The sequence below is a fragment of the Patescibacteria group bacterium genome, assembly GCA_035549555.1.
Classification (GTDB): Bacteria; Patescibacteriota; Microgenomatia; order UBA8517; family UBA8517; genus Co84-156.
Genome location: DASZQR010000010.1, coordinates 283123 through 340793 on the forward strand (window position 1 = coordinate 283123; position 57671 = coordinate 340793).

Annotated in this window: 59 protein-coding genes and 3 tRNA genes (2 of these 62 only partly in view); 23 read left to right on the forward strand and 39 right to left on the reverse strand. The window is 34.5% G+C overall.

The window, feature by feature from the left end:
• The 4 genes in view from VG895_02325 to VG895_02340 are tightly spaced (at most 39 nt apart) and all read left to right on the forward strand, a layout consistent with a single transcriptional unit that may run on beyond the window.
• Positions 1-155, forward strand: the 3' portion of a protein-coding gene (locus VG895_02325) for a glycosyltransferase family 2 protein (protein ID HWA51862.1). Its footprint begins 1963 nt before the window's first position; 155 of the gene's 2118 nt are visible here — the last part of the coding sequence; its start codon lies off the left edge, out of view; it ends in the stop codon at positions 153-155.
• Positions 155-1669, forward strand: a complete 1515-nt coding sequence (locus VG895_02330) for a carbohydrate-binding protein (protein ID HWA51863.1) — start codon at positions 155-157, stop codon at positions 1667-1669. The genes VG895_02325 and VG895_02330 overlap by 1 nt, the downstream gene beginning before the upstream one ends.
• Before the next feature lie 39 nt (positions 1670-1708).
• Positions 1709-2293, forward strand: coding sequence for a hypothetical protein (locus VG895_02335; GenBank protein HWA51864.1), 585 nt, complete (start codon positions 1709-1711; stop codon positions 2291-2293).
• A 9-nt stretch (positions 2294-2302) separates the two neighbouring features.
• The gene (locus VG895_02340; GenBank protein HWA51865.1) at positions 2303-2464 is read left to right on the forward strand and encodes a DUF2292 domain-containing protein; all 162 of its coding nucleotides are present in this window, start codon (positions 2303-2305) and stop codon (positions 2462-2464) included.
• A 4-nt stretch (positions 2465-2468) separates the two neighbouring features.
• Here VG895_02340 and VG895_02345 read toward each other — a convergent pair whose 3' ends face one another.
• Positions 2469-3611 carry a hypothetical protein gene (locus VG895_02345; GenBank protein HWA51866.1) on the reverse strand — a complete coding sequence of 381 codons (1143 nt, stop codon included), beginning with the start codon at positions 3609-3611 and terminating at the stop codon, positions 2469-2471.
• A 305-nt stretch (positions 3612-3916) separates the two neighbouring features.
• On the opposite strand from VG895_02345, the gene VG895_02350 reads away from it, so the two are divergent.
• The 4 genes from VG895_02350 to VG895_02365 all read left to right on the forward strand — a co-directional run bounded on the left by VG895_02350 (position 3917) and on the right by VG895_02365 (position 8206).
• Positions 3917-5191 carry a hypothetical protein gene (locus tag VG895_02350; protein ID HWA51867.1) on the forward strand — a complete coding sequence of 425 codons (1275 nt, stop codon included), beginning with the start codon at positions 3917-3919 and terminating at the stop codon, positions 5189-5191.
• 83 nt (positions 5192-5274) lie between these two features.
• Positions 5275-7473 (forward strand): hypothetical protein, encoded by a 2199-nt coding sequence (locus VG895_02355; protein HWA51868.1) that lies wholly within the window; start codon positions 5275-5277, stop codon positions 7471-7473.
• A 27-nt stretch (positions 7474-7500) separates the two neighbouring features.
• On the forward strand, positions 7501-7854 hold the full coding sequence (locus tag VG895_02360; GenBank protein HWA51869.1) for a hypothetical protein: 354 nt from the start codon (positions 7501-7503) through the stop codon (positions 7852-7854).
• A gap of 37 nt (positions 7855-7891) precedes the next feature.
• Positions 7892-8206: a hypothetical protein gene (locus VG895_02365; protein ID HWA51870.1), complete on the forward strand. Its 315-nt coding sequence runs from the start codon at positions 7892-7894 to the stop codon at positions 8204-8206.
• Here VG895_02365 and VG895_02370 read toward each other — a convergent pair whose 3' ends face one another.
• From VG895_02370 to VG895_02390, 5 genes are read right to left on the reverse strand one after another with little or no spacing between them, the layout of a single operon-like run.
• Positions 8207-9541 carry an ABC transporter substrate-binding protein gene (locus VG895_02370; GenBank protein HWA51871.1) on the reverse strand — a complete coding sequence of 445 codons (1335 nt, stop codon included), beginning with the start codon at positions 9539-9541 and terminating at the stop codon, positions 8207-8209.
• A complete protein-coding gene (gene secG, locus VG895_02375) occupies positions 9542-9754 on the reverse strand; it encodes a preprotein translocase subunit SecG (protein ID HWA51872.1) in 213 nt (70 codons plus the stop codon). It abuts the gene before it with no gap.
• A gap of 20 nt (positions 9755-9774) precedes the next feature.
• Entirely contained in the window at positions 9775-10179 is a 405-nt protein-coding gene (locus VG895_02380; GenBank protein HWA51873.1) for a phage holin family protein, read from the reverse strand.
• Positions 10179-11444 (reverse strand): GIY-YIG nuclease family protein, encoded by a 1266-nt coding sequence (locus tag VG895_02385; protein HWA51874.1) that lies wholly within the window; start codon positions 11442-11444, stop codon positions 10179-10181. The genes VG895_02380 and VG895_02385 overlap by 1 nt, the downstream gene beginning before the upstream one ends.
• Positions 11389-13173: a transglutaminase-like domain-containing protein gene (locus VG895_02390; protein ID HWA51875.1), complete on the reverse strand. Its 1785-nt coding sequence runs from the start codon at positions 13171-13173 to the stop codon at positions 11389-11391. Before VG895_02390 ends, VG895_02385 begins: the two co-directional genes overlap by 56 nt.
• A gap of 64 nt (positions 13174-13237) precedes the next feature.
• Here VG895_02390 and VG895_02395 point away from each other — a divergent pair, with 64 nt between their 5' ends.
• Entirely contained in the window at positions 13238-14026 is a 789-nt protein-coding gene (locus VG895_02395) for a hypothetical protein (protein HWA51876.1), read from the forward strand.
• Position 14027: 1 nt separating this feature from the next.
• Here VG895_02395 and VG895_02400 read toward each other — a convergent pair whose 3' ends face one another.
• The 5 genes from VG895_02400 to VG895_02420 form a co-directional block, all read right to left on the reverse strand.
• A complete protein-coding gene (locus VG895_02400; protein ID HWA51877.1) occupies positions 14028-14411 on the reverse strand; it encodes a hypothetical protein in 384 nt (127 codons plus the stop codon).
• 20 nt (positions 14412-14431) lie between these two features.
• Positions 14432-17377: an excinuclease ABC subunit UvrA gene (gene uvrA / locus VG895_02405; GenBank protein ID HWA51878.1), complete on the reverse strand. Its 2946-nt coding sequence runs from the start codon at positions 17375-17377 to the stop codon at positions 14432-14434.
• A gap of 78 nt (positions 17378-17455) precedes the next feature.
• Positions 17456-17908, reverse strand: coding sequence for a type II toxin-antitoxin system death-on-curing family toxin (locus tag VG895_02410; GenBank protein HWA51879.1), 453 nt, complete (start codon positions 17906-17908; stop codon positions 17456-17458).
• Between the two features lie 143 nt (positions 17909-18051).
• A complete protein-coding gene (uvrB, locus tag VG895_02415; GenBank protein HWA51880.1) occupies positions 18052-20037 on the reverse strand; it encodes an excinuclease ABC subunit UvrB in 1986 nt (661 codons plus the stop codon).
• Between the two features lie 37 nt (positions 20038-20074).
• On the reverse strand, positions 20075-22045 hold the full coding sequence (locus tag VG895_02420) for a fibronectin type III domain-containing protein (protein ID HWA51881.1): 1971 nt from the start codon (positions 22043-22045) through the stop codon (positions 20075-20077).
• A gap of 90 nt (positions 22046-22135) precedes the next feature.
• Between VG895_02420 and lexA the strand changes: the two genes are divergently transcribed.
• Entirely contained in the window at positions 22136-22756 is a 621-nt protein-coding gene (gene lexA, locus VG895_02425; GenBank protein ID HWA51882.1) for a transcriptional repressor LexA, read from the forward strand.
• Positions 22757-22759: 3 nt separating this feature from the next.
• On the opposite strand, the gene VG895_02430 is transcribed toward lexA, so the two are convergent.
• Complete coding sequence (locus VG895_02430) at positions 22760-23170, reverse strand: hypothetical protein (protein ID HWA51883.1); 411 nt, start codon at positions 23168-23170, stop codon at positions 22760-22762.
• A 60-nt stretch (positions 23171-23230) separates the two neighbouring features.
• On the opposite strand from VG895_02430, the gene VG895_02435 reads away from it, so the two are divergent.
• Positions 23231-23857 carry a DedA family protein gene (locus VG895_02435; GenBank protein HWA51884.1) on the forward strand — a complete coding sequence of 209 codons (627 nt, stop codon included), beginning with the start codon at positions 23231-23233 and terminating at the stop codon, positions 23855-23857.
• A 14-nt stretch (positions 23858-23871) separates the two neighbouring features.
• On the opposite strand, the gene eno is transcribed toward VG895_02435, so the two are convergent.
• The 7 genes from eno to VG895_02470 are packed head-to-tail and all read right to left on the reverse strand — an operon-like array spanning position 23872 to position 31503.
• Positions 23872-25152: a phosphopyruvate hydratase gene (gene eno / locus VG895_02440; protein ID HWA51885.1), complete on the reverse strand. Its 1281-nt coding sequence runs from the start codon at positions 25150-25152 to the stop codon at positions 23872-23874.
• Positions 25153-27438 (reverse strand): phosphoenolpyruvate synthase, encoded by a 2286-nt coding sequence (gene ppsA, locus VG895_02445; GenBank protein ID HWA51886.1) that lies wholly within the window; start codon positions 27436-27438, stop codon positions 25153-25155. It abuts the gene before it with no gap.
• Between the two features lie 6 nt (positions 27439-27444).
• The gene (locus VG895_02450; GenBank protein HWA51887.1) at positions 27445-28506 is read right to left on the reverse strand and encodes a bifunctional phosphoglucose/phosphomannose isomerase; all 1062 of its coding nucleotides are present in this window, start codon (positions 28504-28506) and stop codon (positions 27445-27447) included.
• 1 nt (position 28507) lies between these two features.
• The gene (locus VG895_02455) at positions 28508-29854 is read right to left on the reverse strand and encodes a phosphomannomutase/phosphoglucomutase (GenBank protein ID HWA51888.1); all 1347 of its coding nucleotides are present in this window, start codon (positions 29852-29854) and stop codon (positions 28508-28510) included.
• A gap of 8 nt (positions 29855-29862) precedes the next feature.
• A complete protein-coding gene (locus tag VG895_02460; GenBank protein HWA51889.1) occupies positions 29863-30522 on the reverse strand; it encodes a hypothetical protein in 660 nt (219 codons plus the stop codon).
• Entirely contained in the window at positions 30519-30920 is a 402-nt protein-coding gene (locus tag VG895_02465; GenBank protein HWA51890.1) for a putative metallopeptidase, read from the reverse strand. The genes VG895_02460 and VG895_02465 overlap by 4 nt, the downstream gene beginning before the upstream one ends.
• The gene (locus VG895_02470) at positions 30898-31503 is read right to left on the reverse strand and encodes a crossover junction endodeoxyribonuclease RuvC (protein HWA51891.1); all 606 of its coding nucleotides are present in this window, start codon (positions 31501-31503) and stop codon (positions 30898-30900) included. Before VG895_02470 ends, VG895_02465 begins: the two co-directional genes overlap by 23 nt.
• Positions 31504-31558: 55 nt before the next feature.
• Here VG895_02470 and VG895_02475 point away from each other — a divergent pair, with 55 nt between their 5' ends.
• Together VG895_02475 and VG895_02480 are read left to right on the forward strand one after the other, a co-directional pair.
• Entirely contained in the window at positions 31559-31918 is a 360-nt protein-coding gene (locus tag VG895_02475) for a hypothetical protein (protein HWA51892.1), read from the forward strand.
• A 36-nt stretch (positions 31919-31954) separates the two neighbouring features.
• Positions 31955-33370: an exonuclease domain-containing protein gene (locus VG895_02480; GenBank protein HWA51893.1), complete on the forward strand. Its 1416-nt coding sequence runs from the start codon at positions 31955-31957 to the stop codon at positions 33368-33370.
• On the opposite strand, the gene VG895_02485 is transcribed toward VG895_02480, so the two are convergent.
• Genes VG895_02485 through gatC form a run of 8 tightly spaced genes read right to left on the reverse strand, consistent with a single transcriptional unit; the run spans position 33356 to position 42280 of the window.
• Positions 33356-33742, reverse strand: a complete 387-nt coding sequence (locus tag VG895_02485) for a hypothetical protein (protein ID HWA51894.1) — start codon at positions 33740-33742, stop codon at positions 33356-33358. The genes VG895_02480 and VG895_02485 overlap by 15 nt on opposite strands.
• Positions 33743-34177 carry a 50S ribosomal protein L19 gene (gene rplS / locus VG895_02490; GenBank protein HWA51895.1) on the reverse strand — a complete coding sequence of 145 codons (435 nt, stop codon included), beginning with the start codon at positions 34175-34177 and terminating at the stop codon, positions 33743-33745.
• Between the two features lie 24 nt (positions 34178-34201).
• The gene (gene dnaE / locus VG895_02495; GenBank protein ID HWA51896.1) at positions 34202-37672 is read right to left on the reverse strand and encodes a DNA polymerase III subunit alpha; all 3471 of its coding nucleotides are present in this window, start codon (positions 37670-37672) and stop codon (positions 34202-34204) included.
• An 11-nt stretch (positions 37673-37683) separates the two neighbouring features.
• Entirely contained in the window at positions 37684-38085 is a 402-nt protein-coding gene (locus VG895_02500) for a hypothetical protein (GenBank protein ID HWA51897.1), read from the reverse strand.
• 22 nt (positions 38086-38107) lie between these two features.
• On the reverse strand, positions 38108-39403 hold the full coding sequence (gene gatB, locus VG895_02505) for an Asp-tRNA(Asn)/Glu-tRNA(Gln) amidotransferase subunit GatB (GenBank protein HWA51898.1): 1296 nt from the start codon (positions 39401-39403) through the stop codon (positions 38108-38110).
• Entirely contained in the window at positions 39390-40619 is a 1230-nt protein-coding gene (locus tag VG895_02510; protein HWA51899.1) for an MFS transporter, read from the reverse strand. The genes gatB and VG895_02510 overlap by 14 nt, the downstream gene beginning before the upstream one ends.
• Complete coding sequence (gene gatA, locus VG895_02515; GenBank protein HWA51900.1) at positions 40606-41982, reverse strand: Asp-tRNA(Asn)/Glu-tRNA(Gln) amidotransferase subunit GatA; 1377 nt, start codon at positions 41980-41982, stop codon at positions 40606-40608. Before gatA ends, VG895_02510 begins: the two co-directional genes overlap by 14 nt.
• Complete coding sequence (gatC, locus tag VG895_02520) at positions 41975-42280, reverse strand: Asp-tRNA(Asn)/Glu-tRNA(Gln) amidotransferase subunit GatC (protein HWA51901.1); 306 nt, start codon at positions 42278-42280, stop codon at positions 41975-41977. The genes gatA and gatC overlap by 8 nt, the downstream gene beginning before the upstream one ends.
• A 56-nt stretch (positions 42281-42336) precedes the next feature.
• Here gatC and VG895_02525 point away from each other — a divergent pair, with 56 nt between their 5' ends.
• The 3 genes from VG895_02525 to VG895_02535 all read left to right on the forward strand — a co-directional run bounded on the left by VG895_02525 (position 42337) and on the right by VG895_02535 (position 43887).
• Positions 42337-42657, forward strand: a complete 321-nt coding sequence (locus VG895_02525; protein ID HWA51902.1) for a helix-turn-helix domain-containing protein — start codon at positions 42337-42339, stop codon at positions 42655-42657.
• 116 nt (positions 42658-42773) lie between these two features.
• Positions 42774-43478 carry a hypothetical protein gene (locus tag VG895_02530; GenBank protein HWA51903.1) on the forward strand — a complete coding sequence of 235 codons (705 nt, stop codon included), beginning with the start codon at positions 42774-42776 and terminating at the stop codon, positions 43476-43478.
• Between the two features lie 40 nt (positions 43479-43518).
• A complete protein-coding gene (locus VG895_02535; protein ID HWA51904.1) occupies positions 43519-43887 on the forward strand; it encodes a response regulator in 369 nt (122 codons plus the stop codon).
• Here VG895_02535 and VG895_02540 read toward each other — a convergent pair.
• The 9 genes from VG895_02540 to polX form a co-directional block, all read right to left on the reverse strand.
• Positions 43868-45259: a GAF domain-containing sensor histidine kinase gene (locus tag VG895_02540; GenBank protein HWA51905.1), complete on the reverse strand. Its 1392-nt coding sequence runs from the start codon at positions 45257-45259 to the stop codon at positions 43868-43870. The two genes, VG895_02535 and VG895_02540, sit on opposite strands and share 20 nt — an antisense overlap.
• A 35-nt stretch (positions 45260-45294) precedes the next feature.
• Complete coding sequence (locus tag VG895_02545; protein HWA51906.1) at positions 45295-45489, reverse strand: hypothetical protein; 195 nt, start codon at positions 45487-45489, stop codon at positions 45295-45297.
• A gap of 41 nt (positions 45490-45530) precedes the next feature.
• On the reverse strand, positions 45531-46268 hold the full coding sequence (locus VG895_02550) for a Sua5/YciO/YrdC/YwlC family protein (protein ID HWA51907.1): 738 nt from the start codon (positions 46266-46268) through the stop codon (positions 45531-45533).
• Positions 46269-46315: 47 nt separating this feature from the next.
• Entirely contained in the window at positions 46316-46720 is a 405-nt protein-coding gene (locus VG895_02555; protein HWA51908.1) for a heme-binding protein, read from the reverse strand.
• Between the two features lie 31 nt (positions 46721-46751).
• Positions 46752-47072, reverse strand: a complete 321-nt coding sequence (locus tag VG895_02560; protein ID HWA51909.1) for a hypothetical protein — start codon at positions 47070-47072, stop codon at positions 46752-46754.
• 29 nt (positions 47073-47101) lie between these two features.
• Positions 47102-48049, reverse strand: coding sequence for a M48 family metalloprotease (locus VG895_02565; protein ID HWA51910.1), 948 nt, complete (start codon positions 48047-48049; stop codon positions 47102-47104).
• A 1-nt stretch (position 48050) separates the two neighbouring features.
• The gene (locus VG895_02570; protein ID HWA51911.1) at positions 48051-48641 is read right to left on the reverse strand and encodes a LemA family protein; all 591 of its coding nucleotides are present in this window, start codon (positions 48639-48641) and stop codon (positions 48051-48053) included.
• Positions 48642-48708: 67 nt separating this feature from the next.
• On the reverse strand, positions 48709-49074 hold the full coding sequence (locus VG895_02575) for a hypothetical protein (protein HWA51912.1): 366 nt from the start codon (positions 49072-49074) through the stop codon (positions 48709-48711).
• Positions 49075-49081: 7 nt separating this feature from the next.
• Positions 49082-50851 carry a DNA polymerase/3'-5' exonuclease PolX gene (gene polX / locus VG895_02580; GenBank protein ID HWA51913.1) on the reverse strand — a complete coding sequence of 590 codons (1770 nt, stop codon included), beginning with the start codon at positions 50849-50851 and terminating at the stop codon, positions 49082-49084.
• 38 nt (positions 50852-50889) lie between these two features.
• Between polX and VG895_02585 the strand changes: the two genes are divergently transcribed.
• The 7 genes from VG895_02585 to VG895_02615 all read left to right on the forward strand — a co-directional run bounded on the left by VG895_02585 (position 50890) and on the right by VG895_02615 (position 54832).
• Positions 50890-50961 (forward strand) — tRNA-Asp (locus VG895_02585).
• A gap of 78 nt (positions 50962-51039) precedes the next feature.
• Entirely contained in the window at positions 51040-51603 is a 564-nt protein-coding gene (locus tag VG895_02590; protein HWA51914.1) for a LysM peptidoglycan-binding domain-containing protein, read from the forward strand.
• 18 nt (positions 51604-51621) lie between these two features.
• Positions 51622-51692, forward strand: a tRNA-Gly gene (locus VG895_02595).
• Positions 51693-51731: 39 nt separating this feature from the next.
• Positions 51732-53516, forward strand: coding sequence for a M3 family oligoendopeptidase (locus VG895_02600; GenBank protein HWA51915.1), 1785 nt, complete (start codon positions 51732-51734; stop codon positions 53514-53516).
• A 1-nt stretch (position 53517) separates the two neighbouring features.
• The gene (gene msrA, locus VG895_02605) at positions 53518-54039 is read left to right on the forward strand and encodes a peptide-methionine (S)-S-oxide reductase MsrA (GenBank protein HWA51916.1); all 522 of its coding nucleotides are present in this window, start codon (positions 53518-53520) and stop codon (positions 54037-54039) included.
• 6 nt (positions 54040-54045) lie between these two features.
• Positions 54046-54116, forward strand: a tRNA-Thr gene (locus tag VG895_02610).
• Positions 54117-54124: 8 nt separating this feature from the next.
• Positions 54125-54832 (forward strand): hypothetical protein, encoded by a 708-nt coding sequence (locus VG895_02615; GenBank protein ID HWA51917.1) that lies wholly within the window; start codon positions 54125-54127, stop codon positions 54830-54832.
• Here the strand turns inward: VG895_02615 and VG895_02620 are convergent.
• The 3 genes in view from VG895_02620 to VG895_02630 are tightly spaced (each overlapping or abutting the next) and all read right to left on the reverse strand, a layout consistent with a single transcriptional unit that may run on beyond the window.
• Positions 54822-55910 (reverse strand): O-antigen ligase family protein, encoded by a 1089-nt coding sequence (locus VG895_02620; protein HWA51918.1) that lies wholly within the window; start codon positions 55908-55910, stop codon positions 54822-54824. The two genes, VG895_02615 and VG895_02620, sit on opposite strands and share 11 nt — an antisense overlap.
• Entirely contained in the window at positions 55898-56626 is a 729-nt protein-coding gene (locus VG895_02625; protein ID HWA51919.1) for a glycosyltransferase family 2 protein, read from the reverse strand. Before VG895_02625 ends, VG895_02620 begins: the two co-directional genes overlap by 13 nt.
• On the reverse strand, positions 56623-57671 hold the 3' portion of the coding sequence (locus VG895_02630) for an oligosaccharide flippase family protein (GenBank protein HWA51920.1). It continues 193 nt past the right edge of the window; only the last 1049 of its 1242 coding nucleotides appear in the window; its start codon lies off the right edge, out of view; the stop codon is at positions 56623-56625. The genes VG895_02625 and VG895_02630 overlap by 4 nt, the downstream gene beginning before the upstream one ends.

Consider the following 57671-nt stretch of genomic DNA (forward strand, 5'->3'; position numbering starts at 1 on the left):
CAATTGTCGCATACATTGGTCTTTTTGATTTACTAACAGATACTTATCTTGGTTTAACAAATTGGATGTATGTTGATGCCAAGAGAGAAGAAAAAGCAGAACCAATAAAAACTGAACCAAAACAAGAAATTGATTGGAAAGGAGTTTTATCCTGATGCACGAAGGTAAAAGATTATCAATTCCAAGATTATTTTTGGGCTTATTAATATTAGGCGCAATTTCTTACGGCGCATTTTTAGGGTGGAACAAAATCAAAGCAGAAAAACCAACCATTCAGTCAAACCCCTGGTTTGCTCCGTATGTTGATATTACGGCTACGCCTTCATTTAGTTTTGAGCAGACAGACAATGCAAGTATAAATAAAAATATTGTTTTATCTTTTATTGTTTCAGATAGCACAAATCCTTGTACTCCTTCATGGGGAAATGCCTACACAATTAACGATGCAAATTCAAAATTAGATTTAGATCGAAGAATCGCAAGATTTAGACAATTGGGCGGCAATATCGCCATTTCTTTTGGAGGGCAGTTAAACGACGAGCTTGCAATCAACTGTACCAAAGAAAGCGATTTATATAATGCTTATAAAAGCGTAATCGCCCATTACAGCGTTGACACTATTGATTTAGATATCGAAGGAAGTAATTTACAAAATAAAGACGCGATGAAAAGAAGAGCTGACACTATTGCCAAATTACAAAAAGACATGAAAAATCAAAATAAATCTTTAGCAGTCTGGTTAACTTTGCCAGTTGCTCCAAACGGATTAACCGAGGATGGAACAGATGCAATCACCACAATGCTAAATAGCGGAGTTGATTTGGCCGGAGTAAATGTAATGACTATGGATTATGGAACTCTTCCAGCAAATGGAAGTTTGCAGGAAGCAAATACTGATGCCTTAAATAATACTCATAGGCAGTTAGGAATTCTATATGACAATGCAGGAATTCATTTAAATAGTGCATCAATTTGGGGAAAAATTGGAGCAACTCCAATGATTGGCCAAAATGATACCGAAGACGAGGTCTTTACTCTTGATGATGCAAAAGTTTTAAATACATTTATAGAGCAAAATCAGATTGCAAGGCTTTCTATGTGGTCAGCTAATCGTGATATCGAGTGTGGCGAAAATTATGTAAATACACAAATCGTTTCCGATTCCTGTAGCGGAGTCAAAGAAGACAAGTTTGCGTTTAGCAATCTTTTGCAGGCAGGTTTATCTGGAAAAATTTCTGATAGTGCTGCAAAAACAACTGTCGCAGACCAAAAAGATATTGAAACCCCAGACGACCCAGCTACAAGTCCTTACCAAATCTGGTCAGCTGACGCTACATATTTAGAAGGTACAAAAATTGTCTGGCATCACAATGTTTATGTTGCAAAATGGTGGACCCAGGGCGATCTTCCAGATAATCCAGTTTTGCAATCTTTCCAGACTCCTTGGCAATTAGTTGGTCCAGTCTTACCAGGTGAAACGCCAATTCCAGTTCCAACAGTTGCTCCAGGAACTTATCCCCAGTGGTCAGGAACTGCAATTTACGAAGCAGGTTCTAAAGTAATTTTAAATGGAGTCCCTTACCAAGCAAAATGGTGGACCCAGGGAGATAGCCCGGCAGCTTCCCGAGAAAATCCAGATAGCTCTCCATGGGTTGCAATAAATCCTTGACAATCCCCAACCACTCTTGTAAGATCAAGCCTACAAATTATGGGGCGAATAAGACAGTTTATTTCAAAAATAAATCCTAAATCAAGAAAATATATTTTGCTCGCTATTGTTGTCGTTATAGTTTTGTTTTTAGGGATAAAAGTTCTCACAGGAAAAAATGCGAAACCAAAAATTGCTGGTGTAAATATTAGCGCCCCACAAAAAGCAGAAAATCTAAATAAAGAATTTGATTTTCCAATTGGCAATACAGCAAGCACATCAAACGGAAATCCTGAAACTGTAAAATTTGTAATTCAAAATGCAGCGCTCAACAATCAAATAGTTATTCAAGGTCAGGAAGCTACAGCAGTAACAGGAAGAACATTTCTAATTGTTACTCTTGCATTAACAAATTCTTTTGACCAGCCAATAAGCATTAATACCAAAGATTATGTCAGACTTTCAGCAAACGGAGATCAAAACACCTGGCTTGCGCCAACTGTCGACAACGATCCCGTTACGGTCCAAGCAATTTCCACAGTTTATTCCAGATTAGGCTTTACAGTTAATACCTCAGATAAGAATTTTGTACTTCAAGTTGGAGAAATTAAAGGAGATAAACAAAAAATCCCTTTAACACTCTAATTTAAATTAATGAAAGTATCTAAAGACTTAATCGAAGAAATAAAAGAAGCCTTGAAATCTGTCCCGGATTACGGATCGATAGAAATCTATGTACAAAAAGGTGAAGTAACTCAAATAACTGTAAGAAATATTAAAAAGACCTCAAATCTCCACATTCATCCAAAAAATTAATTTTTTATTCGTAATCTATCCTTTGTTTAATAATTCGTTCAACCAGGTAAATTTTTTGCAACAACTCTTTATAGTCTTTAGATAAAAGTGCAAATAAGACCTGTTGCCTCAAATTTGGAATTTTTTCCGATTCTTTAAGTATTGTCCAAGCTCGATATAATATATTTAACAAATCTTCATTGTTTGTGTTTCCTTCTTTGTTTATTCTTTCCCCCAGCCTTAGAATTATATATGGGACTTCAGCTATTTCATTTCGTCTCTCCTTATTAATCCTGTACAAAAGAAGATCGCTAAGTCCTCCAAATCCATCAGACTTCTTCGTAAGTCGCTTAACTGGAAATCTATCAGGTCGTGAATCAATATAAATCCACTTTTGTATGGTAAAAGTACTAATATCGCGGCGATTCTTTTGTTTATCAGAAAGAAACTTTTTAATTTTCACCGCGCCCATTTCTGGATGCTCTTTTCTAATCTTTATTACTTTTTCATATATATCAACTTTTTCTGGATCAACTAATCTTAGATTTACATAAGTTTGTTTCAAATTATCAATGATTTGTTGTCTATCTGAAATACAAGTGTATATATTGTTAAATAAATCTAATTGATCTGAAATCGCAGTTAAAGCAATTCCAGTTAAACCGTCAGAAAGTTTATCCTGCCTTCTTTTTTCATAAGTTTTATTACTTCCATTAATATTAAGTGTATTCAACATATCAATAAGAATATCGGCAGATTCATTTCTTGAAGTACTAAATTGGGTAATACAGCCCCCATTTGCTCTCGGATAAATACCCCCATTTTTATCCAGATATCCGGACAAAAAGTCTGATGCATAATCTTTATTTAAAACCCAAGAATAATTAGAAGTGAGAGTATTAGGCCATTCAGATCTACTAAAATCTCCTATTGCCTGTCTAGTTGTAAATTTTAAATGCCAACGTTTAAATTCAAATTCCGGAGTTACTCCAAATATTCCAATTCCGATTGAATTGATTTGTGCAAGAACTTGTTTATTATTTTCTCTTATACCAACAGCATATCCGCGTGTAAACGAACCGCCTGCTAATATTCCTAACATCCACGCTAACTCGTGAGACGGTCTATATAATTCATTTTGTAATTTTTTCTCTCTCTCACTTTTCATCGGTTGATTTTATCAAAAAAATCTAAAACCTTTTTATTTTTATTATAAACAGTGAAAATATGAAATTAGGTATTGACAACTTTTTTCTAATAAATTATATATATCTCATAAGTGAAACTTACAAGCTATGCTTATAGCGTAACTTATAAATAAAGGCTGACCGCAATCGGAGGCTTTTCAACAGGAATTTCTTTTCGTGTTGAGAAGCCTCTTTTTTTGTTTACAAAACGAAAGTTTTGGTTATAACCAAAAAAAGTTTGAGAACGAAGTGCAAATGTTCTCTAGCAGGAAGGGGGTGAAGATGAATGAATATTAAAAAAATTTTTGCTATAGTTTCAACCGCTGCATTAGTTTTTGCATCCGTTACCCCTGCATTTGCTGACACAATCACAATTTCAGGAAATGGTTCAGATTCAAATAATAATGCAAACGTAAGCGTGACTCAAACAACTCAAGTAAGTCAATCCAATTCAGCTACTATCAGCAACAACGTATCATCTTCAGCAAATAGTGGTGACAATAATGCAAGCCACAATACTGGAGGAGATGCAAGTGTTGATACAGGAAACGCAAAGACAAACGTTACAGTCAATAATGCTGTCAACAGCAACGTTGCAAACGTAAGTAATTGCGGATGCTCGACTGGTGACCTTGATGTCAACGTCACAGGAAACGGTGACAAATCACAAAACACTGCAAATACACAAGTTAAAAACCAAACCGAATTGACTCAAACCAATTCAGCAGACGTTAATAACAATGTTAAAAATGTAAGTGCAAACTCAGGTGACAATCACGCAAGTGATAACACAGGAGGATCTGTCAGTGTTTCAACAGGAAATGCTACAACAAACGTTTCAGTTACAACAAATGCAAACCAAAACGTTGCACAAGTTGGAAATGGAGATGGTAGCACAGGTTCAACTGATTCTGTAATAATTTCAGGAAATGGTTCAGATTCACACAATAAAGTAAATCTTGGACTTACTGATTGGGTTGTCCTTGGACAAACCAACTCTGCAAGTGTCGATAACAATGTTTATGCAAAATCAAACACTGGTAAAAACACAGCAGATGATAATACAGGCGGTCAAACCGATCCTTGGGGTGGAGATGTAACAATCGACACCGGTAACGCCGTTACAAACGTTTCAGCTGACACTGCCGTTAATTTTAACGATGCAAATGTTGGATGCGATTGTTTAATGGATGTTACAGCAAAGATTGCAGGCAATGGTGCAAGCGATAAATATAATCATCATACAGATGATACTATCAACGCTGACTTAACAAACGGACAACAGATTGGACAAGCCAATAGTGGAGATACGAACAATGATCTTAATGGAAACTCAAAGTCTGGAGATAATAAAATTAACTCCAACACTGGAGCAACCAGCGATCCATCAGTATCAACTGGAGATTCAAGCAATACAACTGATATAAACAATCAGGGAAATGCTAACTTCTTCGGAACTGACGTAACAACTCTTCCATTCCCTTGGAGTGGTTCAAATACTAATGTCACTTTGACATTCAGTTTGCAAGATTTGTTAAACGCTTTACATTTCAACATGTAAAGTAACTGGAATTGTGGAAATTTCCTCTCCCGCACTTCGGGGAGGAAACCACAAACCAAAATAGATAGAAAGAAAGTTAGATAATGAAAAAAGTAAATAAATTAATATCAGTTTTAATAATCAGCTTAATGCTTTTAATTCAGGCACCTGTAATAACTTTCGCTGATGATATTACCCCTCCTCCGGCCCCAACAGCACCTGCAATTTCTACACCAAATCCATCATCACAAGTAACCCCTCCTCCAGCGCCAACCGCTCCTCCAGTAGCAACTCCTCCGCCTCTTGCAACAATAACACCTGCACCAATGCCGACTGCTCCTGCAGTATCAACGCCTACTCCCAATACACCATCAAATGGAAACACAAATAACAATTCTAATAATAACCAAAATACAAACACACCAACTCCAACAAATGCTCCAGCAAATACTCAAAACACAACTGGTAATACAGGCAATCAAACCGGAAACCAAACATCAAATGCAGGCAGCGGTGCCAATATAAATACCGGTTCAGCTGACAATTCAGCAGCAATTGTTACAAATGCAAATAATAATTCGGCATCATTAGGAGATTCAAGTCCGTCAGCTACTGTTGGAAATACCGATAATGGTTCAGGGTCAACCAATAATTCAAACAGCTCAACTACAACGAATAATGATACAACTCAGAATAATTCAGCAACTGTTGGGAATAATTTAACTCAAAACACAAATACTGGAAATAATTCTGCATCACGAAATACGGGAGGTAATTCTAGTATCACAACAGGAAATGCTAATACTTCAGGAACAGTTATAACTGCGCTAAATTCTAATGTTGACGGAGTAAATGTCAACGAATTTGATGTCAACGGTGATCAAAACGGAGATTTAATTTTAAATCCAGGTTCTGGAACTTGCATCACAGGATGCCAAACAGGGTCTAGTTCATCAACAAATACAGGAAACGGCAGTGATTCAACAAATAATTCCAATAGTTCATCAATAACCAACAATAATACTTTCCAAAACAATGACGCCACAGTCGGCAACACTTTAAATCTTGCAAGCAATTCTGGAAATAATACATCTTCTCGAAATACAGGAGGAGATTCAAATATTTCAACAGGCAATGCAAATGTTGATGCCAATGTTTTGACTTTCGCAAACAATAATCTTGACGGTCAAGTTATATATAACGAAGTCAACATTTATGGAAACTTAAACGGAGATATTGTTCTTCCAGATTCAGCTATTGCTGACTGCGGTTGTGCAGTAGTTAATGCAAATGCATCAAATACAGGAAATGGTGCTGATTCAACTAACAACACAAATAGTTCTAATACAACAAATAATAATTTGGCTCAAACAAATGCAGCAAATATCCAAAACAACCTTAATTACACTGCAAATACCGGAGGAAATAGTACAAACTACAACACAAGTGGAGATTCGTCTGTTCAAACTGGAAGCGCAAGTGTCGATGCACAAACCTTAAACATTGCAAATACAAACGTTGACGGTGGCAATTGGTGGCTTGTCTTGGTAAATAATGCAGGAGAGTGGATTGGCCAAATTATTGGAGGCAACGGAAATACAGCAGGAAGCGCAGGCACTACCTTTACAGCCGATGCAAATGGAAATATTACTGCAACAAATTCAAATAATGGCGCAGACTCAACAAATAATAGTAACGTTTCAAATACAACAAATAACAACGTCACCCAAACAAACAATGCAAACGTAGTTAATAATATTAATTTGTCAGCAAACACCGGAAATAATGATGCAAGTTACAACACAAACGGAAACTCAAATATCTCTACAGGCAATGCAAATATAATTGCTAATCTTGTAAATTTTGTGAACAACAATATAACAGGAGGCGGACATTTAGTAGTAACAGTGGTAAACGTGTTTGGCAGTTGGCTAGGTAACTTTGTCACTCCAGGCCAAACAGACGCTGGAAGCGCCCTGAGTGAAGTCGAAGGGTCAAATAACCAAAATAATAGTTCATCAAACAATTCAAATAATTCCAGCTCTTCAAATAACGATTCAAGTACAACCAACACATCAAACCCAACAGGGACATATGTTTCATCAAATTTAAATAAAACTCAACAAAAAGTATTGGTAGCTTCTCTTACAACAAGCGCAGGTCAAGTTCTTGGAGCAAATACAACATCAAAAGTAGCAAGCCACAAAACAGTTATTAATCTAGCCTGGTTAATAGTTCCAATGTTCGGATTAATTGTAGTCTTTATAATCTCCAAACTAAGAAAATCTCGAGCAAATTTGTAATATAATTAAATAAGACACAATATATACATGAGCACAAAAGAAAATTCGGAATCAATAATTATTTCCCAAGTTGCGCTTGATGCCTTTCAAAAGGCGAAAGAAATTGCTCAAGAAAATAATCGCGAATTAATAGCAACTCTTACGAGAGTTCCCAAATCAGATCTAAGAAGAAAAAAACAACAAATTGAAACAATAGAACAGATTAATAGAACTAAAGAAGATCTCCTAAGTTCACTTACACAACATTTTCCAGATCACAAATCTGAAATATTAAATTCTGTAAATAAACTAACGAATAAAGAAACAGCAGCAAAAATCGCAGGATGGTTTAGTTTAACAACTGATGAAGACCGTAATATTTTTCTGGATTTCCTTTTATAATTTGTAAATTTAAGCTCAAAATAATATAATTTATTCAATGTCCGACAAAATGCAGGAGTTACAACCAAAAGGTCCGCAAGTTTATATACCTGGTCAGTCATTTACCCCAGAGGAAATTCAAGCAAAACAAATGGAACGACAAGAACGCAGTCACAGAGTTGCGTTAGCAGGTCAGCCTAGTGTAAAAATTGATAACCCAATTCAAACCAATCCAATAAAATCTCAAACAGAAAATTACAATTCCAAAATTCATTTTTCCACTGACAACAAAAAAGAATCAGATATTCAGCTTTCCACTCCCATCGTCAGAGAAAATCCATTAAAAGCCTTTTGGAGAAAAATAAAAGGTTAATCATTTCTTGGCAACATTAAAGTAAGTTGGATAATAAAGAAACGCAGCTGGAGCATCTTCTACCAAATATTTCTGAAAATCAAAATAAATAGCTTTTCTTTTAGTTTCATCAGTTTCAAGTCTCCCGTCTTCTAGTAGCTTGTCAATTCTTGGATCTTTTAATTGCGTAATATTTGTAGAAGTTTGCGTTGAATGCCAATTTAAATACTGGTCCGGATCAAGAGGAATATTGGTAATTGCCAAATAAGCTTGGTATTGGCTAGGGTCAGGTACAAATTGCAAAACCTGTACTGTCGTTTGTACTCCAATTTGTTTCCAGTCATTTGCAATTTTATTTGCTAAATCCAACAAGTCAGGAATTGTTGTAAGCGTTATTTTAAGATTTTTCTTCAAACTTGGGTCTATTTTACTTCCATCTATCAAATCTTTCGCATGTGTTATATCAAAATCATAAGGCTTAACGCTGGGGTCATATGCCCAAGAAAAAGGCGATATTGGCCCAAGTGCACGATTATTTTTGTAATCTGACTTGTCAATTGCATAGCTTAATGCCTGCCTTATATCTTTATCAGTTAGCAAACTATCACTATTATTAAAAAATACAGCTACGTATTGCTGTTTATTTATTTGCCCGGAAATGCTTGCAACATTCCATGTGTCAAACGGTTTTGGATTAACAAGATTTGTTAAATCATTAATTTCTCCAAGCTCATAACCAAGCCTTGCGGCGTCAGATGTTGGATAAAACTTAAAAATCTTTTCTTGTTTTTGTTTATTTTCAAGAGAAATAGTATCTACATAATTTCCAGCAAGAGTAAGGTTGACCACTTTCCAATCCCCGGTCCCCAAAAGTCCTGATTTAAAAATTGGTTTTGAAAGAGTAACAGGAAAAGAAGCCAAACCAGTTTTTAATTTAAAAACAACAGTATATTTATCAGGTTTTGAAAGCGTCGCATCAGAAAAATTATAATTAATATCATGGCTTGTAACTTGGCTCCCGTCTTGCCAGTATAAATTCTTATTCAAATTAAATGTCCATGTTTTTCCAGAATCGCTTGCTATAAAACTTTGTGCAATTCCAGATTGTGCTTCTCCAGAAACATCTACAGTTGTTAACCCTACGCTAATCAGGTCAGTAATAGATCTTGGTAAATTATCAGATGTATATTCTCCAACAATGCCAATTTTCTCAACAGCAATTGGCATTCGTGACTCAATAATTCCAAATAAAACAAAACAAACAATTCCAATAATAATTCCAAAAAGAAAAATTAATTTAAATCTGTCGAAAAAAGCAAGTGTAAGCCTTATCCAATATCGCAAAGATTTTGCCATCTAGTGAAGAAGTTGCAAAACTGAAAGCAGTATAAAAAGCCCGGCAAACACAAAAGTTGCTTTAAAAACAAATCCTTCAAGCCCTCGCCTTGAAAAAGCTGTTAAAGAATTTCCCCAAACGCGTCCAAATCCGACTCCTTTTACTTGAAGCAAAATAAGCAAAGTAAGTACAAAAGCGACAAAAATTTGCAGGATTGATAATATGTTTGCCATAGATGAATTATACTAAAATTTTACCCAACTAGCCAGTAGAGTATGCTTCCCACAAATGAAATCAAAAAAGAAAAAACAAGATAAGACAAAGCTCCAGCTGGAAATCCAATACTTGGCAAAACAATAAGTTTCCCTGGATATCCTTTAAAGAAAAATGCCCCAACACTAAATTGGTCTAAAAGTAAATCGGTAATAAACAGAGTAATGGCTCCTGTCAGAAATTTGAAAAAACCAAAAGTTAATAAATTAAACGGTAACAAAAATAAATTGATAATCGGTTTTGCAAGCATTGAAGTAATTGCAAGGCCAATTGCAGCAACTATCAAGTCTTGTAGTCCGTTTGTAAAAGTAAGTCCAGTTGTAATCAAAGTAACTAAATATAGAGCCACAGCTTCAATAATAAACGTACGAAGTATATGTTTCATTATTTAATTATACTCTTGGAAACTTGGTGATGATGTAAACGTCTCGCAAAACGATGAGCTTCGTCTCTTATTCTCTGCATTAATTTTAAAGCTTCTCCTCGTGCAAGTATTTCTTTAAAATCTCCATCATTGTAAAAAACAATTGTTTCAAATTGTTTAGCAAACCCTACAAAGGCAATATTTTTTTCTTCAAGTAAATCATGAACTTTCGAAAGTTGTGGCTTTCCCCCGTCGATAATTATCAAGTCCGGCCTTCCCCAATCTTCAAGATGATTTAGTCGCCTTGTGATTATTTCTCTCATTGAATCAACATCGCTATTTGTTTTTCTTTGGTTTACTTTAAAATGTCTGTAATATTTTTTCTCTACCTCTCCATTTATAAGCACAACCATCGAAGCAGTCGGAAAACTTCCAGCAAGATGTGCAATATCAAAACATTCAATTCGCTCTAAATTATTTAGACCAGGATAATATTTGGAGAGCTGTTTTTTAAGTTCGTCCATTTCTTTTTGTCTTATATCTTCAATCAAATTAGGAGTTGTTAAATATTCTTGTACATCACTTTGTATAATCATCTTGCGAAATGCATTTAATTGGTTAGTTACCTTTTGTGCTTCTTCAAATTTCTCTTCCTTAGCATATTCTTTTATTTCTTTTTCCAAATCTTTTTCTATAAATCCAAGTTTCCCGCTCAAAATATTTTTGACGCCTCGAACATTTCTTAAATATTTTTTGCGAAGTTCTAAATTATTTCCAATTTCAGAAGGGCAAGGATCACAAAGCCCAATTTGTTTGTAAATACAAATCCTCTTCATTGGCTCGTGTGTTGAAAATGGGAATACTCTCCTTATTCTTCGCATAAGTGTGCGTACAGTAATTCCGCTCAAATATGGCCCGAATTCTTCCTTTAGTTTAAATTTTTCTTTATCAGTTTTTCTAAAAATTACAATTCGCGGGTATTTTTCTTTCGTTATTCCAATATAAAGCGGGGATTTATCATCTTTAAGCTCAATGTTATATTTCGGTTGATATTTTTTAACCAAATTCGCTTCAAGAAGAAGTGCTTCCAGCTCGCTATCAACAATAATCCAGGAAACACTATCAGCTGTGGCAACCATTTGGCGGGTCTTTGGAAGTAAATCATTAGAAAAATAAGAGCCGAGGCGATTCTTTAAATTCTTCGCTTTTCCGACATAAATAATTTGCCCGTTACTTTTGAACTGGTAGACTCCCGGATTCTCCGGAATGTTTTTTGGCTTTTGCATCTCTAAATGCTAAATATATCATAAAGACTAATGCAAAAACGACCAAACACATTAAAAGCAAATTAGAAAGTGTCACAAATACTTTATAAGAAGTAAATTCGCTCAAATTATTTCCATTTACCGATAAATCTATTTTTTCTGGAGTTTTCTGGCCCAAAAAGCTGTATGGAATATCAACATTTGTTTCATAATATCCGTAGGGTGGAATTATAGAAATTATATTTTGTTTCGGCTGAAGTTTATTGTCAAAACTTACTCCAAAATCTGCATCGTAAATGGCAACTGGTCCGCTATTTGCCAATTTCACATCAACTATTTCATCACTAAAAGGCAACTGGCTTGTTACAGTTCTTGTAATACTTAATTTACTAATTCTATTCGCCGGCAAACTTCCAAACTGCACATCAACATCTTTCTGCGGATTTGTCCCAAGCTTATAGCTTCCAGCTGGATAGGGTTTTTTGTCATCTTCTCCATGAATTACAAAAGCAAAGTGCCTCAAATCCAATTTATTAAAATAATCTATTCCAGAAGTCGAGCCCCAAGTCGGGTCGACAGGTATCCAAGCTTGAGTTTTGTCATCCCAATATTCAGGCCATGCATGAAGTACATCCGCAACCAAGCTAAGTGGTTGAATCTGGGGATTTTCAGTATATGCATATCCTTCAATTTCTCTTGCAGGAATTCCAGCAGCTCTAGCAAGTGCCACAAAAAGATCCGTAAACTCTGTACAAATTGCTTGTGTAGGATTATTTAAAGCTCCAACAGCTCCCAATCTTTGTACGTTTGGGGCAACTCTCGCATAATCATAAGACAAATGCGTCGTCACATAATTATAAATTGCCTGCGGAGTTTTAAGTTGCTTTGCAAGAGTCTGAATTTTCAGATCATTAACTTGCCATAAATCAGTTGCGCCTAAATCAGAAGTTACTTTTGTATAATCTGGTTTCGGATTAGTTTGTGCGTTTGCAAAAAGCTGCACAGCTCCAGTTGCTTTTACATCAACTTTTTGTTGAGGTTTCAATTCATAAGTTGCAATCCAGTTTCCGTCCGTATCGATATCAATTTTTAAAGGTCTCGGATCAATGCTTACCAAATTTATTTTTTGATAATTCGTATCTGGTGGAAGTGCAATAGTTGTCGTTGCAGTTTGATTAAGTGGGTTTTCAAGATGATAAGTTAAATTAAAAGAAAAAACCTGAAAATTTCCAAATGCAGCAGTAATTGTTGTCTTTAATGATGCATTTTTGTCAAAATTATAAACATTTTGATTTTTGTCGGCTGATTTGTTTGTCGGGTTAGGTGAAATATACGCCAAATTTCCAAAAACATCTGGAACTTTTAAAGTTGTTGAGTATCCATCAAAGCTTGTAGCGTCTCCCAAGCGTGGCGTTGTTATTTCCCAGATTTCTCCATTTTTATTTACAAGAGTTTTATCCTGAAAACTAATAACAAATTCGCGTTTCTGTCCTTGCCCAACAACAGCGTCAGGAAAATCAACTTCAAGGTTTGTTGTTCCGTTTGATTGTGTAATTTTCACTGGCAAGTTTTGTCCAGATTCGCTTGCAACAGGATTTATTGGAGTAATTCCGCTTAAAGATAAAGTATAAGAAGTTGCATAAAAATCAGAAGTTACGTTTTCTAATGTAATATCATGGCTTACAGTTGTAGTTCCGTCAGAAGCAATATCATAAGTAACGTTTGAGTTGGAAATAAACTGGCTAGCCACAAACTATTTTAACTGAAATTAATGAAACTTAGAAGTCTTAATAACTTATAGTATAATAAAGTTTATGGGTGAATACAAAACATGGATGGCTCGGAAATATATCGGACCGGAGTATAAAAGTCACTATGAACCTGACTATATAGCAGAAGCCATGAAAGTCCTGTTACAGAGTCGATACGCCATTGAACAAACAATATTTAGTTACTGTGAAAAATCTCAGAACTTATACAATATTAATCCAATATTTGAAGACGAAGAAGATAAAATAATGTGGAATAAGATTTTATCCGCAAATTTATTACCACAGTTTACAAGTGATCAAGGAAATTTAAATCAAAAGTTTAACCCCCAAGTTATAGAAGAAATATATAAAGAAAACGAATATTACTTCTTTTCAGATTTATGGTTTATGCTCCATAACATTAGATACTCAAAAAATTTGAAATTATTATCAAATGAGACAATTACAGAAAAAGATTTCTCAAAAGGATGGCTAGCATTAATTTCCGAATTTGGAATCTTCAGTACGTTCGGCGGTAAACTTCAAGACATAACAAGGGAAATATTTAAATCAGAAGAAAAAACACAAACTAGAGATCAAATCGAAAAAACAATCCAAATCTGGTTCACTAAAAGTGACTTTGTTGAATCTGAACACGGCATAATCACTTGTCCAGCTACAAGCCATGTTAGAAACTACCTAGCTGTATGTTTATTAACAAACATTTGGTTGGTAAAAGCAGACATATATTCAACAGAATCAAGGATAAATTTACTCGGCAACAGTAATTCTCATCATTTCAGAAAACCAGAAGATATGTACGCAGAATATCATGCAAAAATAAAAAGTTAGTTTATCTAAAGTAAGAAAGCACATCATCTGTTGATGTTTCAAAATCAGCATATTTCACCGGTTTATACCTTTTAGAATCAAGTTTAGATAAAAGGCTGTGAAATATACTAATTTCATATTGATCAAGAAGTACTAAAATTTCAGGAGCAAAACTCAAGTTATCTAAAACTTTCCTACGCATACCATCTTCTTGTTTTCCAACTATCTGCAAACCCCCTTCAAGAAAACTAGATGGTATCCCCTTAGAAGTTAAATAGTCTGACATCCCCCAACTTCGGCCAATTCCATGGTGACAAAGGCACATAACATCTATATTATTTCCTTTCCAATCAAAAGGCTGATACAAATCATCAATTTCTAAGCAAAATTTTTCACAAGATGACATTTTGTCTTTAGTATACTCTCCTATAGTTCTTTTTTCAAAAATTTTCCAGTCCAGGAATTTTTATTATTAGCAATATCTTTCGGAAGTCCCTCAGCAACAATTTTTCCTCCTCCACTTCCGCCTTCTGGCCCAAGATCAATCACCCAATCAGCATTTTTTATAATATCTAAATTGTGTTCTATTACTAAAACTGTATTTCCTCGCGATGCCAGAATCTTAAGTACTGTTAAAAGTTTTTCCAAATCTGCAAAATGAAGCCCTGTTGTCGGCTCATCCAAAACATAAAGCGTTCGCCCAGTTCCTTTTTTAGAAAGTTCGCTTGAAAGTTTTACTCTTTGCGCCTCTCCTCCAGAAAGAGTTGTCGCCGGTTGTCCAAGCTCTACATAATCAAGACCGACGTCCATTAAAGTTTCAATTTTTCGAAGTATTGGTTCATGTGCATTAAAAAATTCTTTTGCTTGTAAAACCGTCATTTCCAATACTTCTGCAATATTTTTTCCTTTATAAGTCACTTCAAGAGTTTGTTGGTTATATCTTTTTCCGTTACACACTTCGCACTTTACCCAAATATCCGGCATAAATTGCATCTCTATTTTTATTTGTCCTTGCCCTTCGCAAGCTTCGCAGCGTCCTCCCTTTGTATTAAATGAAAATCTTCCCTTTTTAAATCCTGCAAGTTTTGCTTCTCGCGTTGCAGCAAAGACATCCCGAATTAAATCAAACATTTTTGTATAAGTTGCAGGATTACTGCGAGGAGTCCGTCCAATTGGCGATTGATCAATCAAAATCACTTTATCGATATTATCAAGTCCCTCAATTCTCTTGAATGCTCCAGGAGATTCTCTGTGATATTTATTAAGCTGTTGAGCGACGGCATGATAAATAGTATCCACAACAAGAGTTGATTTACCCGATCCTGAAACTCCAGTTACAACAACCAATTTTCCAAGAGGTATTCTCACATCAACATTTTTCAAATTAAATTGGCTCGCTCCAATAATTTCAAGACTTCCAGGTTTATTAGCTATAGCCCGCAGGGTTGAAGAAGGGGGAATTTCCGGTCTAATTTTTCTTTTTCCGCTTAAGTATTTTCCAGTTATAGAATTTTTATCTTTTTCTATTTCTTTTACTGTTCCTTTTGCAATTACATTTCCTCCAAATTTTCCAGCTCCGGGGCCAAAATCGACAACATAATCAGACTCCATCATCATATCGCGATCATGCTCAACAACCAAAACTGTGTTCCCAAGTCCTTTTAATCTTTTTAAAGTATTAATAAGTCTTTCGTTATCGCGGGAATGAAGCCCAATTGTCGGCTCATCCAAAACATACAAAACTCCAGTGAGTCCTGATCCAACTTGTGATGCAAGTCTTATTCTTTGAGCTTCTCCTCCAGCAAGAGTGTTTGCAGAGCGCGATAAAGTTAAATAATCTAATCCAACATCTACAAGAAAATGCAATCTTGTTCCAATTTCCCTTATTACAATTTTTCCAATAATTTTCTCTTTTTCAGACAAAACTTTCTCAAGTTCGTCAGTCCATTTTAAAGTTTCATTAATTGGCATCTCGCAGACATCAGCAATTGATTTTTGATCTATTGTTACAGACAAAGCTTCAGGTTTTAATCTTTTTCCTTTACATACAGGGCAAGTAACTTCTCTCATAAATCTTTCAATTGATGAGCGAACTGCGTCGGAATCAGTTGTGTTATATCTTTTTGTAAGTTCGTTATTTATTCCTTCAAATTTTTCAAAAATAAAAGTTTCGCGTCCAAACCTGTTTGTCCCATAAACTTTATATTCCTTTTCTCCCGTTCCTTTCATTAAAAGATCTTTATCTTTTTTCTCCAAATTCTTAGTTGCAGTATGCGTATCAATTCCGTTTTGCTCACAAAAAGTTAATATTAGTCTCGCAGTCCAGGTATCATTATCAAACATATGCCCAAAAGGAAGTATTCCGCCTTCGCTTATTGTTAATTCATCGCTAAAAACTAAACCAGGTTGTACCTCAAGTATTTTCCCCAAGCCTGTACAAGTTGGGCATGCTCCGTGAGGAGTGTTAAATGAAAAAGTGCGGGGTTCTATTTCAGGAATAGAAATATTATCAATCGGGCAGGAAAACTTTTCGCTAAAAAGATGATCTGTCATTTCTGCAGGCGTTTCAGGAATTTCAAATCCTTTGTCGTTTATTTCGCTAACCACAACCAATCCTTCAGAAAGAAGTAAAGCTTTTTGAATAGAGTCAGCAAGTCTATTTCTAAAGTTTTTCTTGAATGCTTCATCCCTAAGTTCTTTTTTGCTCACAGAAATTCTATCAATCACAGCATCAATAGTATGTTTATTGGTTTTAATTAAAACCAAATCCTCTTCCAAATCATGCACTCGTCCGTCAACTCTTGCTCGTCCATATCCTTTTGATTTAAGGTTTTCAAAAAGAGAAATATATTCTCCCTTTTTATCTTTTACAATTGGCGACAAAATTAAAAATCTACTTCTCTCACCTATCAAATTCATTGCTCCATCAACAATTTGATCAAGGCTCATTGAAGAAATTTCTCTCCCGCAAATCGGGCAATGAGGGTGGCCTACGCGAGCAAAAAGAAGCCTCATGTAATCATAAATTTCAGTTACTGTACCAACAGTGCTTCTTGGATTATGTGAAGTTGTTTTTTGGTCAATTGAAATTGCAGGCGAAAGCCCTTCAATAGAATCCACATTAGGCTTCTCCATAACTCCCAAAAACTGCCTTGCATAACTCGAGAGAGATTCAACATAACGCCTTTGCCCTTCAGCATAAATTGTGTCAAAAGCGAAAGAAGATTTGCCAGAGCCAGACACTCCAGTAAGCACAACCAGTTTGTTTTTTGGAATATCCAAATCAACATTCTTCAAGTTATGCTGCCTAGCTCCTCTTACTTTTATATAGTCATTAGAATTGTTTTCCATACAAATTCCCGCTGGTTTCATCCAGTGGTGAGTTTATTATATCACTATTTATATAGAGATATCCCTAATATTACCCCAACAAAAGAAAAAGGAAAGAGGCTATTTATTAATTAACTCCAATAATTTATCAATCAAAGTTTTCTCACTTATATTTTTATTTAAAAAATCCTTAATCATAACAATAATTTTATCTTTATCTCTCGGTTTAGATTCAGAAACTTTTACAGCAATTTCATAAACTTCTTCAGAAGTCGCTTTCATCCATTTATTATTGCCATAAAGTGTGACCAACAAAGTAGTTACAGCCATTCTTTTATTACCATTAACAAATGGATGATTTTTACTTAACAAATAAAACAGAATTGCCAATTTATCATTAAATTCTGGATATAAATCATTTCCAAATGCTTGTTGAAGCGGACTATTTAAACAAGATTCAAGAATACCTGAATATCTCGTAGTAAACTTCGGAATTGGTTCATTAAATGTAAATAATTCTGTACAGAAATTAAAACAAATAGCTTCAAAATCATCAATCTGTACCCAAAACATTTTATGCGCTAGCAAGTTTTACAAAAGTATCTTTATAATCCCTTGCAGCTTTTTTAATCGCCTTTTTAATTAACTTATTTCTTTTAGTATCTTTAGGTTTATTTTTTCCAAATATTCTCATATTATATAATTATAATATCACATCATTCTAATTCCTTAATCTTATCCCTGAGTTTTGCAGCCAGCTCAAAATTCATATCATCCGCTGCAATTTTCATTTCCCTTTTAAGTCTTTTAACTAATTTTCTTTTATCCATCGGTGTTAATGCATCAATATTATTCGAAGCATAAACTGGATCAAGCTCTTCCTCAGCTTCCACATCTTCTTCAACCAATCTTTCTCTAATTGGTTTTTGAATACTTGTTGGCGTAATATTATGTTCTTCATTCCATTTTGTTTGATATTCACGGCGCCGCTTTATCTCATCAAGCGCTTTCTTCATGCTATTTGTCTCTTTATTTGCATACAAAATTACCCGCCCTTTTACATGCCTTGCAGCGCGCCCCATTGTTTGCACCAAGCTTACTTCGCTTCGAAGAAATCCTTCTTTATCTGCGTCCAAAATTGCAACCAATGAAACCTCAGGAAGATCAAGTCCTTCTCGAAGAAGATTTACTCCAATCAGAGCATCATAATCTCCTCGCCTTAAATTATCCAAAATATCAGTCCTTTCCAAAGTTTTAATGTCGCTATGAAGATATTCAGCTTTTATTCCCTGATCAACGAGATAATTTGCGACATCTTCAGCAGTTCGCTTGGTAAGAGTTGTAACCAAGGTTCTCTCGCCCTTTTCAGCATTTTTCTTTATTTCTTCAATTACATCTTTTACTTGTGTTGCAGTTGGTCGAATTTCAACAGTTGGATCAACAATTCCAGTTGGGCGAACAAGCTGTTGAACAATATGGTTCTTAGACATCGAAATTTCCCAATCATCAGGAGTTGCTGAAACTGCAATAAAATTTGGAATTCTTCTCATAAATTCATCAAATTTAAGTGGTCTATTATCTAAAGCTGACGGTAAACGAAATCCATATTCAATTAAAGTTTGTTTTCGAGAAAAATCTCCTGCAAACATTCCACGTATTTGTGGAAAAGTAATATGACTTTCATCCACAACAGTTAGCCAGTCTTTTCCATAAGTGTCATTAAAATAATCAAGCAACGAAAACGGCGCATCTCCTGGGTTTCGTCCATCAAAATATCTTGAATAATTTTCAATTCCTTTTACATAACCAACTTCCCGTATCATTTCCAAATCATAAGTAACTTTTTGCTGAAGTCTGTGTGCTTCAAGTTCTTTCCCTTCTTTTTTCAAATCATTAACTCTTGAAAGCATATCTTTTGCAATTCTTTCATACACATCTTTATTTTGATTCGGGTCCGTTACAAAATGTTTTGAAGGATAAAGAACAAAAAATTTCATCGCCTCATCAATTTTTACTCCAGTTAATGGATCGAATTTCTGTATATTGAACACTTTATAATCCTTGAGTTCTATTTTTACTCCAAAATCTTCGTATGCAGGGTAAACATCAATAATATCTCCGTTTACTCTAAATGTACCTCTGTGAAATCCAAAATCGCTTCTTTCATATTGCAAGTTTGTAAGCCTGTCAATAATTTGTTCTCGGCTTACTTTCATGTCCTTTGAAATTTCCAAAATAAATTTCCCAAATTCTTTTGAAGAACCAATATTATAAATAGACGAAACCGAAGCAACAACAATCACATCATTACGAGTCAAAATATTTGTAGTTGCAGCGAGCCTCAATTTATCAATTAGTTCATTTATTCCAGCATCTTTCTCTATATATGTGTCAGTTGAAGGAATATAAGCTTCTGGCTGGTAATAATCATAATAAGAAACAAAATAAGAAACTGCATTTTCGGGAAAAAAATCACGAAGCTCTTGATAAAGCTGCGCGGCAAGGGTCTTGTTGTGAGAAATCACAAGCGTTGGCCGTTGAGTACGCTCAATAACATTGGCTACTGTAAAAGTTTTGCCTGATCCCGTTACCCCAAGTAAAACTTGGTAAGGATCTTTTTCTTCAATTCCTTTTACTAATTTTTCAACAGCTTGAGGCTGATCTCCCATCAATCCAAATTTAGAATTAAGTTTAAATTTCATATTATAACTATACCACAAACCCAAAGATTAAACGAAGTTACCAACACCAAAAAAGAAAACATGTTTTAGCTTGTGGTGAAACTGTCGGAACAGGCAAAACTGGCATTGGAGTATCTACTACCAAAGTAGGCAAAGGAGTTGACGTAACGGATGTAGACAAGGCACTTTTAACAATTATATTCTTCTTTTGATTAGGCACATTAAAAAAATAACTAAGAACATTACTCGATTGCTCCCAATTAGAATTCTTAGAAACAGCTACCACTTTAACATTGTATTTTGTCCCAATTTTTAAGACATTTAAAGTCACAAGATTAATTTCTCCAGCATTAGATATTTTGTCGGTACTTATACTATTCACCAAAGTCAACCATGAAGAATCATTTTCTTTCCGATATTCAATTTTAAAGTGATCAATATTATCTTTTATTCTTTGAATATTTAAATTATTAACTGTAAAATCAATATTTAAATTATTGTTAGACTTCCTGACATAATTTAAATTAAACGGCAAAAAATAAAACAAACTTGTAGTATCAGCATTAAAACTGCTTGCCACCAGGTCAAGAGTAAAGTTGTTGCTGCTTCCACCATTGATTCTTGGATCAAAGTCGTTAACAAAATCATACAATGTCGTAGTTGCATTGATACTTCTTCCTCCAAAAAGATTGCTTACATTTCCCAGCCCAGATCCGTTCACATCTGCCTTAATCCACTGCATTGCATAGCGACCATTCTCTCCCAATTGCACATTTCCTTTCAATTCCAGTCTTCCATTTCCAATGTCAGTAAAAGGTGTATTTATGTTCATCTGGGGTGTTCCAATTACATTATTAAAAATCAGCACGCGTGCATTAATAGGATCACCTACAAAAAGTTGATTGTTATATACTAAAATTCCTCTTGGTTTATTAAAACCGTATGCAGAAGTAGCTTCCCCTTCATTTGCAGAATTGGAAGTAAAACTTGGTTGGCCAAGAACTAAATCAGCTACACCTCCATTTGTTATTGGAACTGAATTAAAAACAACAATTCTATTGTTAGACTCTTCAGTCACAAAAAGTCTATTATTATCTATATACGCTTGCAGAGGAGCACTAAATTCTGAAGCGCTTGTACCAGAAGATGTAGTTGTAAAATCAGGTTGACCAATCACATAATCAGCTGGCTGATTGTTTTGTGTTGGAAAAGTATTCCAAACCAAAATTCTATTATAATCATGGTCAACAACAAAAAGTTTTCCATTATAAACAAGAATCCCCTCCGGAATGGCAAAATTACTTGCATTAGCACTTGATCCAGTACAATCAGCCAGCCCACCGCTATGCCCTAGTTCTATATCAGCTGGCGTCCCGTTCACTGTTGGTATTGAATTCCAAATCAAAATTCGGCTATGGTTACGGTCGGCAACTAAAAGCTTATTCCCATACACATACACATAATCAGCAATATACATCGTTGAAGCATTGCATGTAGTTGCTGTCGAAGTAAAATCTGCCTGACCAACCACAACATCCGCTGCCTGAAAGTTGTGAGTCGGAAATGTATTCCAAATTAAAACTCGATTATTGCTCTGATCCGCTACAAACAATTGAGTTCCAGTGGAATAAACATTTCCCACATTCACTAAAGTATTTGGGCCGGGTGTATCACAAGCGCAAGCGTTTTTCGAATTACTATTAAAATCAGGTTGACCCAAAACCAAATCCGCCGGAGCGCCATTTGTCGTAGGCATTTTATTCCAAATCAATACTCGTCCATTGCTAAAATCAGAAATTATCAACCTTCCTAAAGGATCTACAAAAATTCCAACTAAACCAGTATTTGTCGGATGTGTCGTATTATCAAAAAATTTATTTGGGCCAAGCCCGCCAGCACTATCTGTAAAATTTGTCTGCCCCAATACCATACTTGCGGGCATATTAGAATAATACGCTTTAACTGTTCGAACGGATAATAAAATCAGAGAAGAAACAATTAATAAAACTACAAGGATCGATTGTCTCATATTTTCATCATATCTTATGACAAGTTGTCAATCAAATCCTTTTCCCTCTTGACAACTTCGGGTTAAATTTGTAAATTGTTATTATTAACTATGGCAGTAATAATTTACAAAAGACAAAGGCAAATTTTAGATTTTATCAAGCAGCATATCGAAACCGAAGGCAGTGCTCCAACTCTTCGCCAGATAGCTGACGCTTTAAATGTCAGTTCACTTGCAACAGTTCACGAACATTTACAAACCCTTGAGGCAAAAGGTTTAATAAAAAGAGAACACGGCAAAACCCGCGCAATAGAATTAATTGACGAGAAATTCAATCCGGAGAAAAAATCAATCACAGTACCAATTTTAGGTTTCATTGCAGCAGGATCTCCCCTTGAACCCTATACTGATCCAAACGCAACCATAGACATTGCACCATCATTTGCAGCAGGTGGAAAAAGAATTTACGTTTTACAAGTGCGAGGTAATTCAATGATCGAAGCTGCAATCGAAGACGGAGATTATGTTGTAGTTCAGGAAACAAACGTTGCAAGAAACGGGCAAATCGTAGTCGCTCTTCTAGAAAATGGCATGGCAACTCTCAAAAGATTTTACAAAGAAGCAACAAGAATAAGATTAGAACCAGCAAATTCCACAATGTCACCAATCTTCGCCAAAGACGTCAAAATTCAAGGCATTTGCGTTGGCGTAATTAGAAAATTTGTAAATTAAATTTCATTCAACACCCCAATTAGCTCTCAAAGTTCTTTTTAAACTTACAAATTCTTGATTTAGTTTAGTTTTATCAAGATTTAATTGATACCGATTTATTAAATAATTACCAACAAGACCAAGAGTAACATTTATCATCTCAATTTCTTCAACTGTAGTAAATCTATCAAAATCCCAAGGATAATCTATAAAATACTGTATAACCTTATTATCTCTTCGATCGGTCAATAATCCAGAATCCTGCAAATTACAAAGCGTAGCCATTAACCCACATATAGTATTTCCCTTACATTTCATCATCGGATAATCAGGATGCCAAACCCCAACTCTTTCATTAGGCAAATCATCCGAAAACAAACCAAACATATACAAACGGTCGACGTAATATTGTGGATCTAAATCATGTTCAAGCATATGTAATTATAAAACAAGCTACTAGTAAAATAAAATCAATTCCATTACAATTTAAAAGTTATGTTCTTTGGAATAGATCTTGCAAAAGTAATTGAAGCAGTTGGATATGTTGGTTTATTCGCCATCATTTTTGCAGAATCTGGTTTATTTTTTGGCTTTTTCCTTCCAGGAGACAGTTTAATTGTCACAGCAGGGCTTCTTGCAACTCAAGGATATTTTAATATTTTAGTTTTGATTCCTCTTCTTGCTTTAGCGGCAGTTCTTGGAGATTCAACAGGATATTGGATGGGAAAAGAATTTGGTAAAAAGTTTTTCAACAAAGGAAAAGAGTCTTTTTTGAGAAACAAAGAACATATCACAACAGCAGAAGAATTTTACAAAAAGAATGGTACCAAAACAATTATTCTAGCAAGGTTCTTGCCTTATGTTAGAACTTTTGCTCCAATTGTTGCAGGCATTGGAGAAATGGAATACAGCAAGTTTCTTACTTTTAATATAGCAGGAGGAGTCACATGGTCAACTTTAATGCTTCTAATAGGATATTTCCTTGGTAAAGTTATTCCAAACGTAGATAAATATTTAATTCCATTAATTATTTTAATAGTTATAGTTTCCTTTATGCCCTCAGCATATGAGCATAGAAAAAAAATATTAGCTCAAGTTAAAAAATATATCCCCAAAAATTAATTGTTATCTAAAAGTTACTTCGGAAGTACTCCCATTTGTTTCATATCAGATTCAATTGCAGAAAGGCGATTATATTTAACAACGCGTTCTCCGCGGGCAGGAGCTCCGCTTTTTATATAATCAGCTCCAACTCCAACAGCAAAATCAGCAAGGAATGTATCAGTAGTTTCTCCAGATCGATGAGATACAATTACTTTCCATCCTGCATCTCGAGCTTTTTTAACAACCTCCAAAGTTTCAGTCACAGTTCCAATTTGATTTGGCTTAACTAAAATTGTATTGCAAGCTTTTTGTGCAATTGCTTTATCAATTCTTTTTGGATTAGTTACTAAAAGATCATCACCGACAATAGACATTTGAGGATCAAGAGTTTGAAGTAATTTATTCCATCCAGTCCAAGCATCTTCATAAAGAGGGTCTTCAAGCACTTCAAGGTGGTATGTAAAATTAAGTTCCTTAAAATAATCAATCATCGCAAGTTCATCAAGCGGCCCTGATTTATCTCTGATTGAATAACGGCCATTTTTGTAAATAGAGTTTGCAGCAACATCTAATCCCAAAAATACATCAGACCCCAAAACATACGAAGTTTCGCGAATCGATTCAACTAAGATTTCAAGTGCATCAGCATTTGTAAAAAGATTTGGCGCATATCCTCCTTCGTCTCCAACGCTATGAATTGCCCCGCGTCTCGCCAGGTTCTCTCCGATACTCAAATAAATTTCCACACCCATCTCAAGACCCTGAGAAAAACTTTTGGAAGAAGCAGGAATTACAAAAAATTCCTGAAAATCCAAATTTCCTGCTCCATGAAGTCCTCCATTAATCATATTAAAAAGTGGTGTTGGAATTTTTTTATGAACTGGAATTTGTCTTTGTTCTGAGACATCCCAAAAATACTTAAAAAGCGGTTCTTTTTTATCAAGAGCCGCAGCTTTAGCTACAACTTCGGAAATAGATAAAATACTATTTGCCCCAAGTTTTTCTTTATTTTCTGTCCCGTCCAATGCCATCATTTTTTTATCAATTTCTTCCTGTTGGTTTGGATCCATTCCAATAATTGCAGGGCCAAGTATATTAGTTACATTTTCAACAGCCTTCAATACTCCCTTTCCTTTATATCGCTTTGGGTCTCCGTCTCGAAGTTCATGTGCTTCATATGTTCCAGTTGAAATTCCAGATGGAACTGATGAAATCGCAACAATTCCATTATCAAGAAGACAATAAGCTTCAACTGTAGGATTTGCTCTGGAATCTAAAATTTCTCTAGCCCAAATTTTTTGCACTTTTGCCATTTATTTTCCTATCTTCCTTTCTGTTTCATAAATTACATTTCTCACTCGGTCAATTGCATCAGGGTTAATTGAAACGCTAGTTATTCCCATTTTTACAAGCTCTTCAACCAAATCGTCATAAGTACTTGGAGCCTGTCCGCAAATAGACGCAGTCACGCCGTATTTATGGCAAGTTTTTATAATGCGTCTTAATGCCCAAAGAAGCGCTGGTGATCTTTCATCAAATTCGCTTGCGACCTCACTATTGTCTCGATCTGTTCCAAGTAAAAGCATTGATAAATCATTACTTCCAATAGAGACCCCATCAATTCCCACTTTTATAAAATCTTCAAGTAAAATTACATTCACCGGAAGTTCGCACATCATCCAAAATTTAAAATCTCCTGTTCTAAATAATTCTTCAGATGCAACTAGTCTTCGAACTCTTGCAAGTTCCTGAGGGCTTCTCACAAATGGAATCATGATATGTAAATTCTTGTGTTTACTTCGTACCTTTTTAATAGCATTAAGTTCAAGATTAAATACTTCAGGGTCTGATACGTATCTAAATGCTCCTCTAAATCCCATCAACGGGTTTGGCTCAACTGGTTCCCAATTCGCTCCGCCTTTAAGTTGGCGATATTCGTTTGTTTTAAAATCAGTTGCACGGTAAACGACCGGTCGATCTCCAAATGCCTTACAAAATACTTCCAAATTATCAGCAAGCTTATTTATAAAATCATTTTGCTTTTTGTCTTTAATAGCTTGCTTCGGATGCACTCCAATATTTGCAATCATAAACTCAGCTCGAAGAAGGCCTATTCCGTCTACGTTTCGCTTTGCAATTTCTTTTACTCGATCAGGCTCAGCCAAATTTACATAAACATGTGTTGCAGTCTTAGTATTACGAGTTTTACGGTACTGCGTTTCCATTGCTTCCGCTTTAACTTCAGTTTTTACTTTTGCTCCTAAATAAATCATCCCAGCTTTGCCATCAACAGTCACAACAAAATCATCTTTAAGTTTTTTGGTAGCTTCTTTTGTACCAACAACGCAAGGAACTCCAAGCTCTCGGGAAACTATCGCAGCGTGTGAAGTTTCTCCACCTTCATCAGTAATAATTGCTGCAGCTTTTTTCATTGCAGGAACATAATCCGGAGAAGTCATTTTAGCTACAAGCACATCACCTTGATGCACCTTATCAATTTCTTTCGGAGATTTCAGAACTCGTACTGGCCCAGTTCCAACTCCGGGAGATGCGGGAATTCCCGTAAGTATTGGTGTTTGTGCTGTTTCTACATCGGATTCGCCCATTTTAGTTTTTGCTTTTGGTTTTGCATCAAGCGTTGTGATTGGACGAGTCTGTACTATATATATCCCGCCGTCTTTATCCCGAGCCCATTCAACATCTTGAGGATAATAATAATGTTCCTGAAGTCTGTTCCCAATTTTTGCAATTTCGACTACTTCTTCATCAGTAATTTTCTGATTCTCTCTTTGTTTTTTAGGAACTTCAACTTCTTTTGTAATTCCATTTACTTTAATTAATTGTATTGATTGATCAGAAACTTCTTTTGAAAGAATTGAGAAAGTTCCTTTTTGGACAACATAATGATCTGGAATAACAGATCCCTGAACAATCATTTCGCCTAATCCCCAAACTGTATCAACCACAATTCTTTCTTTATCGTTTTTAACCGGGTCAACTGTAAACATAACTCCAGAAACTTCGCTCTCAACCATTTTTTGGATAATGACGCAGATTCCCACCTTTTCTGTTGGAATTTTATTATTAGCTCTATAAAAAATTGCGCGCGCTGTAAAAAGCGAAGCCCAGCATTCGCGAATCGAGTTCAATAAATTTGATTCACCTTTAATATTTAAAAATGTAGCTTGTTGTCCTGCAAAGCTCATTCCCGGCAAATCTTCAGCAGTTGCACTGGAGCGAACAGCAACTTGTGCCTTCTTAAATATTCCCGAAAGTTTCCGATAAGATTTTATTGTTTCTTTTCCAACAGCATCAGGGACTTTAGCTTTCAAAAGTTTATTTTGAATCGCGCTTGCAGCTTTCTCAAGCTGGTCAGCATTATTTACATCAAGAGTTTTTATTATTCCGTTAATCTCAGGTCTTAAATTATTTTCATCCAAAAACAAATTATATGAAGCAACAGTTACAGCAAATCCGTTTGGAACAGGAAACTTTGCCTGCGTCATTTCGCCTAGGTTTGCACCCTTTCCGCCTACTTGGGAAGTCATTGTTTTATCAATATCTTTAAACTGAAGTATTAGTTTATCGTTGGCAGCCATATTCCATTATTCCATTTTCTTCTTAAAATAGTCAACCCAAGGAATTGGGCTGGGATCGATTCCATGAATCATTGCGATATAGAAACTTATATAACTTCCAAGCGCAAGTAACTCAAAAACTTCTTCAAGTTTATGTTTAGATTGCATTTTATAAATATCAAATCCATATCCGTTTTGTTTTACCACGTCTTGTGTAATTGAATATCTCTTTTGTATTCGTTCAAAATAATTATTACTTTCAAAAAAAACAAAATGTAAAATTTCCTTTGCCTTTGCTGGATATTTTAGTCCTTCCATCAAATGGTGATTTAATTCTGAAATTTCAAAATGCATACTAAAATTTTTAGAATTTTCATTCAGTTGATTTTTAAAAGCATGGGTCGAGCCAACTAAATGTTCACTGGAAATTAAAACAGGAATTTTATTTGCCAATTTATCTGCAAGTTTTTTTGCAATATTGTTTTCTGTATGACTGCGTACTCCAAATTCTTTTACAAACTTTTCTGTAATTTCAATTGCGTTTAAAATTTCATCATCTTCAATATCAATAAATTTAAGTTTGCTTAAAATCGCCAAAATACTTGAAATCGAATAACCCAAACCCATTCTTGGTTGTCCGCTCGGATTATTTGCTGGATCAATTTTATAAAAGGGTAGTTTATGTTCTTCTAAGATTTCAAGAAGTTTACCGCCAGTTTCAATTCCAAAGATCTTGGCATTTTTATTTACGCCGTCTGCAGCACATGAAATTGTTTCCTCAGTGTTTCCCGAATAACTGGACAAAATTACAAGCGTTTTATTATTTACATAAGAAGGTAAGTGATAATTTGTAACAACTTCAACTGGTACTCTCAAATTTTTAAATTCCAAATAATGGACAATGCGTCCTCCTAAAGCCGACCCTCCCATTCCAGCAACCACAATATTTTGGCAGTCTCCGTATTCCTGCGGTAATTCTACTTTTTGTATTTCATTCCAGGCATCCTGAATTTGTTCCGGCAAATGTTCTATTGAAGATAAAATATTTCCCTTATCAAGTTGAGAAATTTTTGGCAGGTCATCAAGCATATTATGATCTTATTAATCGTAATACTTCATCCCGTTTCTCTTCCATTAATTCTTTAGATTTTGCCTCAAGTGTGAGTCTTAATAAATTTTCTGTGTTACTTGGCCGCACACAAAATCTATACTCCTGATATTCAATTGCAATTCCGTCAAGTCTTGATTGCTGTCCATCTTTATATTTTTCAGCAATTTCGTTCATTTTAGCTTCTTTATCAACTACTTCTGTATTAATTTCTCCTGAAATAAAATATTTATTCATTACAGGTTTTACAGAATCAGAAAGCTTTACGTTATTGCTGGATAAAAAATTAATTACTTGCATTGGGGGGATCATTCCGCAGTCAGCAAAAAAATAATCACGATAATAAGTATGTCCGCTTGATTCCGTTGCAAAAAGAGCGTTGTCTTTTCGCATCATTTCTTTTATATATGAATGTCCAACCCTGCAAAGCAAAGCTTCTCCACCTGCATTTTTAATTGCTTCAATCAAGGCCCAGGTATATCTTGGATCATATATAATTTTTTCCCTCGGATGATCTGCAAGCATTTGCTTTATTAAAATTGTATTTAGATAATAAGGCTCGGTAAATTCGCCGCCATCAGCGCAAAAAAACACTCTGTCTCCGTCAGCGTCCCAGGCAATTCCCAAATCCGCTTCGCTATTTTTCACTAAATCCATAAATTCAATTCTGTTTTCCGGAATAAAAGGATCTGGTCTTCCTTTTGGAAAAGTTCCATCAGGTTCAAAATTTAATTTAATTAATTCTATTGGCAAATTTCCAAGTTCAATTATCTTTTCAAAAATTTTTCCACTGTAGCCAAAGTTTGGATCTATCACTATCTTCATTGGTTTGATATTTTTCTGTGTTAAAAAGCCTAAAATAAACTGGCAATATTCGTTTTCAATATCTCTTGTTGCGTTTTTGCCTTTATTTGCCACATTTATCGTTTTTCCTTGCACCACAAAATCCTTGATCTGATTTATTCCTTCTTCCAGATTAAGCGGGATAACTTTTTCGCGAATCATTTTTATTCCATGCCACTCTGGAGGGTTGTGAGATGCAGTTGCTTGAATTCCTCCTCCATAGCCAAAACTTCCAACGCAAAAATAAAGCATATCAGTCGTTATTAAACCAACATCGACAGTATCAATTCCAGCATCATTAAGCCCTCGAATAATTGCATTTTTTATTTCAACACTATGAAGGCGAACATCATTTCCCACAACAACTGGCGCCTGTGGTTTTACATACTCTGCATACCCTTGAGCTATTTTGTAAGCAATATTTTCGTTTAAAGTTGTCGGGAAAATTCCGCGAATGTCATACGCTTTAAAAATAGAAGTGTCCATTGTTAAGCTCATTTTAATTCCTCAATAATAAATAAATCAAGCAAAGTTTTTAGATCTGCTTCAGTTGTTTTTGCTTTAATATCAATGTCAGACAATTTATTTATTGTGCGCCGTAAATTTTCAAGCCTGAATTTCCCAGCTTGTCGGGATAATTTTTCGATCCTCCAGCTTGGCAAAGGCATTTCGTCCTTGCCAATTTGCGCCCAATATAAATCCCGCAACTGTCTGGCCATTAAATGAAATACAAGTTCGGTTGGTTCTGTTTTAATTGTGTCATTAAAAAGCTTTAAAGCGATTCGGGAATTGCCCGGATAAAGTGCATCTAAAAAAAGAAAAATATTTTTGGGTAATTCAAACATTTCCACTTTCGCTTCTTTTGGCAAATTCTTAGTTATCACAACTCCTGCATTCCCTTCAAAAAAAATTAACAAATTAGAATTATATTTATTAGCATTTTCCTTAAGCCATTTCCAGTCTTTGATATATACTTTATTAGGCTTCTCCAAAACAAAAACTGTTTTGTCTTCAAAAAGAGTTTGAGACACAACTTCGCGTGTATTTTTTATTTTAATTATTTCAAACCCTCTTTTTTTAGATTGAGAAAGTAATTCGCTAAATTTTTTATAAGCTTTTGTCGTATCTTCCCCATGAATCAAACTTATTCTCATTTTAATCTTCTGTATCTTCTTTTAAATTCATCCAATTTATCATGAAACGCACCTTTGCCGTGAGAATGTGCCATCAGAGCTCCGGAAAAGTTTTTAGGAATATGTGCAAGCTCATGTAAAATAACTTCATCTTTATCTCGCTCATTTAAACAGTCGAAGCGCTCAGAGATTACTTCAATCACATACATCGGTTCAGAGTCCAAGGCCATTTGCCAGATTTTATTTAGTCCCCAAATCCTTGCAATAGCATTACTGTTTGAATTATAAGAACGAAAAGTTCGAATCGAATCAGGCATTACCCAATCTATTTCCAAGTCTACTACAAGTCGTACTACCCGTTCGCGAATTGTATCGTCTTTAATCCACTCAACAGGTTTATTTGTCCGCTTTCTTCGCATTGCGTTTTCTGAGGCCCCCGCGCGAAGCGTGGGGAACTTGCTTAGATAATATATCTTCCTGAAGTTTCATCAAGTGGCTCATTGCAATCGCAAGTGCATCAATTGCATTATCAACATAAGTCTTTGTCATTTTTCGTGATTTTCCAAACCCGTCTTTCAAATCTTTTTTGTCAAGTTTATTTCCAAGTATTGCATGCACCGCTATATCCATTTCCTTTTTCTTGGCGCGCCCCGACCCTGTAATTAATTTTTTAATTGTTTGCGGAGCATATTCATAAACTTCAATATCAAAACCACAGCTGCTTGATGCAAGGAGAATGACTCCTTGTGCCTGGCTTACTCTTATCACAGTTTTTGCATTATTAAACATAAAAACTTTTTCCATTACCAAAACATTTGGTCGATATTTATCCAAGATAGAAAGCATTTGTTCATGTATTTCGTGAAGTCTAATATGAGGAGCTGTTTCTTTTTTAGTTTCAATCAGTCCCCATTCAAGTATTTCAAAATCTTTGTCTTGAAGTTTTTCAATTAGTCCCCAGCCAGTCGTCGCAGTTCCAGGGTCAATACCCAAAATAAGCATGAAACCAGTATACACGCTTCTTGTAAAAATAAATAATTAGCATTAGATTTAGAAAATGCCTGAGTACGAACCAAGATTTATACGGAATCAAGAAAAAACACAACAATTAATCGTACATTTAGAAGAATTATTTGGAAAAGAATATTTAAATCAAGAAGAAAATGAACATCTCAGAAGATTAGTCTATGCTCATTTTATTTTAGATGATAACGAAACTGGACAGTCCCATCACGTAGTAATGAATGTTGACGGACCAGAGGATGGAATGTGTTTAATATCAGGAAAACAAACATTCAATAATTATAAAATGTTCTTTCGAATGCTTGCAGAAGATGCAGAAGCTCCAAAGTTTTTCTATTTTAATGCAAGTTTATACAAAATATTACCAAACGGAGAAACATTCGTAATTCATTAGCTTGCTAAATCTAGTTTTGTTTGTTATTTTGTATGGATGCCCCAAGATCCGCTTTGTTTTGTAGATATTGAAACAACTGGGACCAATCCAGTTTCAGGCCGAATCATAGAAATCGGCATTCTTCGAGTCGAAAATAATATTTTGACGGAAACTTTTGAAAGTTTAGTAAACCCCGAGATGCATATTGATCCCTATATTGAAGAAATAACAGGAATTAATTCAATAAGTTTAACAAGTGCTCCGCTTTTTGAAGACATCAAAGAAAAACTGGTGGAAATTTTAGACGGAAGTATTTTTATTGCTCACAATGTCCGTTTTGATTATGGTTTTGTCCGAAATGAATTTAGAAGATTAGGAGTTAATTTTAAGAATAAACACTTTTGCACAGTAAAGCTTGCCAGGCGGCTTTATCCAGGATTATCTCACTACAATCTAGACGCAATTCAGGAAAAGTTTGCAATCAAAAATAATGCCCGTCATAGGGCATATGGAGATGCTAAAGTTTTATGGGATTTTTTCCAGATCTCTCAAAAATTAAATTCTCCAAAAGTTTTAGACGATGCAATCAATTTTGTAATGAAAAAGCCCACTCTTCCGCAAAATATTTCGCTGGACACAGTCGACAATCTTCCTGAGTCTCCTGGAGTTTATTTATTTTTTGATGAAAATGGCGCACCAATTTATATTGGCAAAAGCGTAAATATCCGCGACAGAGTTTTGTCTCACTTCTCAAATGATTACGGTAGTAATACTGACATGAAAATTATTCAAACCATTAAATCAATTGAATATAAAGAAACAGCTGGAGATTTAAGCGCAATGCTTTTGGAATCTTATTTAATTAAAAAAGAAAAACCATTATTTAATAGAATGCTTCGCGAATCTAAGAAAATGTTGGTTCTTGTTAAATCTCAAAATAAAAAGGGTTATAACACTATAGAAGTTACGACAATAGATAAATTTAATGAAAAAGATATAAGCAAAGCTTGCGGGCCTGCGGCCGTAGAAAATATCCTTGGCACTTTTAGATCAATTAAACAATTAAAGGATTATTTATATCAAGTTGCAAAAGAAAATAAACTTTGCCCAAGATTATTAGGACTCGATAAAGGAAAAGGTGCATGTCTTTATTCACAAATGGGGCAATGTAATGGTGCTTGTTGTGGTAAAGAATTAAATCTTCGTTATAATATGCGCTTTGACGATGCATTCTTTGCGAAAAAAGTTAAGCGCTGGAAATTTGACGGGCCAATTATGATAAAAGAATCTTATGAAAAAGAAACAATACATGTAATAGATAAATGGTGTTATTTAGGAAGTCTTGAAAACGAAAATGAGAGTCTGGAGAATCTAAAAAAAGATTACATTTTTGATTATGATACTTATAAAATTTTAAGAAGGTATATCGAAAATCCAAACAATCAGAAAAATATTTCTTTATTCACTTATTAATGATCCATAAATACTTTTAACTTCCTGCATAAATTCTGTACCAAACTCTCGATGATTCTCTGTATTATATTGCATTACAAATTCACATCTTTGGTTTGCTTCCTCAACATACTTTTTACCAAGCATCGCAAGCCCTTTGTTATAAGCACCTATAACCTCCAATGTTATACGGCCGGTAACCTCCGTCTGTTCGTCTCCATCTAAACTTTTTTGGAATGAATGTAAATTGCCTAACGCAGTACCAGTATAAAAAGCTGCTTCGCTAGCTAATCTTCGATACCAATGATCAACTCTAGAAAGGCGAGAAAAATTAATATAAGTTGTAGGATCAACTCGTTGATCTTCAAGACGAACCAATGCTTCTATTGGCATTTATTTACTCACTTTCTTAGAAGCAACTTTTTTTACTGAAGCTTTTTTAGTTTCTTTCTTTTCTGTCTTTTTCTTAGGAGCTTTTGGAGCAACATTTTTGTTCTTTGCTCTTGAATAAATCTTTTCAATTTCTCTTCTTGATTTCTCACGCACATAATAAAGCTTAGCGTGTTGTGCTCCTTCATGCCCAACTCGAACAACTTTGATTTCATCTATGCTTGGAGTATTTATTGGGAAAATCATTTCAGCGCCAACATTTCCCTCAGCAATTTTTCGAACTGTAAAAGTCTTGTTTTCTCCGTCTCCCTTTATTCCAATAACCATTCCCTCAAAAATTTGATTTCTGGTTTTTTCTCCTTCTTGGACTTTAAGTCGGATACGGACTTCATCTCCAACGCCAAATTCGGTTGTCTTGTGCTTCAAGGTTAATGACATAGGTGTATTTTACACGATTTAAGCTCAAGCTTCAAGAAGGCTGTCAATTTCGCGCATTAAGTTCGGGCTCCAGGAAATTCCAAAATTAAGCTCAACTCTTCGTCCTGTCCCCTCAAAAATTAATACTACCTTATCTCCTCCCGGATTTTGCAAAAGTAGAGATTTAAGTTCCTTTAATCTTTCAACATCTGTATCTTTAGGGATTTTAAGCAAAAACTCCTGCTTTTTATTTTTAATCGTGTCTTTTGTATCTATTGTATCTACAAGCATATTAATTTCATCTTCCCGTGCATCAAGTTTACCGCTAAGTAATACTGGAGTAGCTTCAATCCAAAGTTTTTGTGTTTCTTTATAAAGCTTCGGGAAAATCACCACACGCACGCTTCCTGTTTCATCATCAACCCTGGCAAACGCCATTTGGGCTTGAGTTTTCTTGGTAACAACAACTTTCACTTCGCTAATTACTCCAGCAAATTTGATTGGTTCTTTTGGAAAATGGTCCGGGCTAAATTCATTTGCCCGGTGTGTTGAATAATTCATCAGCTCTCCGATAGTTTCATTTAGAGGCTTGGCTGAAAGAGAAAATCCTAAGAGTTGTTTCTCAAAGCTTTGCATCTCATCTTCAGAAAATTCATCCACATTAGCAAGCTGAATATTGGTTGGCGCAGCTTTTTCTATCATCTCGTCTCCAAAAAGACCTTGCTGTGCTGCAGCTTTTTTAGGTTTTATCTTTGCTTTTATCTCATCAATAGACGAGAAAACTGCATTTCTTTTGCCAAAAATGCTCATTGCCCCAACTTTAACAAGGCTTTCCAAAACTTTTTTATTGACCCGTCTTCCGTCAATTCTTTCAAGAAAATCATATAAATTCACAAAATCTCCTTCCTTTCGTGCTTCAAGAATTGCCTCAACTGCTGCATGCCCCACATTTTTAATTGCAGAAAGCCCAAACCGTATCGCATCAATTCCGTCTGCTGTTGTTTCAATTGTAAATCCAACATCAGATTTATTAATATCAGGCGGCAAAACAGTTATCCCCATACGTCTGCATTCCCCAATTGCTTCAGTTATTTTATCTTTATCGTTTGATTCACAGGTCAGAAGCGCAGTCATATATTCAACCGGGTAATTTGCTTTCATGTAGGCTGTTTGGTAAACAACCATTCCGTATGACGCAGCATGTGCTTTATTAAATCCATAAGCCTGAAAGGGTTCAAAAAGTTGCCATAAATGCTCCGCAAATTCTTTTGTTTGCCCATGAGCAATAATTCCGTTCACAAGCTTTTCTTTTTGTGCTGCCATTTCTTCTGGAATTTTCTTTCCGACAGCTTTTCTAAATTTATCCGCTTCTTCCCATGTATATCCGGCCAAATCAAGTGCACAAAAAAGAAGATCGTCCTGATAGACAATCAATCCATAAGAGGCCCCCAAAAATTTCTCCATTCTTGGATCCAAATAACTAATAAGTTTTGGATTATTTTTGCGGGCAATATATTCAGGAATAACAGCGATTGGACCAGGGCGATATAGCGCAATCATAGCCATAAGGTCTTCAACTTTATTCGGTTTCAGTTCTTTTATATATTTTGTCATTCCAGCGCTTCCAAGCTGAAAAACTCCCATTGTCCCCCCTTCAGCAAGCATATCAAAAGTCTTTTTAGCTCGAGGATCGTTTTCAATCGGGATTTCATGCAAATCAATTTTTGTTTTATGTCTTTCTTCAACAATTTTCACAGCAAGCCCCAAAATTGATAAGTTTCGTATACCAAGCATGTCAAACTTAATAAGCCCAACATCTTCAGCCGCATGCATTTCATATTGAGTTATAATTTTGTCTCCATCACGTTCTTTTTGAACAGGTGAAAAATCTGTCATTGTAGTTGGAGCTACAACAACTCCAGCTGCGTGGACTGATACATGCCGAGCGCTTCCTTCAACTTGTTTGGCTAAATCTATAATTTTTTTCGCATCAGGATCAGTATCATAAAGGTTTTTAAGCTCAGGGTTAACTGTTAATGCTTTATCTATATTAATTGGAAATCCCTGTTTTGGAGGTGGAATCATTTTGGAAATACGGTCCCCCACAGCGTATTCATAGCCCAAAACTCTTGCAACATCGCGCACTGCAGCCCGAGCAAGCATTCTTCCAAAAGTACAAACCTGCGCAACTTTATCAGCTCCATATTTCTGCGAAATATATCCAATAATTTGATCACGTTTATCGTCTGCAACATCAAAATCAATATCAGGCGGCGAAGGTCTATAAGGATTTAAAAATCTTTCAAAAGGCAAATAATATTTCACAGGGTTTACTGTTGTGATCCCTAAAACAAACGAAGTCAAACTTCCAGCTGCCGATCCTCTTGTATTTGTAATAATTCCTTGCGAACGAGTCCACGCTGCAAGGTCCATATCAATCAAAAAATAAGGTGCATAACCTTTTGTATTAATAATCCCAAGCTCGTGATCTAATCTTTCCTGAAGTTCTTTTGTTGGTTCCCCAAATTTTTCTTTTAATTTTTCATTTGCAATTCTTTTTAGATATTCACCTGAATCTTCGTCATTTGGAAGAGGAAATTTTGGGAAAAACCATTTTCCAAAAGTAGAAATTTCCAAATTACATTTCTCTGCAATTTTGACTGTATTTTCAAGTGCATCTGGGTAATCTGGAAAAAGCGCAGCCATTTCCTCATAAGGCCTTGCATAATAAGTTGGCGCGTCAACCATTCTTATTCGTTTTGTCTCTGTGACTTTCTTTCCTGTTGCTACACAAACCAAAACATCCTGAGCATTAGCATCTTCCTTATTTATATAATGTGCATCATTTGTAGCAATTAATGGTATTCCCATTTCGCGAGAAAGTTTCACCACATTTTCATTTACCAGTTTTTCAATTCTTGATTGCTCACGAAGCTCTGCTTTCATTTCATCGGGCGCAGTTTCAACATGTTTGTCATATTCGTGTCGCTGAATTTCCAAATAATAGTCATCACCAAACACTTGTTGAAACCAGGTCGCAGTTTCCTTTGCTCGCTTTGGATCTTCTTCAATAAAAGCTCTTGCAATTTCTCCGTTTACGCAAGCTGAAGTACAAATAATTCCCTTAGAATATTTCTCAATAAGTTCTCTCTGGATTCTTGGCCTGTAATAATAGCCTTCCAGATGAGCAATTGAAGTAATTTTCATCAAATTTTTATATCCCTCTTCGTCTTTGGCAAGAAGAAGCAAATGATTGTAATTAAACCTTTCTTTTTCTGGCCTTTCCTTGTGATCATGAAGAACCGTATAAGCTTCGACTCCAATAATTGGTTTGACATTTTCCGCCTTTGCTTTTTTATAAAATTCAATTGCGCCGTACATTGTCCCGTGGTCTGTAATAGCTACAGTATCCATTTCCATTTCTTTGACGCGAGTAAGTAATTTTGAAATTTTACTTAATCCATCAAGAAGCGAATATTCAGTATGAAGATGCAAATGTACAAACTTATTGGCCATGAATCATTTTATCACGACACTTCATCTATTAATCGAACAATATAATCCTTATCATGTTTAATTTTATTTTCACGAATTAATCCCCAAAATGCTGTCACAAAATTATAGCTCCCAGGGGTTTTAAACTCATCAGATAACATATTTGTTGTAACATCTCTAATTCCCGTTTCTCTTTTTAACATATCTAAAATTTTAAATTGAATTTTTCCAATTTCAGATAAATCTGTACTTACTTCAAATTTTACAAGATCTTCATTTATATCTTTCATCAATTGATATCTTCTTTGAATTTCACCAACATGATCCATCACTTTTTCGGGACTTTCTCCCTTTTTTAATTCATCAACCAAATTATAATTATGAAGACCCCGTATTCTTTTAATCTCATCTGTAACTTGTAATGCTTCTACCATAAAACTAATATATCAATTCTTTTTATTTAGTCAATAAGTCTCTTAGAAGCTGTTGTACTAATTTTGGTTCTCCTTTTCCTTTCAATTCTTTCTGCACTTGTCCAATCAAAAATCCAATAACATTTCCGTTTCCGCTTTGGAAATCCTGCACTGCTTTTGAATTATTTTTCATTACATTTTCTACTACATTTTTAGTTTCCTCGTCACTTGCATAATCTTTCTTCAATAATTCATAAACTTTCTTCATCATCAGAGCCGGTTCTTCAAACTCTTTATCCAAATTTGTATTTACCATAAGTCCTGCAACGTCTTTCGGCATTATGCCATCTAATTTTTCTTTAATTGCTCTTTCAAAATACAAAGCACGATCGCGATCATCTACTAGCACTTCAATATAAGTTTCACTCAATCCAAACTCTTCTTTATATCTTTTCCTTTTTTGATTTGGAAGTTCAGGTATTTGTTGTTCCAAGACATCAATAACATCTTTAGTAAAAGTGATTGGCGGAATATCCGGCTCTGGAAAATATCTATAGTCATTTGCTTCTTCTTTCTTTCGCTGCAAAACTGTTTTCCCGGTTCTTTCATCAAATCCTCTTGTTTCCTGCCCTGGAGTTTCGCCATTTTCCAAAATTTCCTGCTGTCTTTTTAATTCTGCTTCGACTGCTTTTTTCAGAAATCCAAAACTATTTATATTTTTAAGCTCTACTTTGTAATTTGGCAATTCAATTTGCCCTGGTTTTTTCAAAGAGACATTCGCTTCAAGTCTCATACTCCCTTTTTCCATATCAGCAGTAGATATGCCTAAATATCTAACAATTCGCTGTATTTCCTTCAAAAACTCAACTACTTTATCGACAGAATCAAAATCTGGTTCAGTCACCATTTCCATAAGGGGAACACTTGAGCGATTAAAATCTACCAAACTTTTTCCATCAGTATGTTGAAGCTTTGCGGTATCTTCTTCAATATGAACCCTGCGAATTTTAATTCCATTTACTTCTCCTTCATAGGCAAGAGGTAAATCATATTGAGAAATCTGATAGGCCTTTGGTAAATCAGGATAAAAATAATGTTTGCGATCCAGTTTTGAAAAATTATTTATTTTACAATTTAATGCTAACCCAAACTTAACGACAGAATGGATTGCGTTCACATTTGCAAATGGCAATGCTCCAGGAAGCCCCAAACAAACAGGGCAAACTTGCGTATTCGGCGCCTTTCCAAAATGATCTGCAGAGCAAGAGCAAAACATCTTTGATTTTGTCGCAAGCTCCACATGGACCTCAAGTCCAATAACAGTTTTAAAGTTTTTCATATCTAAATAAATAAACGACTCCAATACAAATAAGTCCAAGTAATATAACTAAAACTCTTACTCCCAGTAAATCAGTAATTGTAGCTGAAAAAAGAACTGGAATAACTGTGGCAAGAGTTGTCAGAAACCAGAAATTTCCAAAGACTCTTCCCAATAAATCTTTTGGTGTTTCTTCTTGCAAATAAGTAATAGATGGAACTAAAGTTCCGACAGCTCCCATTCCCGCAACCACAAAGAAAATTGCAGCAACTGCAATACGCACCCACATCAAACTGATAAACGGAATAAATATTGCAACAACCAGGATTGAAATTGCAAAAAGAGTAAGCGATGACAAAATAACGGTTTTTCGCTTAATATGTTTTTTGAAAAACTTTGAAATCAAAAGTGTTGCGATGATCGCTCCAATTCCAGCAGGGACAATAACAATGAGGCTTGAAGTGTTTACAGATACCTTCATAATATCCGTTGCAATTCGGGGCAAGTTTGTAACAATAACTGTCAAAATAACCTGCACTCCAAGAAGAAGTGAAAACGGGAAGAAAACTGATTTTGTGTTTCTTATAAATTCGTAACCTTCAACAATTTGATCAAAAAACTTCTTAACTCCTTTTTCAAAAGTTGTTGGAAGCTTTGCTGATGGTTTTAATTTCGGTAAAAAAGTAACCGCAACAAAGGCAATAAATAAACATAGCGATACTAAAAACAAAGTTGCACGGAATCCAAAAACTGTATCAAGTAATCCTGCAGCTCCAAATCCAACAACAAGAGAGGATTGTTGAGTTATAAAAAAGAAAGAATTGGCCTGAGGCAAATCGTCATCTTTAACTAAAACAGGCAGTGTCGCCGCTTCCGCTGGAACATAAAATTGATTGAAAAGAGAATAAAGAAAAACAACGATATAAGATAAATAAATTAATTTTTTATAAAGCAAAATCGCAAATAAAAAAACAACAATTGATTGCAGCAAATTAGAAATCATAAGTACAATTCTTTTCTCCATTAGGTCAGTCCATGCTGCCGCAAAAGGCCCAAATAAAACTGCAGGAAGCGCATAAGCAATCCAAAGAAGTGATGTGGCAATTGTAGATCCAGTCTCCTGAAAAATATGAATTAGAATTACAAAGCTCAAAATATTTATAGTTAGCTGCGAAAGAATTTGGGAAATCCAAAGAGCAGTAAATTTGTAATTCTTAAATAATTTACTTTTTAACATTTTCAAATTTCCTTCCCAATTCAAAAAGTTCTCCTTCTCCAAATCTTGGCCCAATAAGTTGAAAACCAAGAGGTAAATTATTTTTTGTTTTACCGTAAGGAATTGCAATTCCCGGAATCCCAGCAATATTTGCTGTCACAGTAAAAACATCAGCTAAATACATTTTAATTGGATCGTGCGCCTTTTCTCCAAGTTTAAAAGCTGGCGTTGGAGAAACCGGAGCAAGTATTGCATCAACTTCCTTAAAAGCTTCGTCAAAATCCTGAATTATTTTAGTACGCACTCTCTGAGCTTTCAAATAATACGCATCATAATATCCAGCGCTTAAAACATAAGTCCCAAGCATTATCCTCCTTTTTGCTTCATCTCCAAAAGCATCTCGGCCGTTTCCAAATCGAATTCCATCATATCTTCCCAAATTTGACGAAACTTCTGCTGGCTGAATAATGTAATAAGCAGAAATTCCATATTTTGTATAAGGCAAACTGATATCAACAAATTCAATTCCCGTTTCTTCAAAAACTTTCTTAGCATCCATTACACTTTTCTTTACCTCCTCATCAAGCCCTTCAATAAAATATTCTTTCGGAATTCCAATTTTGATTTTTTTCTTTTCAAGATTTCCTAAATCAAAATTTTTAACAGTCGCATCCATTCCGTCTTCTCCCTTTATTATTTCATAAACTTTTTGTACATCTTCCACACAGTTTCCAATTGGCCCAGGACAATCAAGAGAACTTGCCATCGCAATCACTCCATATCTTGAAACAGTTCCATAAGTCGGTTTTAGTCCAACAACACCGCAAAAATTCGCAGGGTTTCTTATTGAACCTCCAGTGTCAGTTCCAGTTGCAACAAGACAAAATTCTGCAGCAACCGCAGCAGCGCTTCCCGATGAAGATCCTCCTGGCACATAATCGCTGTTATGTGGATTTTTTGCCGGACCAAAATCAGAATTTTCGCCGCTTGATCCATGAGCCCAGGCATCCTGATTTGCTTTGCCAAGCATTATTGCTCCAGCTTTTTCCATTTTTGTTACAACTGTCGCACTATAAGCTGGAATGTAATTCTCCAAAACTTTGCTTCCAGCAGTCGTTCTAATATTTTTTGTGGAGAAAAGATCTTTATGAATTACAGTTACTCCAAGTAAAGGAAATTGCTTAAACGCTTCTTCTCCAAGATCTTCAATTAATTTATCATCTTCCTTTGCCTGTTTATAGGCTAATTCTTCTGAAATAGTTAAAACCGCATTCAATTCTTTGTTTCTTTTATTTATATTTTCAAGATATTTATCGACCAATTCGACACAAGTAAACTCTTTCTTTAATAATTTTTCCTGAGTTTCTTTTATGGATTTAAACATTCTTGTTAAGTATTTGTGGCACTACAAAAAATCCATTTATCGTATTCTCTGTCCCGCTTAATGCCTCATCTTGAGTTAAAACTTTTGTTTCATCAATTTCATCGTTTCTTAAAACATTTACAAGTCCGGTTGTTTGCGAAGTTGGCTCTACGTTTTTTGTATCAATCTGATTAAGTTCATCAATATGGTCAAGCACTTTAGAAAGTTGTTTTGTAAATTTTTCTATTTCTTTATCTGTCAGCTGAAGTCTAGCAAGGCTAGCAACTTTTTTTGTGTCATCCAAAGTAAGTTTTGCCATGCCTATATAATATCTTATTGGCTTGACAGTGTAAATTTGTAAATTAATATACATATATGTCAGTTGAGCAGTCTATTTTCAAACACACTAATCTCGGAGAGTGTGAATACACACCCATATTGGGCTTTATAAAATTAAACAATCAAAGAATATATTTAACGTGGCAAGAAGATATTATTTTCGAAAGATTGGCGCAAAATCCAAATAAAACAATTCCTTACGGAATATTATTAGATGATTTATATGAAAAAGATGATCGGTTTAATCCCAAAAGACCATTAGTTGTGCTCTCAATGAGAATAAGCAGTTTGAGAAAAAAACTTCCGGAGAACTTAAGCATCACCAATCAACAGCACTGTTATGTATTAAATATTTAATATTGACAGTGTAAATTTGCAGTTTGTATAATGGCTTTGGTTAAAACGTAAGTTAAATCAAGTAACGAAACTTCTTTTTTCAGAATCCATATAAGGCTCTAAGCAAAATTTATTTTATGCCCGAAAGATTTATTAAATCGTCAGATATATTGCCTGTGAAAAAATTACGAGAAGCTGTGCCGATAGTTATTTTGTCTTTTTCACTTGCATTTGCTCCTCAGGTTACAAATGCTCAAGATACAGACACATGTTTTAAAAATGGTTATGTTAATGTTCCCACCTGCGATCATATTTTTAAAATTTCAAACGAAATAATAAACAAAGGTTATTACGATTTTCTTGGTTGTTTTGAAAAATCTCTTCCTTCTTATCAAATGACTCATTTAAGTTTAGGTTACAACCTAAAAGGAAAAACTCTTCGAATGGATAATGACTATGCAAATTACATGAAAGGTCTGGAAGCAGCAAGAATAGGAAAAGATCCGAATATTTTTACTGGAGTTATTGCCGGGCCCGATGTTTATCTGGGTAGTGCAGCCTGGATTGAAGATATCGACACAAAAATAATACAAGGCCCCGTTCTTCAAAGTGATGAAATTGCAGATTTTGACTGGCGAGCTAGACTTTATCATTTCAATTCTGCGTTTGAAGTTGACACAACCACTTACCAAAATCTCGACCCTTCAGCAACTGGAGCAGAAAATACAAACATAATATACCAAGACATTGATAATATAAGTAAACCGGATTTTGATAATATAGTTTATGTAGACTACGCATCTGTCTGGTTAGATAAAGATGGTTATAATTGCCCTTATTAAAATCCCTTGAAATAACCCATAAATAGTGTAATATGAGTTCATGGCAAAAATATTAGTCATCGAAGATGAGCCGGATGTAAGAAATCTTTACGCTAGCGTTCTCCAGCAAAATAGCTTCCAGGTTGACACAGCAGAAGACGGCGAGCAGGGATTAAATAAAATCAGAAATGGCGGTTACAATTTAATTCTTCTTGATGTCATGCTTCCGAAAATGGACGCAATTACAGTTCTTCGGGAATTAAGCAAACAAGGTCCAAAAAATCCCAATGGTCCAATAGTTTTATTAACAAATCTTTCCCAGGAGCCAATTTTCAAAGAGGCAGATAAGCTTGGTGCAAAATATGTAATCCTAAAAACAAGTGTAAATCCCGATCAATTAGTTGAAAAAGTTAAGCAGATGGTAGTGTAAAAATAAATTTACTTCCTTTTCCATATTCGCTTTCCACCCAAATTTTTCCTCCTTGAAGCTCAACAAGTTTGCGAGTTATATAAAGCCCAAGTCCCGTCCCAGGAGCTTTAGCGACACCTGTCAAACTATTATCAAGTCTCCCAAATTTTGTGAATAATTTAGACAAATCCTCTGCTTTAATACCTATTCCGTTGTCAGAAACTGAAACATGTATTTCATTATTAACTTTTGTTGCATAAACTTTAACCAAACCACCAGTTGGCGTATATTTAATCGAATTACTAATAAGATTAACTATAATTTGTCTTGTTCGATCAATATCCGCTTTAATTGCCAAAACAGAATCAGCTTGAAAATCTAAAGTTATTTTTTTAGGTTGTCCTGTAATTTTTAATTCATTAACTATTTCTGCCATTAAATCAAATAAATTAAAACTAGTTATATTAAGCATTATTCTTCCCGCTTCTATTCTTGACACGTCAAGCATATCATTTACCAAATTTATTGCATGTTCAGTCGCCTTCTGCGCAGTATTTATATTTTGTACTACAACATCAACAGTGTCGTGGTTGTTTAATTCCTTAGCAACTAAGTAAAGATAATCCTTAACAACAGTAAGTGGGGTCCTCAAATCGTGGCTCGCAATTGATATAAATTCATCTTTCATCTCGTCAACTTTTTGTAAACGCTCATTTGCAATTTTCAAATCATTGGTTGTTGTTTCAAGAGAAGTAAATAATTGAGAATTTTGTAAAGCAATCCCTGCACCATCAACAAAAACCCCAATAATATCTTTCTCGTATTCTGATAAGTATCTTTTCTTAGAACTGGCGATAAAAACTCCTAGCGGCTTATCAGAAATAAAAATTGGATAAACAATAGTAAGCTGTGTAGACATTATTTGCTGAATTTTTTCAGACTCATCACTTGACAAAACTGGAATAAAAACATCATCAACATTTGTTGTAAAAAATTCTTTCCTTTCGCGAAGCGCTTTAGCCATCAAATTATTTTCATCACCAACCGGAATTGCAATTTGAGCAAAAGGAATACTAAGAGCTTTTATTGCCTCGGCTGCCTCAGTTGTATTTGAAGCTGCAACTCTTCTTATAACTCCTTTTGGTTCATCATAAAGAGCAATAACACCAGTAGCAAAGTCTAGTTCATTTGGCAAAAAATCTGCCAATCTTTGAATAGTAGATGTCGAATCTGTCTTTTGTAAAAGCAAATTGTCTATTTTTCGAGCTACTTCAAAAGATTTTTTCTCTTTATTATAACTTGCAGTATAACGTTTATGTTGAATGTAAAAAACTATAGCTTCAAATAAAGTTGTTGCTATAAAAGTAACTACAACAACCAAAACAATTGACATAGTTCATTATTACATTACCAGAAACAAAAATGAAGTTATTCAAGAGGATCTTCGCTTGATACACTATAATCTACTGCAAGTTCATGTTCTCCATCAATATGACCTTTTAGTTTTTTAATCTCCGACTCATCAACTTTTGTAAACGGTTCCAAACTGTTAATTTCAGGTTTTGAACTAATGTGTCCTTCTATAAATTCTTTTTGGATTTCTCTTGGATTTATCTCAACCATAGTCTAGTATTATACTTTCTATTAAATAAATCAATAATCTTTTAAGGAATCAACAAGTCTGGTTTATTTCTTTGCCTCAAAACTGAATTAATCTCTTGCACTGAAACATTTCCAGCTCTCATTTGAATAGGCACATCTTTTGTAAAATCAACTAAAGTAGTAGACATCCTTCTTTCTTCAGGTAAGTACGATAAATCTTCCTCTAAAATAAAATCAACCTTATCTCCAAATTTATTCCACGCATCTTCAACTTTGATAATCGTTGGCTCATGACTTTCATTTGCAGAGGTACCAAACAACGCTCTTCCTCCTAAATTTTGAAATTGAGTCATTATAATATTTATTGGGTCATATTCTGACCAAATCGACATAATAGTACCATCAACTGTCATATGTTCTGGAACTTCTGATTTTGCTGGCAATCTAACACCCAATGCATGCAATTTTGTTTGAAAATGTTTTATATCTTCCTGGGTATAAGAAGTTTTAGAAAAGTCGACATGTGAATGCAAATTATCAGGACGAATTATAGCACTAAGAATTTTTCCAGGTGCTCTATGTTTTATATCATACATAACACGAGCATTTGCTTCCTTGTTATCATAATCTCCAAAGAATCCAAACGGTCCTTTAAACGGAGCTATACCAACACCTCCATTTTTTATTATATTTGCAGCTATTACTAAATCACCATGTCGATTCGCCTGAAGTCGAAGAGCTTTCCCTTGTTCTATTTTTAAAGGAGTGGCTAAACTTTCAACTGTTCTACTATCTGACATTTTAAAATTATATCTCTTCCCTTAATAATTATCAATATTATAGGATTTTAGTTTTCCAAAACTTCTACAGCTGCTTTAGCACATTCTGCATCTTGTGATGTATCAGCAGACCCACCAACACCAACAGCTCCTATCACTTTCCCTTCTTTTTTAACCGGTAACCCTCCAGCAATTGCTGTTAATTGACCTCCAAAAAGTGTATTCACACCAAAATATGGTTTATTATCTGCCGCATAAGCAAGCAGTGTTGATGTAGGCATCATTAAATTTGCAGATGTAAATGCCTTTTCAAAAGCAAATTTTGGACTTATATAAAAAGCTCCATCCATTTTACTTCCTGCGATTAAGACTCCGTGATCGTCCGTAATAGCGATAGAAACTTCAACTTTTAATTCTTTTGCTTTATTTTCAGCAGCTTCTAATGCTTTCTTAGCTTTTTCAAGAGTTATCAAAAAAATCACCCCCTGTATTTATTTATACACTTTATTTTGAAGTATTCAAAGAAAACATTATCTTTTTTACTTTTAAAACCTGCTCACAAATTGTTTCGTCAGATATTTCTTCGTCGCTTGCACTATTAAATATCAAGTTTCTCATTTCTGTTAAATCTAATTGTTCCCCTCTTTTTCGGAGATATCCATATATTTTTCCGTTTATAAAAACAGCATCCCCAGCAGGAGTTCCCTTTTTAAGAGTAATACCATCAAAACTGTTGCGTGAGGATATTTTTTCACAGAACCATGCAACAAACGCTTCCGCATAGGCATCAAGTTCACCTTCAACTATCCTATCAGGACTTCTCATATACATATTATAGGCCCAAGTGTCAAGAATTACATCATTTTCTGGAGTGCAGCAATTCTATCCTTTATAGGAGGGTGGGTATTAAATAAATTACTAAACCAGCTCACAGCCTTGTGCCCTTCTTTAAAAGGATTAATTATATATAAATGTGCGGTTGCTTTATTTGCTTCTTTCAAAGGTTCATCAACAACTGAAATTTTTTCAAGAGCATGAATTAATCCTGAAGGCTGCCTTGTCAGCTCAACACTCCCAGCATCAGCCATAAATTCTCTTCGTCTTGAAATCGCAAGTTGTATTAATGTTGCAACAATAGGCGACAAAAGCGCAAATAAAAATCCCAAGATTAAAAATATTGCTCCCAGCTGTCCGCTTTCGCTGTCATTGTTGCGGCGTCTTCCTCCAAATCCTCCAAACATACTCATTCTCAAAAACCAGTCACCAAGAAGTGCAACCAAACCAACCATAACTGCAACTAAAGCCCCAAGTCTTGTATCATAATTTCGTACATGTGTCATTTCATGTCCAATAACTCCTTCAAGCTCTGTACGGTTTAATCGATCAAGAAGCCCTCGAGTCGCAGCAATTGCGGCATGGTTTGGATCGCGCCCTGTTGCAAAAGCATTTGGCGCATCATCTTCAATTACATATAATTTTGGAGTTGGCACTCCGGCAGCAATCGCCATATTTTGTGCTACAGTATAAAATTCAAAATCACGCTGCCTTGAAGCAGGCCTCGCCCCGGACATTGTAAGAACAACTTTATCGCTCCAATAATATCCAGCAAAGCTCATTACGCCTGAAACAATTAGAGCAATCCCTGCAATCCCAAGCCCCCCGACTTCATAACCGAAATAATAGGCAAATGCATTCGAAATTATATATACAAATAGGGCAACAAAGAGAACAAACCCAATCACAACAATTAGGCTTTTTCTCTTATTTACAGAAATTGCTTCGTAAAAATTATTTACTGCCATATCAAAGGCTTACTTTTGGAGTTTGTGTATCAGCGTCACTTACGTTCAAAAATTCTCCATCAGTAGGTGTAATTAATCCTTTCATTTCTTGGACATTCATCATGTTTGCAATAATGTTTGTAGGAAAAGTTACTCGCCTTGAATTAAAGTCTGCTGTCAAATCAATCAAAAGTCTTCTTGAATACATAATTTTATCAGCTGTATCTCGAAGTTCATCCATCAAATTTTGCACCAAAGTATTAGCTTTAAGCTCAGGATTACTTTCAACTGCAATAGAAAGCTTTGGCAAAACTGCATTAAGCTGAGCTCCAGCATCAGACATTTTCTGTAAGTTTCCGCTTCCAACTGCTCCAGCAACTGCCTTTCTGGCATCAGTAAGCATTTTATAAACTTCTTTTTCGTGAGTTAAATATCCTTTTGCGGAAGCTTCCAAATTTGGAATTAAATCAGCTTGTCTCTTTAATTGGTTTCCAATCTCTTGAACCGCTGCGTTAATACGTACCTTTGCCTGTGCAAAAAAATTGTAAGTGCTCATCAGCCAAAGCCCAATTCCAACAACAATTACAAGTAAAATTATTAAAAATAAATTCATAAATAAATCACCTTCATTTCCATTACTAATATATTATACTCTATACAAAGCTTAATAAATCCTGAAGTTAGCTAGATGGCTTAAAATCGCACATCACTAAAAGCTCGCCATTTTCGAGCGGATATTCATCATCGTATTGCGAAACGATTTTTTCAATTCTCTCATCCAAATTTCTATAAATTTCCATTGTATAGCTTGGTCGACGGACATATAGCGTCAATTGAGTAACAGTACTCTCCTGATCCCTATATACCTCTAACGACAACTGAGTATTCAAATCAAACTCCCGTCTACATGCACCTATCACCTTAGAGGCATACTCAACCACTAAAGGATGTGAACTTAAATAATTAGCAACATCCACTCCATCAGGGACTACAATATTATTTTCTCGATATCCCTTTATTAAATTTTCTGATTCAGTTAATGACATAACAGGATTATAACATCAATTTTTCAAATTCTTTCAAATTTCTGGTATTTACAATATCTTTTTTCTCGCACCAGCCTCGTCTGGCAACACTAATTCCCCATTTCATATTATCCATACTATCAACGTAATGCGTATCTGTATCAATTGTGAATTTCATTCCTTTTCGTAGCGCATCATGCACTAAAATATCGGGAAGATCCAAACGTGACGGATCTGAATTTATTTCCATAAAAATATTCCTTTTAACGGCTTCGCCGAATATTGAATCCCAATCAGCATCAATACTTGGTCTTTGATTAAGAAGCCTTCCTGTAGGATGTGCAAATACTTTAACTTTTGGATAACTCAAAGCTTTTAAAATTCTCTCAGTCATTTTGTTTTTAGGCAAATCAAAACTGGAATGAATAGAAACCAGTGCAAAATCTAAAGTTTTTAAACCTTCTTCAGGAACTGGCAAACTTCCATCTGGCAAAATATCAATTTCCAAACTATTAAATGCCCTAAAATTTTTGAGACTAGAATTTAATTTGTCGACAGCTTCTCTTTTTCGTTTTAATAATTCAATAATCTGATTTGCGTTGTGTTTACTTTTGCTCGGATTATGCTCACTAAAAGCAACGTATTCATACCCCAAACTTTTTGCTCTTTCACAAATTGTTTTCATAGAAGAACTTCCCAGATCATGGCTTGTTTCAATATCAAAGTCGCTATGAATATGTAAATCACCTTTCATATCTTTCAGCTCGACAAGCTTTGGCAATTTATGCGCTAGTGCCGCTTTTATTTCTCCGTCATCTTCGCGAATTTCTGGAGGAATCCAGTCCATTTTTAGCCATTTTTCATAAAAATCTTTTTCACTTGCAATTTCCACAAGAGAATTTTTATCTCCAGGCTTTGTGTAAATTCCATAATCGCTTAGCGAAAGTCCTTTTTTTAAAGAAAACTCACGAAGAGCAACATTATGATTTTTCCCTCCAGTGAAATGTTGTAACAGTGCTCCATAAGCTTGAGGCTCACAAGTAATCATATCGACTCTAACATTTCCAGGCAGAAGTATCGCCGCAGTTCGCTCTCCTTTTTCAATAATTCTTGTTGCCCGTGGAAACTTTGTGAAATATTCAATCACGTCGTCTACTTTTTTGGTAGCTGTAGCAAAATCAATATCGCCAATTGTAGAGACTTGTCTTCGAAGTGACCCAAGGGTCTCAATTCTCTCAACATTTTTGTTTTGTTTCATATAATTCATAATTTCCTCAGCAATCTCCATTGCATACGGCAAAAGCATTCTTGAAGGCTCTTTTTTTTCAAATTCATCAATCTGCTTTAAAATCTTTTCCTGTGACTGCTCTCCAAATCCCTCCATTTCGGCAATTTTATTATCATTCGCAGCTTTTTTTAAATCACTTAAATTTTTAATTTTCAGTTGCATAACTAATTTACTCGCTGTTTTCACTCCGATTCCAGGAATTTTCATAAGCTGAAAAACAATTGCAGGAATACCTTTTGTTAGCTCATCAAAATGTTTTGAATGTCCTGTTCTAAAAATTTCATCCAAATGCTCTTGTATAGATTTTCCCAGTCCATCCACTTCATCCATTTTATTTTCTTCCCATAAATCTTTTAGTTCGCTTGTTGCATGCTCGACAGAGTCCGCTGCTCTCTCATAGGCAATAATCTTAAATTTATTATTTTTCGCATCTTGAAGTTCATACGCAGCAGCAATGTCTCGAAGTAGTTCAGCAATTTCAATATTAGTCATTTCTTTTGAAGTTTTCATAGACTTAATATATCACATAAGATATAATACAAACATTCGGGGTCGTAGTTCATCGGCTAGAATAACTCCCTGTCACGGAGTAGAGGTGGGTTCGACTCCCATCGATCCCGCAAAATCCCCCATTGACAAGTCATTAATAATATCTTAAATTCTCCTTTAACAACTTCTGCCCATAGTTGATAGTCAACATGGATCTAAAAAATATTTTAAAATACATTAAGCTTCACGAGCAGGAATTAAGCATTGTCCTCGGAGTCGTTATTCTAATAATTGCCGGAATTTTTGTAGGAAAATACATTGCAAATCTTCGCCACCAAAATTCAATTACACAACAAGCAGCTGACACAACTAATGAAAACAAAACTTATACAGTAACAAAAGGCGACAGTTTGTGGAAAATCGCCAAAAAAGTTTTAGGAAACGGAAACGATTGGAAGCAAATTGCAGATGCAAATAATATTTCAAACCCGTCGCAAATAGAAATAGGCCAAATACTAACAATTCCGTCATTAACTTTCTCTGCAACTCCCACTCCAACAAACACACCAACTCCTCAAATTACAAAAGAAGCAGCATCAACAAACAACAATATTACCCAAAATTCCTACACAGTTGTAAAGGGAGACAACCTGTGGAACATTGCAATTCGCGCCTATGGAGACGGCACAAAGTGGCACCAAATCGCAGAAGCAAATCATCTTACAAACCCCAGAATGATTCACACCGGAAATGTTTTTACTATACCGCGTTAATTGATATAATTCGTTTACGCGGGATTAGTTAAACGGCTTAACGCTACCTTCCCAAGGTAGAGAAAGGGATTCGACTTCCCTATCCCGCTCCGAAGGAGCGAGACAAGCTTGCTTATCCCGCTCATAATATGAATAATAAAATTAACTGGAACTTATCAGATTTTTATAACTCAGTTTCCGACCCCAAAATAGAAAAAGATAAAAAAGAAATTTTATTCCTCACAGAAAATTTCAATAAAATCTATAAAAATAAAATAAATTCTCCAAAAATTACTTCAACCCTTTTTCTGAAATCGCTTTTAGATTATCAAAATATAATTGAAAAAACTGCGATTATAGAAATTTATGCATCGCTTATCTTTTCCACAGATTCCATAAGTAATATTTCCAAAAACTTATATCAATCATCCAGCGAATTTGGAACACAGATAAATGCGAATATTCTTTGGTATCAGCTGGAAATTATTAATTTAGACGATAAATTATTCAAAAAATTACTTAACGACAAGAAAATTAAAAACTTTACTCATTTTTTAACTACATTACGAATAATGAAACCTTTTACTCTTTCAGAAAACGAGGAAAAAATAATGACTCAAAAATCTCAAACTTCTTCTCAAGCTTTTGTCAGGCTTTATGACCAAACACAGTCAACTGAGAAATTTGAGTTAAAAATAAAAGACAAAAATAAAACACTAACCATTTCTGAAATCCAATCGATAATGTCAAACAATCCTGACAGAAAACTACGGGAAAATGCCACAATTTCCTATTCAAAAACATTTTCCAAAAATTCTAACCTTTACTCATTTATTCTAAACACTCTAATTCTCGACAAAAAAATTTCCGATGAAATACGCGGTTTTAAATATCCTCAAGAAGCAACATTTATTAGTTATGAAGTAAACCAAAAAATTGTCGAGAACATGTCGAAAGCAATTTTGGAAAGGCAAAAACTAGTCGAAAAATACTATCTCTTAAAAAAGAAACTGCTTAAATTATCACAGCTTTACGAATGGGACAGATATTCAAATATTTACAATATAGATGAAAAAACTTATTCATGGGACGAAGCAAAAGAAATAATTTTATCTTCTTTTAAAAATTTCGATGAAGAATTTTACCAGATTGCAAAAATGTTTTTTGAAAAAAACTGGATCGATGCTGAAGTTAAAAATGGAAAAAGAGGAGGAGCATTCTGCATGTATGCAACTCCTTCCAAACATCCATTGGTTTTTGTAAATTTCACAGGTAAATTAAACGATATAACAACATTAGCCCACGAACTAGGTCATGCAATACACGCTTATTTATCTAAAAATAACAATTATCTTGAATTTAATCCCTCAACAGCAACTGCAGAAATTGCAAGCACTTTTGCAGAAAGCTTAGTATTTGAAAAAATATTCAACGATCTAAAAGAGCAAAAATTAAAAGTAAATTTACTTGCAGCTAAAATCCAAAACGGATTCGCGACTGTTTTTCGCCAAAACGATTTCTATATTTTTGAAAACGAACTTCACAAATTAAGGCGCGAAAAAGGAGAACTAACAATAGACGAAATCGGAAATCTTTACCAAAAAACTTTACAAAAGTCTTTTGGTAAAGGTCTGACTTTATCCGATTATCACGAAAATTTATGGATGCCAATTCTTCACTTTTATCATTATAATTTTTATGTATTTACCTATTGTTTTGGCGATTTGTTAGCGTTATCTTTATTTAATTTATACAAAATAGGCAAGAAAGATTTTGTAAAAAATTATAAAAAAGCTTTATCACAAGGCGGCTCTCAAGACCCTAAAAACATTCTTAAAATAATTGGGTTGAATATTGAAGATAAAGACTTTTGGAAAAATGGTTTGAATCTAATTGAAAAAGAAGTCAATGATTTAATAAAATTAATAAATTAATATGGAAACGGCAGTTTTTGGTGGAGGATGTTTTTGGTGTACGGAAGCTCTTTTCAAAAATCTAAAAGGAGTAATTTCGGTAATTCCAGGATATTCTGGAGGAGATGTAAAAAATCCAAGTTACGAAGAAGTCTCTTCAGGAAAAACGGGTCATGTTGAAAGCGCTAAAATAGAATTTGATCCAAAAATTATTTCTTACGAAGACCTGCTTTATGTTTTTATGAAAACTCACGATCCAACACAAGAAGACGGTCAAGGAGCAGACATTGGGCCACAATATCAATCAACAATTTTTTATCTGGACAACATACAAAAAGACGAATCCGAAAAAATTATAAACAAACTTCAAACAGATTACGACAAAAAAATTGCAACGAAACTTATACAATATAAAAACTTTTATAAAGCAGAAGATTATCATAAAAATTATTACGAAAATCACAAAAATGCAGCCTACTGCAAATTAGTCATCGATCCAAAAATCGTAAAGCTGCGTCAAAATTTTGCTGACATGTTAAAATAGGCCGATGCCTCTTTAGTTCAACGGCAGAACGGCGGTATCGTAAACCGCGAATGTCAGTTCAATTCTGACAGGAGGCTCAGTTAATATGAGAACATACAAATCAAGACTTTCAGAAGTAGAAAACAAAAACGCAATCAAAAGCACATTAATATATGGTGGTCTAACTTTACTCATAATTGTCTGGCTGATCGCATTTGGAATTCCGCTTTTCTCAAAATTTCTTAATATTGTAAATAAACCGGGGTCAGCACCTGTAGTGACAAGCAAACAAACAGTTCTCCCTCCAAATCTTTCTTCTCTTCCGCAATTTACAAATATTAAAACCGCAACAGTATCAGGCACAGCTATGGCTAATGCAACTGTCAAAATTTTTACCAACAACTCTTCAACTGAAACCCAGACAGATCAAAATGGAAATTTTTCAACCTACGTAAACTTAACAAATGGTCAAAACACAATCTACGCTCAAACTGTTGATTCAAACGGAAACACAAGCAGCAACACATCCCCTGTTACAATAACTTATACAAATCAGGTTCCAAATCTAACAATAAGTAGTCCTCAAAACAATCAGACTTTCTACGGAAGCACACAACAAAACATAAGCATTCAGGGTTCTACAGATCCAAATAATACAATTACGATAAACGACCACATAGCAATTCTTGACGGAGGTGGAAATTTTAATTATCCGTTTGTTTTACAAAACGGTCAAAATACCATAAAAGTTATTTCAACCGACCAAGCAGGAAACACAAAAGAAATTGACTTAACTGTTACTTTCAACCCTTAACTTCTTTTCTTGTAACCCCAATTAAAATCGCCATCCAGCCGAGAACAAAATTATAAAAAAAAGTTTCTGTAAACATTCCATGAATAAAAATCGCAATCAAACTTGCCAACAGCCCAAAGCCAAAGGCGTCAAACTTTGTATTTACAATTATTTTGTAAATCATTTGTAAAAAAATTACAAATCCAATAACTCCTGTTGTTGCAATTATAAATAAGATACTATTATCAAAACCGCTGCATGAATGAATATTTGTATTATTCAAAGTCGCAATACAAATATTATCAAAGCCAATACCAAAAACAGGAGATTTTTTGATTACTTTAAACGCTGTTTTAGAATTTTGAAATTTATCAACGACAGTATATGTTCTTGCCAAATTCACTCCCTCGCCTCCAGGCCTTGGCAATAAAGGAATAAATATTAAAAAAAGTGCCAGGAAAATTAATATCACTTTCTTTCTGAATTTATAGAATAAAAACAACACAGCAAAAAAGAGCGCCAAATAACTTGATCGGGAATATGTAAACAAAACTGTAATCAACAAAAAGACATTTAGTAAATAATTTAATCCAGTTTTCTTTTTAACAGTTTTAATTAAAACTAAAATTTCTGTCAATACTAATAAGATTCCAGTAAACGCCGGGTCCAAAAATGTCGAAACCAGTCTAAAATAATGGTCATCCCACCCCAACGTTTTTAAAGCGCGAAGGTCCGGAAAAATTAAATATTGTATCCATCCAAAGATGGCAATAAAAATTCCAACAGTTATTAAAGAGTTAATAATTAATTTTCGCTTTCTTTCTACTTTTCCAAATTGCAGGTTAACAATTTGAGACAAATAAAAATAAGAAATTAATCTAATTAGATAAAATAAACCATTCAAGATTTGAGGCAAATTAAAAAATGATAAAGAAAAAATTAAAGAAAAAATACAAATTAAAACAAAGTTATTAATTCTGTAATTCCTGTGTTTTATAAATCCAAAAACAGAAATTATTAAAACAAGCAAATCTTGAGTCTGTCCTAATAATTTTCCAAATGGAAATAAAATTAAATAAATAAAAATTAATAAATCCATTCTTTACTCCATGCTAAAAAACTATGAAAACTCATTAGTGTTGCATTTATAAATCCTGGTATTCCATCTAAAAATCCCAGTTTCAAAAAATAGTTATCTACAAATTTTAAAAATGGATATAAAACAATTTTAAACATATTTGATTTTTTATTCTCTTTTTCATTTTCCTGGGCATGTAAAGTAGAATAATCATTTAATTTATTCACAAACTCAAATAAATTTTGCTTTTTATCATGAATTAGATAACTTCCAAGTTCCTGAGTCTGTCCTTTTATGTTCCAATATTCGTGAACTTTTCGTTTCCATTTTCCTGAATCTTTTTTTGCAAGTCTAAGAAGTTTTACATTTCCAGTTTCTCCAAATTTTAATTCTCTATCTAAAAAAATATCTCTTCGTTTTATATAAAATCCGTTTATGTTTTCTTGACTGATTTTCAATAAAATTTCTGCTTTAAGAGTATTTGATACGATTTCATCGGCGTCAACAAATAAAATCCATTCACAGGAAGCTTTTGTAAGTCCATAATTTCTTTGTGCAGCAAAATTATAGTTTAGATGTCTTTTGTAAATTTTAGTGGTAAAATTTTTTGCAATTTTTGCTGTATTATCAGCCGAATAATCATCAATAATTATTATTTCATCACAAAAATTCAAATTCTTAAGACAATTCTCAATATTACCTTCTTCATTTTTGGCAATCACCACCGCAGATATCATAGAAGTTTTTTAAAATAAAAATAGGCAACAGGAAGACCAGCAATAGAACCAACTAATGCAGATATTGCCGCACCACTGATGCCATACATTTTTGTTAACGGAAAAATGAAAATCCCCAAAAAGATCCAGGAAATTAAAGTAATATTTGTAATAAATTGTTGCTTTTTTAAAGCCAAAAATACAGGATAGAATAAATTTGTTAAAGCTCTCGTTGTCCCAAAAAGAGCTAATATCCTTAGTACTGGAATTGCAGCCAGCCATTTTTCTCCAAGCAAAATTCTAACCAAAGGATCAGAAAAGAAAAACATTATTAATGCAAACGGCGTAATCATTACAAAAACAGACCAGAAACTCCTCCAAAAAGCTCTCTTAATTCTTTTTTTATCATGAAATGACAAGCTTTGCTTATCTTCTCTCATCTGCACATAAATTGGGAATGTAATTTTCCCAAGTTGTTGGGCAATTGCATTCTCAGGCAAACTGGAAAGGATATAAGAATTTTGATAGATTCCAAGCGAAAAAACATTAAGAAGACGGCCAACTACAACATCGTCAGTATGTTCAAAAAGATAATCAAAAATTTGTGCAAGTGTCACCCATTTTCCTTGGGCTACAATTTTTTTAAAATGTAAATTATTAAAATTTAATTTTGGTTTTTCCTCAACAAAAATAAATGTAATTATCACTTCAATCAAAACTCCAAAAAGCATTCCAAATATAAAAGCAAAAATACTACGTGTTATAAATGCAAGTAATATTATTGAAATATCTTCAATTGCGGAAACAATAAATCTGTAAGTTGCATCTTGTCTGAATTTCAAATCTTTCTGCAAAGATGCAATAGCAGGATTTATAAACCCACGAAGTATTGGAACCAAACTAAACGCTAAAATAAAAACCCAATTATTTGTTATCTTAAAAAAGGCCGCAATCGGATAAGAAAAAAGTGCAAGCAAAAGCGCAATTGTAATTCCTCTCATTATTGAAACTGCCCAAGCTGTATCAAGATATGTTTTAATTGGTTCACTTTCTTGAACTAAAAAAA

Excerpts from the sequence above, each read along its gene's own strand:
- VG895_02530 (HWA51903.1), top strand. The coding sequence starts at position 42,774 with ATGCCCGAAAGATTTATTAAATCGTCAGATATATTGCCTGTGAAAAAA.
- VG895_02350 (HWA51867.1), top strand. The coding sequence starts at position 3,917 with ATGAATATTAAAAAAATTTTTGCTATAGTTTCAACCGCTGCATTAGTT.
- VG895_02355 (HWA51868.1), top strand. The coding sequence starts at position 5,275 with ATGAAAAAAGTAAATAAATTAATATCAGTTTTAATAATCAGCTTAATG.
- VG895_02510 (HWA51899.1), bottom strand. The coding sequence starts at position 40,619 with ATGTTAAAAAGTAAATTATTTAAGAATTACAAATTTACTGCTCTTTGG.
- uvrA (HWA51878.1), bottom strand. The coding sequence starts at position 17,377 with ATGAAACCAGCGGGAATTTGTATGGAAAACAATTCTAATGACTATATA.
- VG895_02450 (HWA51887.1), bottom strand. The coding sequence starts at position 28,506 with ATGCTTGATGACCTGCCAAAAATTTCTCAACTTGATAAGGGAAATATT.
- VG895_02330 (HWA51863.1), top strand. The coding sequence starts at position 155 with ATGCACGAAGGTAAAAGATTATCAATTCCAAGATTATTTTTGGGCTTA.
- VG895_02560 (HWA51909.1), bottom strand. The coding sequence starts at position 47,072 with ATGAGAAGTCCTGATAGGATAGTTGAAGGTGAACTTGATGCCTATGCG.
- VG895_02420 (HWA51881.1), bottom strand. The coding sequence starts at position 22,045 with ATGAGACAATCGATCCTTGTAGTTTTATTAATTGTTTCTTCTCTGATT.
- VG895_02615 (HWA51917.1), top strand. The coding sequence starts at position 54,125 with ATGAGAACATACAAATCAAGACTTTCAGAAGTAGAAAACAAAAACGCA.
- secG (HWA51872.1), bottom strand. The coding sequence starts at position 9,754 with ATGGCAAACATATTATCAATCCTGCAAATTTTTGTCGCTTTTGTACTT.
- VG895_02365 (HWA51870.1), top strand. The coding sequence starts at position 7,892 with ATGTCCGACAAAATGCAGGAGTTACAACCAAAAGGTCCGCAAGTTTAT.
- VG895_02590 (HWA51914.1), top strand. The coding sequence starts at position 51,040 with ATGGATCTAAAAAATATTTTAAAATACATTAAGCTTCACGAGCAGGAA.
- gatC (HWA51901.1), bottom strand. The coding sequence starts at position 42,280 with ATGGCAAAACTTACTTTGGATGACACAAAAAAAGTTGCTAGCCTTGCT.
- VG895_02485 (HWA51894.1), bottom strand. The coding sequence starts at position 33,742 with ATGCCAATAGAAGCATTGGTTCGTCTTGAAGATCAACGAGTTGATCCT.
- msrA (HWA51916.1), top strand. The coding sequence starts at position 53,518 with ATGGAAACGGCAGTTTTTGGTGGAGGATGTTTTTGGTGTACGGAAGCT.
- VG895_02430 (HWA51883.1), bottom strand. The coding sequence starts at position 23,170 with ATGCTTGAACATGATTTAGATCCACAATATTACGTCGACCGTTTGTAT.
- VG895_02335 (HWA51864.1), top strand. The coding sequence starts at position 1,709 with ATGGGGCGAATAAGACAGTTTATTTCAAAAATAAATCCTAAATCAAGA.
- VG895_02360 (HWA51869.1), top strand. The coding sequence starts at position 7,501 with ATGAGCACAAAAGAAAATTCGGAATCAATAATTATTTCCCAAGTTGCG.
- gatA (HWA51900.1), bottom strand. The coding sequence starts at position 41,982 with ATGTTTAAATCCATAAAAGAAACTCAGGAAAAATTATTAAAGAAAGAG.
- VG895_02400 (HWA51877.1), bottom strand. The coding sequence starts at position 14,411 with ATGTCATCTTGTGAAAAATTTTGCTTAGAAATTGATGATTTGTATCAG.
- VG895_02435 (HWA51884.1), top strand. The coding sequence starts at position 23,231 with ATGTTCTTTGGAATAGATCTTGCAAAAGTAATTGAAGCAGTTGGATAT.
- gatB (HWA51898.1), bottom strand. The coding sequence starts at position 39,403 with ATGAAAAACTTTAAAACTGTTATTGGACTTGAGGTCCATGTGGAGCTT.
- VG895_02500 (HWA51897.1), bottom strand. The coding sequence starts at position 38,085 with ATGGTAGAAGCATTACAAGTTACAGATGAGATTAAAAGAATACGGGGT.
- ppsA (HWA51886.1), bottom strand. The coding sequence starts at position 27,438 with ATGGCTGCCAACGATAAACTAATACTTCAGTTTAAAGATATTGATAAA.
- VG895_02620 (HWA51918.1), bottom strand. The coding sequence starts at position 55,910 with ATGGATTTATTAATTTTTATTTATTTAATTTTATTTCCATTTGGAAAA.
- VG895_02475 (HWA51892.1), top strand. The coding sequence starts at position 31,559 with ATGCCTGAGTACGAACCAAGATTTATACGGAATCAAGAAAAAACACAA.
- VG895_02550 (HWA51907.1), bottom strand. The coding sequence starts at position 46,268 with ATGTCAGATAGTAGAACAGTTGAAAGTTTAGCCACTCCTTTAAAAATA.
- VG895_02380 (HWA51873.1), bottom strand. The coding sequence starts at position 10,179 with ATGAAACATATACTTCGTACGTTTATTATTGAAGCTGTGGCTCTATAT.
- VG895_02600 (HWA51915.1), top strand. The coding sequence starts at position 51,732 with ATGAATAATAAAATTAACTGGAACTTATCAGATTTTTATAACTCAGTT.
- VG895_02625 (HWA51919.1), bottom strand. The coding sequence starts at position 56,626 with ATGATATCTGCGGTGGTGATTGCCAAAAATGAAGAAGGTAATATTGAG.
- VG895_02545 (HWA51906.1), bottom strand. The coding sequence starts at position 45,489 with ATGGTTGAGATAAATCCAAGAGAAATCCAAAAAGAATTTATAGAAGGA.
- VG895_02470 (HWA51891.1), bottom strand. The coding sequence starts at position 31,503 with ATGCTTATTTTGGGTATTGACCCTGGAACTGCGACGACTGGCTGGGGA.
- VG895_02525 (HWA51902.1), top strand. The coding sequence starts at position 42,337 with ATGTCAGTTGAGCAGTCTATTTTCAAACACACTAATCTCGGAGAGTGT.
- VG895_02480 (HWA51893.1), top strand. The coding sequence starts at position 31,955 with ATGCCCCAAGATCCGCTTTGTTTTGTAGATATTGAAACAACTGGGACC.
- eno (HWA51885.1), bottom strand. The coding sequence starts at position 25,152 with ATGGCAAAAGTGCAAAAAATTTGGGCTAGAGAAATTTTAGATTCCAGA.
- uvrB (HWA51880.1), bottom strand. The coding sequence starts at position 20,037 with ATGAAATTTAAACTTAATTCTAAATTTGGATTGATGGGAGATCAGCCT.
- rplS (HWA51895.1), bottom strand. The coding sequence starts at position 34,177 with ATGTCATTAACCTTGAAGCACAAGACAACCGAATTTGGCGTTGGAGAT.
- VG895_02385 (HWA51874.1), bottom strand. The coding sequence starts at position 11,444 with ATGCAAAAGCCAAAAAACATTCCGGAGAATCCGGGAGTCTACCAGTTC.
- VG895_02535 (HWA51904.1), top strand. The coding sequence starts at position 43,519 with ATGGCAAAAATATTAGTCATCGAAGATGAGCCGGATGTAAGAAATCTT.
- VG895_02465 (HWA51890.1), bottom strand. The coding sequence starts at position 30,920 with ATGCGAAGAAAGCGGACAAATAAACCTGTTGAGTGGATTAAAGACGAT.
- VG895_02455 (HWA51888.1), bottom strand. The coding sequence starts at position 29,854 with ATGGACACTTCTATTTTTAAAGCGTATGACATTCGCGGAATTTTCCCG.
- VG895_02575 (HWA51912.1), bottom strand. The coding sequence starts at position 49,074 with ATGTCATTAACTGAATCAGAAAATTTAATAAAGGGATATCGAGAAAAT.
- VG895_02395 (HWA51876.1), top strand. The coding sequence starts at position 13,238 with ATGGGTGAATACAAAACATGGATGGCTCGGAAATATATCGGACCGGAG.
- VG895_02540 (HWA51905.1), bottom strand. The coding sequence starts at position 45,259 with ATGTCAATTGTTTTGGTTGTTGTAGTTACTTTTATAGCAACAACTTTA.
- lexA (HWA51882.1), top strand. The coding sequence starts at position 22,136 with ATGGCAGTAATAATTTACAAAAGACAAAGGCAAATTTTAGATTTTATC.
- VG895_02460 (HWA51889.1), bottom strand. The coding sequence starts at position 30,522 with ATGAGAATAAGTTTGATTCATGGGGAAGATACGACAAAAGCTTATAAA.
- VG895_02340 (HWA51865.1), top strand. The coding sequence starts at position 2,303 with ATGAAAGTATCTAAAGACTTAATCGAAGAAATAAAAGAAGCCTTGAAA.
- VG895_02565 (HWA51910.1), bottom strand. The coding sequence starts at position 48,049 with ATGGCAGTAAATAATTTTTACGAAGCAATTTCTGTAAATAAGAGAAAA.
- VG895_02410 (HWA51879.1), bottom strand. The coding sequence starts at position 17,908 with ATGTTTTGGGTACAGATTGATGATTTTGAAGCTATTTGTTTTAATTTC.
- VG895_02570 (HWA51911.1), bottom strand. The coding sequence starts at position 48,641 with ATGAATTTATTTTTAATAATTTTACTTGTAATTGTTGTTGGAATTGGG.
- dnaE (HWA51896.1), bottom strand. The coding sequence starts at position 37,672 with ATGGCCAATAAGTTTGTACATTTGCATCTTCATACTGAATATTCGCTT.
- VG895_02370 (HWA51871.1), bottom strand. The coding sequence starts at position 9,541 with ATGGCAAAATCTTTGCGATATTGGATAAGGCTTACACTTGCTTTTTTC.
- VG895_02345 (HWA51866.1), bottom strand. The coding sequence starts at position 3,611 with ATGAAAAGTGAGAGAGAGAAAAAATTACAAAATGAATTATATAGACCG.
- polX (HWA51913.1), bottom strand. The coding sequence starts at position 50,851 with ATGAAAACTTCAAAAGAAATGACTAATATTGAAATTGCTGAACTACTT.